This window comes from Nitratireductor aestuarii (assembly GCF_014641695.1).
Taxonomy (GTDB): domain Bacteria; phylum Pseudomonadota; class Alphaproteobacteria; order Rhizobiales; family Rhizobiaceae; genus Chelativorans; species Chelativorans aestuarii.
On the sequence record NZ_BMIF01000008.1, the window covers coordinates 173,015 to 229,489 of the forward strand.

Genomic DNA, 56,475 nt, shown 5'->3' on the forward strand with positions numbered 1-56,475 from the left:
ACTACGGCCTCGCCCTGCAGCCGCACAGCGACCCGCTGTTGATCCAGCTTGCCCGCGTCTCGGAGCGGCTCGAGCAGCCCGAGAAAGCGATCGAATACTATGAGCGGATCGGTTCCGGTTCACCCTGGGCGCGTTTTGCAGAGTTCCAGATCGGCCTCAACCTTGCCGACCTTGAACGCAACGATGAAGCCGTGGAGCACTTGAAGGGTGTTCTGGCGGAAGATCCCAGTGACATCCGCGCTTATCTCGCGCTTGGCCGGGTCTACAGCGCGCAGCAGGATTTCAAGTCGGCGGCTGCCCTCTATGATCAGGCGGTGGAAGCCATCGGCGAACCGCAACCGCAGCACTGGAACATCTATTATCAGCGCGGCATCGCCTACGAGCGACTGAAGCAGTGGCCGAAGGCAGAGCCCAACTTCAAGCAGGCGCTCGATCTCTATCCGGATCATCCGCAGGTGCTGAACTATCTCGGCTACTCGTGGATCGACATGAACATGAACCTCGATGAGGGCATGAAGCTTATCCGGCGTGCCGTGGAGCTGCGGCCGAGCGATGGCTACATCGTCGATTCCTTGGGTTGGGCCCATTACAAGATGGGCGAGTATGAGCAGGCGGTCGAGAACCTTGAACGCGCCGTCTCGCTGCAGCCGGAAGACCCGGTGTTGAACGACCATCTCGGTGACGGATACTGGCGCACGGGCCGTAAGCTTGAGGCGATCTATCAGTGGTCGCATGTGCTGGACCTCGATCCTGATGACGACCTGAAGAAGTCCGTCGAGGAAAAGATAGAGAAGGGGCTTCCCGAGCCTGAGCCAAAGAAGTTTGCCAATGCTGCCGGAACGGCAGCACCCGTGGTGAACGACAGCTCCGATTCGCCAGCAGAAACCCGGAAGAAGCCCGAGCCGAAGGACGAGGCGCAGCCCACGGAAGAGAAGCCGGCGCCAGCCACGCCCGAGACGGAGCCCACACAGGCGGAGAGCGCTCCGCAGCCTGCGGTCTATACCGTGAAGGCGGGTCAGACGCTCTGGTCGATCGCTGCCGAGCGGCTCGGCAATGGTGAACGGTTCCGCGAGATCCTGGAACTCAACCCGGAGCTTCGGCGGAACCCCAATGCCATCCGCCCCGGATATCAGCTCCGTCTGCCCGAATAGGCAGGCTGGATCAGGGCAGGAACCCATCGAAAGGCGGCCACGAGCCGCCTTTCCACTATCGGCTGCTTGACGCATCAAGAGCAGAGCAATAGGACGAACACGCTGCCGCACTGGATGCCGGAGAAGACGCGTGGACGCCAAAACCCACTCCCATATGGATCCGACCCGTTCGTTTCAGGGTCTGATACTGACACTACACAACTACTGGGCCGAAAAAGGCTGTGTCATCCTTCAGCCCTATGACATGGAAGTTGGCGCTGGTACCTTCCATCCGGCAACGACGCTGCGCGCGCTGGGTCCCCGTCCGTGGAAAGCCGCCTATGTGCAGCCTTCCCGCCGTCCGAAGGATGGCCGCTATGGCGAGAACCCGAACCGCCTGCAGCACTATTACCAGTATCAGGTGATCCTGAAGCCGAACCCGTCGAACCTGCAGGAACTCTACCTCGGTTCGCTGGCTGCGATCGGCATTGATCCGATGCTGCACGACATCCGATTCGTCGAGGATGACTGGGAGAGCCCGACGCTCGGCGCCTGGGGCCTCGGCTGGGAATGCTGGTGCGACGGCATGGAAGTTTCGCAGTTCACCTACTTCCAGCAGGTCTGCGGCATCGAGTGCGCGCCTGTTGCGGGTGAGCTGACCTATGGTCTTGAGCGCCTCGCCATGTATGTGCAGGGCGTGGACAACGTCTACGATCTCAACTTCAACGGTCTGGAAGGACCGGAGAAGGTTACCTACGGCGATGTCTTCCTGCAGGCCGAGCAGGAGTACTCCCGCTTCAATTTCGAGTATGCCGACACGGCGCTGCTGTTCCAGCACTTCCAGGACGCGGAGAAGGAATGCCGGCACCTGCTGGCAGCCGGCCAACCGCAGAAGGAAGGCGACATCCACAAGCTGGTGTTCCCGGCCTATGACCAGTGCATCAAGGCGAGCCATGTGTTCAATCTTCTCGATGCGCGCGGCGTCATCTCGGTTACCGAGCGACAGAGCTACATCCTGCGGGTTCGCGAACTTGCCAAGGCATGCGGCGAGGCCTTCCTGCTGACGGAAGCGGGCGGCGCGAACTTCGAGGCTGCCTGACAGGCAGAATATTTCAGGCGGTGAACCCGCATCCCGACACAAAAACTGGTCCAGAGGCGTCCAATGCCCGATCTTCTTCTTGAACTGCGCAGCGAAGAAATCCCCGCGCGAATGCAGCGTAAGGCTGCAGCCGACCTGAAAAAGCTCATCACCGACGGTCTGGTTGAGGCTGGCCTAACCTACGAGGCCGCGCGCGAATACTGGACGCCACGCCGCCTGACGCTCGACATCCGCAACCTCTCCGCCCGTTCCAAGGATGTGCGCGAAGAGATCAAGGGTCCGTCAACCAAGGCTCCGGAACAGGCGATCCAGGGTTTTCTCCGCAAGGCGGGCCTCAGCGATGTTTCGCAGGCGCATGTGCACTCGGATCCGAAGAAGGGCGATTTCTACGTTGCCCATCTGGTGAAGCCCGGCCGCGACGCGGAAGAGATCATCTCAGAGCTGGTGCCTCAGGTGATCCGCAATTTCCCTTGGCCCAAGTCCATGCGCTGGGGCAAGGAATCCGCCAAGCCGGGTGCCGTGCGCTGGGTGCGTCCGCTGCAGTCGATCCTATGCCTTTACGGTCCTGAAACCGAAGAGACGAAGGTCATCGAGTTCGAGGCTGGCGGTGTGCGCTCCGGCAACACGACCGTTGGCCACCGCTTCATGAGCGACGGCCAGCCGATCACGGTCCGTCGCTTCGATGACTATGTCGAGAAGCTGGAGAAGGCCTTTGTGGTGCTCGACGCCGAGCGCCGCAAGGAGATGATCCTTTCCGACGCCCGCAACCTCGCGTTTGCCTCCGGTCTGGAACTGGTAGAGGATGAGGGTCTGCTGGAAGAGGTTTCCGGTCTCGTCGAATGGCCGGTGGTGCTGATGGGCGAGTTCGAGGAAGAGTTCCTGGCGATCCCGCCGGAAGTCATTCGTCTGACCATCCGCGCCAATCAGAAGTGCTTTGTGACCCGTCCGTCTGGCGAGGCGGAGAAGCTTTCGAACAAGTTCATCCTTATCTCGAACATCGCGGCCAAGGATGGTGGCAAGGAAATCGCCTTCGGTAACGGCAAGGTGGTGCGTGCTCGTCTTTCGGATGCGCTCTACTTCTGGCACACCGACCAGGGCAACCTGCCGGACCTGGACAAGCTGGTCGCATCTGCCGAGAAATTTGGTCTTGATCTAACCAAGCCGCTCGACCAGCGCATGGCGCGTCTCGATGCGCTCAACGTCACCTTCCACGCCAAGCTTGGCAGCCAGGGTGCTCGAGTCGAGCGTATCCGTGGACTTGCAACGCACATTGCTTCGCTGATCGGTGCTGATCCGGCCCTGGCCGCGCGGGCTGCCGTTCTCGCCAAGGCGGACCTGCAGACCGAAGTGGTTGGCGAGTTCCCCGAGCTTCAGGGCGCAATGGGCCGCAAGTACGCTCTCCTTCAGGGCGAAGACGCCTCCGTCGCCGCTGCCTGTGAGGAGCACTACAAGCCGCAGGGCCCGTCGGACTTCGTGCCGAAGGACAAGATTGCTGTTGCCGTCGCACTTGCCGACAAGCTCGATACGCTGACTGGCTTCTGGCTCATCAACGAGAAGCCTACCGGCTCCAAGGACCCGTACGCACTGCGCCGTGCAGCGCTGGGCGTCATCCGCCTGATCCTTGAGAATGATCTCAGAATTAACCTGCTGGATATGATGAAGAAGTCCAGTGAGTCGTACGAGCCAGAAAAGGTTTGCCCTGAGGGTCAAGATGTTCAGGCGTGGATACTCCACACTCGGGACGAAATCGTTCGAGATCTCCTCGCCTTCATCCATGACCGCTTCCGCGTGTACCTCCGCGATGAAGGTGCACGTCATGATGCGATCGACGCGGTGCTGAACGCCGATACGGACAATCTGCTGCTGGCGGCTCGCCGTCTCGAGGCGCTGATCGTATTCCTTGACACCGAAGACGGCCAAAACCTGATCACCGGTACCAAGCGCGCCGCGAACATTCTGGCTGCCGAGGAGAAGAAGGGCACGGCGATCGCTGCCGAGATCGATCCGGCACTTTTCACCGAGGAAGAGGAGCGCGCGCTCTTTGCCGCCATTACTTCGTCGCGGGCCGATGTGGAAAGCTCAATCGCCAGGGAGGATTTCTCCGGCGCGATGCGGGCGCTGGCGGCACTGCGCGGCCCGGTCGACACGTTCTTCGAGAAGGTGCTCGTCAACGACGAGAATGAGAAGGTGCGTTCCAACCGTCTGGCGCTTCTGACCAAGATCCGTGAAGCAACCGGCGAAGTGGCAGACTTCGGCAAGCTCGCAGGCTAAGCTCTTAGCTTCATTGACCTCAATTCCGGACGAATGGCGTATTACGCCCCGTCCGGAACACGCTTAATACGGAGAGGCACGTGGACAATGTGCTGACCTTTGACGGGGAGGCGGTGGAACCGGCGACCGATGTTCTTCGGCGCGGGGGGCTTGTCGCCATACCGACGGAGACGGTCTACGGCCTCGCTGCGGACGCCACCAATGGCGAGGGCGTTGCCGCCATCTACGCCGCCAAGGGACGTCCGAGCTTCAATCCGCTGATTGCGCACGTGGCGGACATCGCCATGGCCGAGCGCTACGTCACGTTCGATCCGCTCTCCCGCAAGCTGGCCGAAAAATTCTGGCCGGGCCCGCTGACGCTGGTGCTGCCGCTCAAAGAAGCCTCCGGCATTCATCCGCTTGTCACCGCGGGACTGCCGACGCTCGCCGTGCGCATGCCGAAGGGGAATGTCGGCACGATCATCCGTACGCTGGGGCATCCAATCGCCGCGCCGAGCGCCAATACGTCCGGCAAGATCAGCTCTACGACCGCGCAGGCAGTGCGCGCCGATCTCGGCGACAAGGTCGATCTGATCCTGGACGGTGGCGCCTGTGCCGTCGGGCTCGAGTCCACGATCATCAAGATCGAAGATGGCAAGGCGCACCTGCTGCGGCCCGGGGGGCTTGCTGCCGAGGAAATTGAAAAGGTGCTGGGGCAGCAGCTTCATCGCGTCGATCAGCGCGCGGCCATTCAGGCACCCGGCATGATGGCCTCGCATTATGCGCCTGATGCCGCCATGCGCCTCAACGCCGAGGACGTGAGAGAGGGCGAGGCATTGCTGGCCTTCGGACCGGTTCGCGCAAGAAACGCCGAGCGGGCCGTTGCCGTGCTCAACCTTTCCGAGGCGGGTGATCTCAAGCAGGCGGCGGTAAACCTCTTCAGCTACATGAAGCAGCTCGATCGCTTTGGTGCGACCACTATCGCCGTCGAGCCCATCCCGGAAATCGGTCTTGGCGAGGCGATCAACGATCGTCTGCGCCGCGCAGCCGCACCGCGCGACGGGGCGTGACAGCGTTACCGGCTGCGCTTAATCTGCGTCGCTATGAACACACAGCCCGACTCACTCACCCCTGAACTCATCGCCCGCTTCGCCGCCATCGTCGGCGAGAAGCATGCCGTCACCGCACCGGAAGACATCGCGCCCCATGTGATGGAGCAGCGCGGTCTCTTCGGCGGCACGACGTCGCTCGTGCTTCGCCCCGCCAATACGGACGAGGTGAGCAAGATCATGCGGCTTGCCACCGAGACGAAGACCGCAATCGTGCCGCAAGGCGGAAATACGGGGCTCGTTGGCGGGCAGATGCCGGACAAGTCGGACCGTCAGGTGGTGCTGTCACTGTCGCGGCTTAACCGCATCCGTGAGATAGACCTTGCATCCAACACTGCGACCGTCGAGGCGGGTGTAGTGCTGCAAGTGCTGCAGGAAGCTGCAGCGGCCGAGGGGCGGCTGTTTCCGCTGGCGCTCGCTTCGCAGGGCTCCTGTCAGATCGGCGGCAATCTTTCATCCAACGCCGGTGGCGTCGGGGCGCTTGCCTATGGCACGGCGCGGGATCTTTGCCTCGGCGTCGAGGTGGTGCTGCCGACGGGCGAGATCTTCGATGATCTGCGCAAGCTCAAGAAGGACAATACCGGCTACGACCTCAAGGACCTGTTCGTTGGCGGCGAGGGCACGCTCGGTGTCATCACGGCGGCGGTGGTCAAGCTCCTGCCGATGCCCAAGGGCCGCGAGCTCGCATGGGGCGCCGTACCTTCAACAGCGGCCGCACTGAAGCTCTTCCAGAAGGCGAACGAGCTTGCAGGGCCATCGCTCACCATGTTCGAGCTGATGGAGCGCAGGCCTCTCGATTTCGTGCTGCAGCACATTCCCGGCACCACCAATCCGCTGACGGAAGAATCGCCGTGGCACGTGCTGATGGAGGTCTCCTCCGGACGCTCGGCGCAGGATGCGCGCGAACTGATGGCAACCGTTCTCTCCGAGGCTTACGAGGAAGAGTTGCTTGCCGACGCCACAATCGCCCAGAGCGAAAGCCAGCGCGCCAAGCTTCTGCATCTGCGCGAGGCCATGTCCGAAGCGCAGAAGATGGAGGGAGGCTCCATCAAGCACGATATTTCGGTTCCCGTCGTGGCGGTGCCGGAATTCATCGAGCGGGCAGGCGAGGCGGTGCAGCAGGTGGTGCCCGGCGCTCGCGTCGTCTGCTTCGGCCACATGGGCGACGGTAACCTGCACTATAACGTTTCGCAGCCAGTCGGCGCGGATGCGGTCGAGTATCTCCGGCACTATGGGGCAATGAACGAGGCCATCTACGCGATCGTCAAGGATCTGGGCGGTTCGTTCTCCGCAGAGCATGGCATAGGCACACTCAAGCGCGACCTGCTCGTCGCCACCCAGCCTGCAATCGCAACCGACCTCATGCGCCGCATCAAGGCGGCATTCGACCCCGCAGGCATCATGAATCCTGGCAAGGTCATTTAGCCGACTAAGGCGTATTTACCTTTCGGCGAGGAATCTTTCGCATCCGTATATGAGGGTGGCAAACCGCTAACCATTTGTACGGTCAACAAAATTTAACCTAACATCTTAAGGTCGTCAGTAACAACCATAGTCCATTGTGAAGCCATAAGAGGCCGGGGAACAAACCGGCTCAGAGAAGCCGAAAACGGCTCTCAGGCGAAAACAGGGACGTTGAACAATGGCAAGCAATCTGAAGCCCGTATGGGCGGGCAGCTCAATGCGGCTCGACCCAACCAATCTTCCGCAGGTGGTGAGTTATGGATCGCATGATGACCTGGGGGAGGTGGTGCTGACGGTTGACCGGCGCGGTGTGCGCGTGCGCCGCCTGCTGGAGCGGAGCCTTCTTCCGCTGACCTTCGTGCTTCCGCCAAACGCCTTCATGGGCGTGGCCGCGCGCGCCATGGAAGAGAACGGGGAGGTTCTGGTAACGCTGGAACTGATGCACGTCGACCCGAAGCTTTGCGTACCGCTGCTTGTCGCAAGCAACCTCGATGACGTCGCTGCCGACTGGCGGACCTGGTCCGAGGCCTACGGGTTGCCGATGCTGCTCGTGGAAGCCAATGGCGAGGTGTGCAAGCTGGAAGACGCGATCAGCGGCATCAATGTGGAGAAGCGGAAGCGCAGCGGTTCAGGCAGCCGACGCATCCGGTTCCTCTCCAAGTGCAAGGACACGCTTGGTGTGCGCATCGTCGTGGATGGGCTGGAGTTGACGCCGAAGCGCTAAGTTTTCATGCAATTCCGGACGGAAAACCGGTGCCCACTTTTCCTGGAATTGCATCAGAACTCGGGGCTGATCACAGCCCAGAGACCACCGCAGAGCAATCCGATGAAGATCAGCCAGCCGACGACAGAGTTCGACTTGAAGAGTGCAAGGCACTGGTCGCCATTGTCGATGTCGAGAACGCGGATCTGACGCCAGAGGTGCGCTCCGGCAGCGACAAGTCCGGCCAGCGCCGGGAAGGGCACCTCGGCGGCGGCAAAAGCGCCTGCGAAAAGTAGCAGCGCGCCCCCGTAGAGCACGATCAGGTATTGCTTGGTCCTGCCGCCGAAGTGGAGCGCGGTGGAGCGTACGCCAACGATGGCGTCGTCCTCCTTGTCCTGATGCGCGTAGATCGTGTCATAGCCGATCACCCACAGGATGGAGCCGGCATAGAGCAGGACCGGAGCCAGCCCGAGGCTGCCGAAATGGGCAGCCCAGCCCTGCAGCGCACCCCATGAAAAGGCGAGGCCGAGGAAGAACTGCGGCCAGTTGGTAAAGCGCTTGGCAAAGGGATAGATCGCAACCGTCAGAAGCGAAGCGCAGCCGAGCAGGATCGCGAAAAGGTTGAACTGCAACAGCACCAGAAGGCCAGTGACCGCCTGCACAAGGAGAAAGATCCAGGCCTGCCTGCGGCTGACCTTGCCGGACGGAAGGGGGCGGGAGCGCGTGCGCTCGACCTTCTCGTCAATGTCCCGATCGACAATGTCGTTATAGGTGCATCCAGCACCGCGCATGGCGATGGCGCCAATCAGGAACAGGATCAGCAGCCAAGGCGAAGGAAGTACGCTGAAGAATGGATCGCCGGGTTTCGCTCCCGCAGAGGCTGCCAGCGCGAGCGACCACCAGCAGGGCCAGAGCAGCAGCTTCCATCCGATCGGACGATCCCAGCGGGCGAGCTGCGCATAGGGCCACGCGGAGCGCGGCAGAGCCCGATAGACCCAGTGGCGGGAGGGTGCATCGGCCACACGTCCCTGTACCTGTCGTGTCTGGATCACATCCATTGGGGTACTCCGGCATTCTCTGGTTTGCATGCATCATTGGTGGAGTGGCAATCCTCACACCGTTCGTCAAGCAAAAGCCAATGATTTGGGTTCGGCAAGGAATGTTGCAGATGTTAAACACAGCCGACGATGCTTGACGCGCCGCGCAATCGGTCATAGCTGCTGCCTCAACTAGAAACAGCATGGGTTAGGACATGAACGTTTTCCTTATCGGATCCGGCGGGCGCGAGCACGCCCTGGCCTGGAAGATCTCAGCCTCTCCCGTGCTGGACAAGCTTTATGCCGCTCCAGGCAACCCCGGCATTGCCGAACATGCGGAATGCGTGAGCGTCGATGTTGCCAATCATCAGCAGGTAATCGAGTTCTGCCGCGCGAACAGCATTGATCTGGTGGTAGTCGGTCCGGAAGCCCCGTTGGTCGCCGGTCTGGTGGACGATCTCAAGGCCGCAGGCATTGCCGCCTTCGGTCCCGGAAAGATTGCCGCGCAGCTCGAAGGTTCCAAGGGTTTCACCAAGGATCTCTGCGCCAAGTACAACATCCCGACGGCAGGTTACGGCCGCTTTGCTGACGCCGCTGCCGCCAAGGATTATGTGCGCCAGATGGGCGCGCCGATCGTCATCAAGGCTGACGGTTTGGCGGCAGGCAAAGGCGTCACCATTGCCATGACCGAGGATGAAGCGTTCGGCGCGATCGACGATTGCTTCGCCGGCGCGTTCGGCGCTGCTGGCGCCGAGGTGGTGGTCGAAGAGTTCCTGGAGGGCGAGGAAGCCAGCTTCTTCTGCCTCTGCGACGGTACGACGGCGCTGCCCTTCGGCACCGCGCAGGATCACAAGCGCGTGGGCGATGGCGATACGGGTCCGAACACGGGCGGCATGGGCGCATACTCTCCCGCCCCGGTGATGACCGACCCGCTGATCGAGCAGGTAATGCGCGAGATCATCGAGCCGACGCTCAGGGGTATGCGCGAAATGGGTGCTCCGTTCGTCGGCATCCTCTATGCTGGCCTGATGCTCACCAAGGACGGCCCGAAGCTCATCGAGTATAACGCCCGATTTGGCGATCCGGAATGTCAGGTGCTGATGCTGCGGCTCAAGGACGATATCCTCACCCTTCTCCAGGGCGCAGTGGACGGGCAGCTAGCCCACATGTCCGCACGCTGGCAGGACAAGGCCGCGTTGACGGTCGTCCTCGCCGCTGAAGGCTATCCGGAAGCTCCGAAGAAAGGTGGCGAGATCGCTGGGCTGGAGCGCGTGGCCGAAGTGCCCGGCGTGCAGGTCTTCCATGCGGGAACGGCTGCCAGGGACGGCAAGCTCGTCGCCAACGGTGGGCGCGTGCTCAACGTGACGGCGCTGGGCAACTCGGTAACGGAAGCGCGCGACGCAGCCTACAAGGCTGTTGATCTGATCGACTTCCAGACCGGATTTTGCCGCCGCGATATCGGCTGGCGCGCCATCGAGCGGGAGAGCAAGGGGGCTTAGCTCGCCAAATCAGGCTGCGTCCGGGAATTCCATATCGAAACGAAGTGGATGACCCAACGCCCGGAACGCCTGTTCAAGTGAGTCGATCCGCGAATTGTGATCCAGGCGGAACAGTCTGTCGACGTGCTCACGCTTGCAGTTGAGCAGTCGCATCAGGTCGGCTCTCGTCTTCCCCTCCGCCTTGAGGGTCATGTAAAGGGCTGACTTCAGGAACACCAAGGCAGGCACCTCGACAAAGTGGCCTTTTCCCTTGGTCTCGCGGAGCGGGAATGGAATTTCTTCGCCATCCGCAATCCGGGCTGCGATGGCTTCCTCTATTGCGTCAAGGCCGTTCCGGCACGCGCTCTCCTGCGTTTCACCAAACGTCGTCACCTCGGGAAAATGGGGCGAGGTTACCAGCCAGGTTCCGTGATCCGGAACGAGCACAAGTTCATACCACATCTGGCTTCTCCTACTTCAGACCCAGATCCTTCTTGATCTTTTCGACCAAACGAGTTCCGAGTTCCTTGCTCCCCCCGTGCATCGGCAGCTGCGTTTTCCGATCACCAAGCTTCACTGTGAGGTGGCCGCTGCCGCCCCTGTGACTTTCGAACGTGCAACCCTGCCGCGCGAGCCAACGTTTCAGTTCGCTCGCATTCATGAATATAGTTCACTCCACAGAAGTGTGGAAGTCAACATAAGTGTGGAATTTGGCGAGCCGGAAGCTAAGTGGCTAAGAAATAAACGAATATCGCAATGATCAAGTCGATCCCTACCCATAAAGGACACGATTTTTCCCCACTAGCTCGTCCCAAGTCGATGCTAGTCGATTTCACGGCTATGTAAAACGCGCGTTCGGTCATGCCGACTAGCGCTTCACCGCTTCCGGGACTAACCTTGCGGTGAAACTGGAGGACTACCATTCATGTATCGCGCGCCTATTGATGACATCCGACACGCCCTCTTCGACATTGCAGGAATGCGGGAGTTTCTTGAACGAGATCTCGCGCCGCAGCTTACCGAAGATCTTGTCGATGCCATCCTGTCCGAGGCCGGGCGGTTCGCGGCTGAAGAAATCGCTCCCGTCGCGCGGATCGGTGACGAGGTGGGCGCCAAGGTCGAAGATGGCGTTGTGACGACGCCTCCAGGCTGGAGGCAAGTCTACGCCAAGTGGTGTGAGGGCGGGTGGAACTCCGTCTCCGCGCCGGAGGAATATGGCGGGCAGGGATTGCCGGCCATGATCTCCATGGCGGTGCTCGAGATGTGGAATTCCGCCTCCATGGGCTTTGCCATCGGCCCGACGTTGACGATCGGCGCGATCGACGCGCTCGAGAAGCACGCAAGCGAAGAGCTCAAAGCCAGGTACATCGAGAAGATGGTGTCCGGCGAATGGATGGGCACCATGAACCTGACGGAGCCGCAGGCAGGCTCCGATCTCGCCGCTCTGCGGGCGCGGGCAGAGCCGCGCGGCGACGGCACCTACCGCATCTTCGGTCAGAAGATCTTCATTACCTACGGCGAACAGGATTTCACCGACAACATCATCCATCTGGTGCTGGCGCGCCTGCCGGATGCACCCCCCGGAACCAAGGGCATCTCGCTGTTCCTCGTGCCGAAGTTCCTGGTCAACGAGGATGGGACGCTCGGGGCTCGTAACGATGTGTTCTGTGCCTCCATCGAGAAGAAGATGGGCATCCATGGATCGCCCACCTGCACGATGATCTACGGCGATGGCCGCTTTGGCGATGAGCCGGGCGCGATCGGCTGGCTGGTCGGCGAGCCGAACCGCGGCCTCAACTGCATGTTCACGATGATGAATGCAGCGCGGTTGGCCGTCGGCATTCAGGGCGTGGGCGTAGCCGAGGCAGCACGCCAGAAGGCGCTGGAATATGCGAAGGACCGCAAACAGGGCCGCGTGCCTGGCACACATGCAGGTGAAATGGCGCCGATCGTGAAGCACCAGGATGTGCGCAGGATGCTGCTCAGCATGACCGTGCTGACGCAGGCATCGCGGGCGATCGCCTATGCCTGCGCTCATGCGAGCGACATGGCTCGTTTTGATCGGGAGCGTGGAGCGTTCTGGCTGGAGCGGGTGAACCTGCTTACGCCCATTGCCAAGGCGTTCCCGACAGACATGGGCGTGGATGTGGCCTCCCTTGGCGTACAGGTGCATGGCGGCATGGGATTCATCGAGGAGACCGGGGCGGCTGTGCTGCTGCGCGACGCGCGCATTGCACCGATTTACGAGGGCACCAACGGCATCCAGGCGATCGATCTGGTGATCCGCAAATTGCCGCTGTCGGGCGGTGAGCACGTGCGCGGGTTCCTCAATGAACTGAAGCAGGATGCGGAAGCCGCGCGGGCATCGAACCAGGATGATCTGGGGATCGCCGGCGCTCGTGTGCTGGAGGCGCTGGCCGACACGACAGAGGCGACGGAATACCTGCTTGGACAGCTTGGCGCTGGCAAGCTGGATCATGCGCTTTCCGCGGCAACGCCTTTCCTGCGGCTGATGGCGCTGGCCGCGGGCGGTGCGCTGCTCCTGCGCGGCGCCGTGGCGTCGGGCGATCCGGCCCGTGCGAAGCTCGCGTTCTACTTCGCCGACAACCACCTGAGCGAGGTGGGCGCGTTGAAGCGGGTCGTGATCGAGGGAAGCGACAGCCTGATAGCCGCTGGAGATCTGCTGGAGGCTGTGTAACAGCTTGGAGCCCCCTCATGGTCAAGCACACGAGGGGGCATCGGCCTCACGGATAAAGGCGGGTCTTGGTCCAGCCGCTTTCCGTGCGCTCGAAAATCACGCGGTCGTGCAGGCGGAAGGCGCGGTCGTGCCAGAACTCGATGGTCACGGGGACGATACGGAAACCGGACCAGTACGGGGGGCGCGGGATATTTCCGATCGCATATTTGGCCGTGTATTCGGCGACGGCTTTCTCGAGCGCAAAGCGGCTTTCCAGCGGGCGGGACTGCTTCGAGGCCCAGGCGCCGATGCGGCTGCCGCGTGCGCGTGACGCATAGTAGGCGTCCGCTTCCTCGTCGCTCACGAGCTCTACATTGCCGCGAACGCGGACCTGACGGCGAAGCGTTTTCCAGTGAAAGCACATGGCGGCCTTTCTGGCGGCCAAGATCTCGCGACCTTTCGTGCTTTCGTAATTTGTGTAGAACACAAAACCTCTGGTATCGTATCCCTTAAGCAGTACCATGCGAACATTGGGCATGCCGTCCGAATCAACTGTAGAAAGAGCCAAAGCATTGGGATCATTGGGTTCGGACTTTGTCGCGTCCTCAAGCCAGCTGCCAAAGAGCTGGTATGGCTCCATACTTTCAGTGAAATCTTCCGTTAAAGGTTCATTAGTCATTTGTCCTGCTCACTATCCTCGAGCTTAAGAGGAGCGCGCCGTTGAAGCGTTCGACGCAGAATACACATTCCGGTTCACGCCTGTCTCTGTCCTTCCTGGGCAGGGCACTGGCAATTGCTGCACTCGCAACATGCCTACATGGCTGCGGGTCCGGAATGCAAGGTGTTCTCGGCTCGGGGATCGATTCAGTACTGAAGACCGGTTCGACGCCCGCTCCGCAGGTTACCGATCCCAATGGCCCGGCGATCCTGATGGCGCTTACGCAGAACCCTGAGCCCGGCGTCGAGTGGGAGAATGCGGAAGAGGGCTCGAGAGGCAAGATCTCGTCCGTCGACCGCAAGGAAGAGAACGGTGTGCCGTGTCTCGCCTTCCAGTCCACGCGCGAGAGCTTTGACGGTATTCACCTCTATGAAGGCGAGGCCTGCCAGACCCCGCGCGGTATCATGGCGCTGCGGTCGCTGACGAAACTTTAAACGAATTGCGACGGGCATTGACGTTGGCGCCTGCAGGAAACACGAGTTCCTGCTGCAACAAGCCATTGATCTGTCCTCGCATCTGGAATTCGGCGGAATCCGTGCGCATATATGTTACAAGTATTTGATCAGACTCATCCCCCGGCCTAGCGGGTGTAGATAAGCTTGTGCGGATAGAACGAATATGAGAAGTCCATACGAAGTTCTGGGCGTACAAAAGAGTGCGTCCGAGAAAGAGATAAAGTCGGCTTTTCGCCGGCTTGCCAAGAAGTATCACCCTGACCAAAATCCGGACGATCCGCAGGCCAAGGAGCGTTTCTCGGAGATCAGCCAGGCTTACGAGCTGCTGGGCGACGAGAAGAAGCGCAAGCAATACGACAGCGGCGAAATCGACGAGGCTGGTCGGCCGCGGTTCCACGGCTTCGAAGCCGGGGCGCAGGGCGACCCGTTCGCGGCGTTCCGCAGGGGCGGTGGCCAGGGTGGCAGCAGCCACTTCGAGTTCCGCAGCGGTGATGGCTTTGGTGCCGGCGACATCTTCAGCGAACTGTTCGGTGATGCGTTTGCACGCGCCGGCGGCGGCGGTGGTGGTGGTGGTGGCCGGCGGGGCACCCAGAGGCCTGATGGCATGGGCGATGTTACCGTAACGCTCGGCGTAACGGTGGAGGAAATTGCCACCGGAGCGAAGGTCACGGCTGTCTTTCCGGACGGGAAGAAGCTCGCAATCAAGCTGCCGCGCTATGTTGAGGATGGGCAGACGATCCGCCTCAAGGGGCAGGGCAATCCGACGCCATTCGGTACCTCCGGTGACGCTCTGGTCAAGCTCTCCATCAAGCCGCATTCGCTCTATCGCATCGAGGGGCGCGACCTGCATGTGGATCTGCCGGTCTCGCTCAGGGATGCAGTTCTGGGCGCCAAGGTGGCGGTCGAGACGCCAACGGGCAAGGTAGCGGTCAGCATTCCGGCCTGGTCGAGTTCCGACCGTACCCTGCGGCTCAAAGGCAAGGGCTTGCCTCTGAAGACGGAGGGGAATGGCGATCTTTACGCGCATGTGCGGATCATGCTGCCCGAAGGCGGGGATCCGGCGCTGCAGGCATTGTTCAGCAAAACCGATGCCTGAAGGGGCATTGCACTGGTCGGATGACCGGTGCAGGCTCCATGGGGCGCGTTTTGCACTGAATCCTGGATATTTCAGTGCATGATGTAATTCAGGCGTTAAATTATGCGGCTTGCTTGCCAAGCTTGAAGCATTTGTCCTGCTGTGCGATAGGGCAGTCGCCGCAAATTTCTTCGGAGAATCGACTATGGCAAGTGGCAATGGCCTCATGGCTGGCAAGCGCGGAGTGATCCTTGGTGTTGCCAACAACCGCTCTATCGCCTGGGGTATCGCAAAAGCGCTCGTAGCTGAGGGTGCTGAAATCGCGCTTACCTATCAGGGTGAAGCGCTGAAGAAGCGCGTAGAACCTCTTGCAGCTGAGCTCGGTGCGACCGTTGTTGGACATTGCGATGTCACGGATCTTGAGACCGTCGACAACGTTTTTGCCGAGGTTGGGCGGCTTTGGGACAAGATCGACTTCGTGGTGCACGCGATCGCGTTCTCCGACAAGGATGAACTGACCGGCCGCTACGTGGACACGACGCGCGACAATTTCCTGCGCACGATGGACATTTCCGTGTTCTCGCTGACGGCTGTCGCCAAGCGCGCCGAACCGCTCATGGCGGAAGGCGGCTCGATCCTGACGCTGACCTACTACGGCGCCGAAAAGGTGATGCCGCACTACAACGTCATGGGTGTTGCCAAGGCAGCACTCGAGGCGAGTGTGCGCTACCTGGCCGTGGATCTCGGCTCGAACAACATCCGCGTCAATGCGATTTCCGCCGGTCCGATCAAGACGCTGGCTGCATCCGGCATCGGCGACTTCCGCTACATCCTCAAGTGGAACGAGTACAACGCGCCGCTGAAGCGTGTGGTCACCATTGAAGAGGTGGGTGATTCCGCGCTCTACCTCCTGTCGCGCCTGTCGCGTGGTGTCACCGGCGAAGTTCTTCATGTGGACTCGGGTTATCACGTCGTCGGCATGAAGGCGGTCGATGCGCCTGATATTTCGGTCGTAGGCGACTAAGATCCAAAAGCCCTTGAGCTCCGGCTCAGGGGCTTTTTACGCTATGAAGCGGATTGTGGTCGGTATTGCGTCATGGGGGCAGTTGTGACTCCGCTTCTTTACATCGTCCGGCATGGCCAGACGGACTGGAATGTCGAGCAGCGCCTGCAGGGCCAGGCAGAGGTTGACCTGAACGAGATCGGTCGCGTCCAGGTCGAGCGCAACGCAAAGCTGCTCGCGTCTCTAATCAGTTCTCCATCCAAATTTGATTTCGTCTCCAGCCCGCTGCGTCGCACGCGGGCAACGATGGAGCGCATCCGCGAGGAATTCGGTCTGCCTGCTTCAGGTTACGCGACCGATACGCGTCTGATGGAGCTGCACTTCGGCGACTGGCAGGGGCATACCTATGCCGAGCTTGAGCAGATGCAGCCGGGCTCGACTTTGAAGCGTCACGAGCAGAAGTGGGCCTTCGTGCCGCCGGGTCGGGAGGCGGAAAGCTATGAACGACTGGCGGAGAGGGTTGCCGGCTGGCTGCGTGAGCTCGAACGGCCCACGATCTGCACCACCCATGGAGGTGTCATCCGTGTCCTTTGCCATCTGATAGGCGACATGCCAACGATAGAGGCTGTGACCATGCCGGTACCGCAGGATCTTGTGTTGCGGGTGTCAGACGGAAAGCTGGAGTGGCTGTAAATCAAAAGGGAGAGCGTTAGCCCTCCCCAAGATCCTTATGCAGCTCGATCACTCAGGAATAAACAGATCGGTGATCTGCTTGGCGCCCGAGCTGTCGACCTGGTAGGCGATCACGACCTCGTCACCCTTCTCCAGCCCGGAGGTGTCCATTTCGGACGGGAGCTTGTAGGTGGAGCCGTCGCTCAGCGTGATGGTCATCTTGTCGGGATCGACGGCAGTGATCTTGCCTTCCGTATCCGCCGCGAGGGCTGGAAAGGACACGCCGAGAAGCGCTATGCAGAGGATCAGGGCGGGTACTCGCATTTCAGGCCTCTATCTTTGCTATAGTGATCATAGCGGAATGATTGCGATTCAATCAGCGGAATATGTCAAAAGTAGAACATTACAGTGGCGTTTGACCAGACTGCGAAAGCAAAATAGAAGCGGCGCCAGTGCAAGAGGAAGCGGTCAATGTCGCACAACACTTTCGGTTATTTCTTTCGCGTCACGACGTGGGGCGAGAGCCATGGTCCCGCCATCGGAGGGGTCGTTGACGGCTGCCCGCCCGGTATCCGTTTCAAGCTGAGCGAGATCCAGGCAGAACTCGACCGCAGGCGTCCTGGCAAGTCCCGCTTCGTCACGCAGCGCCGCGAGCCCGACGAGGTGAAGATCCTTTCCGGCGTACTCCCTGACGAAGATGGGGAGACGCTGATCACCACCGGCACGCCGATCTCGATGCTGATCGAGAACGTTGACCAGCGTTCCAAGGACTATGGTGAGATTGCTGACCGCTACCGCCCTGGCCATGCCGACTACGCCTATGATCAGAAGTACGGCATCCGCGATTATCGCGGCGGTGGTCGCTCATCGGCTCGCGAGACGGCTGTGCGCGTCGCTGCCGGTGCGCTTGCCCGCAAGGTCGTGCCGGGATTGGTCGTGCGCGGTGCGCTTGTTGCCATGGGCGAGAAGGATATCAACCGGGACAACTGGGACTGGGATTTCGTCAATGATGCCGAAAACCCGTTCTTCACGCCGGACCGGGATTCGCTTGCCGAGTTGACCGAGTATCTCGATGGGATCCGCAAGGCAGGCTCTTCCGTCGGCGCGATCATCGAGATCGTGGCTGAAGGCGTTCCGGCAGGGCTCGGCGAGCCGCTTTACGGCAAGCTCGATCAGGACATCGCGTCCAACATCATGTCGATCGGCGCGGTCAAGGGCGTAGAGATTGGCAACGGTTTTGAGGCTGCCCGCATTCGCGGCGAGCAGAATGCCGACCAGATGCGGATGGGTCCGGATGGCAAGCCGGTGTTTCTCTCCAACCATGCGGGCGGCATTCTCGGCGGTATATCCACAGGCCAGCCGGTGATCGCACGCTTTGCGGTGAAGCCCACTTCGTCGATCCTGACGCCCCGCCAGTCGATCGATCGCTTCGGCAAGGAAGTCGACGTGCTCACCAAGGGCCGTCACGATCCCTGCGTTGGCATCCGCGCCGTACCGATCGGCGAAGCAATGGTTGCCTGCGCAATCGCCGACCATTACCTGCGCCATCGTGGCCAGACCGGCCGAAGCGGTGGCTCGAACTGGTAGAGTTCGGGGGAAGCTCGCGTCCTTCAGTCACGGACGCGAGTATGGCTTGGATGACTTGCCCACAGCGACTTTTCTGATAGCGGCGGGCCAAAACAAGCAGTATACGCCTTAAACAGTTTGGGAGCCGTTGCGTGGCCGCTCAGTTGAACCCAGGAGCCCTGGTAGCGAGAGCTTGATCCAGGGCTCTGGCGCAATTGAGTGCTGCGCAATATTAGGATGGTCCGGAGGAGAAGCTGCCGTTAAATGCAGGCAGTTTGAAATTCGGTCGTCCATGCGAGGTAATATGGCGTACGATCAGAAAAAGGTAGTCGAGGCACTTCGGGCCTTCGAACGCGGCGAAATTGTTGTTGTCATGGATGACGACGGCCGTGAGAACGAGGGCGATTTGATCGTTTCTGCCGTTCACTGCACACCGGAAAAGATGGCGTTCATCGTTCGCCACACGTCGGGCATCGTCTGTGCACCGATGACGCGCGATGAGGCGCGCCGGCTGAACCTCGCGCCGATGGTTGCGGACAATGACGCTCCGCACAGCACGGCCTTCACCGTTTCCGTCGATTTCAAGCATGGAACGACGACCGGTATCTCCGCCGAGGATCGGACGCTGACCGTCCGCAATCTGGCGAACCCGAATGTCGGTTCCGGCGACTTCGTTCGTCCGGGCCACATCTTCCCGCTGGTCGCCCGCGAGGGCGGCGTTCTCATGCGCTCGGGCCACACGGAAGCAGCAGTCGACCTTTGCAAGCTTGCAGGCCTGCCCCCGGTCGGCGTCATCTGCGAACTGGTGAACGACGACGGCACCGTGATGCGCGGCCCGCAGGTCAGCGCTTTTGCTGAAAAGAACGGCCTGAAGCAGGTTTCGGTGGCTGATCTCATCGCCTACCGTCAGCGCCAGGAGAAGCTGATCGAGCGGGTTGCAACCTTCCCGGTCGAGACGCCCGGTGGTCCGGCGACGGCCTACACCTATTCGCTGCCGTGGGAGCCGATGCAGCACGTCGCCATCGTTTATGGCGACATCCGTGACGGGCAGGACGTCCTCGTCCGCCTGCACAGGGAAAACGTGCTGGCAGACGTTTTCGGCACGCAGCAGCGTGCGCAGAGCATTGCCGAGCGCATGGCGCGCGAGGGCCGCGGCGTTCTCGTCTACCTTCGTGGCGGCAATGTCGGTGCATCGCAGGACAATCGTCCGAGCCGGCTTCACGATTCCGAAAGCCACGCTCAGGCGCTCGAGCGCGAGAACGAGTGGCGCGAGATCGGCCTTGGCGCGCAGATCCTGAAGGATCTGGGCATTACGTCGATCCGCCTGTTGGCGCAGCGCGAGCGTCACTTCGTGGGGCTGGAAGGTTTCGGCATCGAGATTATCGACACCGAAATTATCTGATAGGTTCCGTTCAGGTTCCGAGGGAAGCGCTCTCGCCCAGAGGGCGCTTCTTTCGTTTGTGGATGTGAGGAGGATGGATGACCACGCGATTCTATAACCACAGCGCGTATCTGGATCATCTTACACCGGCCGGGCATCCTGAACGTTCCGATCGTTTGCGCGCCATTGCCAAGGCGCTGGATGACGAAGCCTTTGCCGGGCTGGATCGGGTGGAAGCGCCGCTCTGCGATGAAAGCGCGTTGCTGCTCGCCCACCCTGGATCCTTCGTGGAGCGCGTGCATAGCGCCATCCCGAAGGAGGGGATGCGGCAGGTCGATTCCGATACATGGGTGAGCCCCGGAAGCTGGGAGGCGGCGCTCAGGGCTGTCGGCGCATCGATGGCGGCCGTGGATGACGTATTTTTGAAGACTGCTGATAATGTCTTCGTAGGCTGCCGGCCACCCGGCCATCACGCCGAAAAGAACCAGGCGATGGGCTTCTGCCTGTTCAACAATGCGGCGATTGCCGCTCGCCACGCCCAAAAGGCTCATGGGGCGGAGCGCGTCGCCATCCTTGACTGGGACGTGCACCACGGCAACGGCACGCAGGACATCTTCTGGGACGATCCGTCGGTTCTCTACTGCTCGACGCACCAGGCGCCGCTCTATCCCGGCACAGGCGCGGCGACCGAGACGGGCGCAGGCAATATCGTCAATGTGCCGCTCAGCCCCGGGTCCGGCAGCGACGATTTCCGGGCCGCCATGGACATTGTTCTTATCCCCAGAATTGAAGCGTTCAGGCCCGATCTGATCATCATTTCGGCCGGGTTCGACGCCCATTATCGCGATCCGCTCGCCTCGCTCGAATTCACGGAAGAGGATTTCAGCTGGGCAACAGGCAAATTGATGGAGAGCGCGGGCCGATGGAGCGGCAACCGGGTTGTCAGCCTGCTCGAAGGCGGTTACGACCTGCAGGGGCTTGCGTCATCGGTCGCCGCCCACCTTCGCCGCCTGATGAAAGGATGAACCATGACTGCTGGAAACGACAGCACCACGGCCAATGACGACATCAAGACGATGAGCTTCGAGCAGGCGCTGGAGGCTCTGGAGAACATCGTCAACGATCTGGAACGCGGAGACGTGCCGCTGGAACAGTCCATCCGTATCTATGAGCGGGGCGAGGCGCTCAAGATCCATTGCGACCGCCTGTTGAAGGCTGCGGAGGACAAGGTGGAGAAGATCCGCCTGTCACGTGAGGGTGCCCCGGTTGGGGTAGAACCGCTCGATCCGTTATGAGCGCGACGTAGACGCTCATTTACATCACGACACCTTCACCCTATCTGTCATGGGGTTGACACAAATCTGGCATGGCTCGCGTGACCAATTCCCCTGTAACCCCGCTCCTTGATCGGGTCAAAGTTCCTGCCGACCTGAAGCAGTTCGATGAATCGCAACTGCCGCAGCTTGCGGCTGAGCTGCGAGCCGAGCTGATCGACGCCGTTTCGCAGACGGGCGGCCATCTGGGTGCGGGTCTTGGCGTTGTAGAGCTGACGCTCGCCCTGCATTACGTTTTCGATACGCCCGACGACCGCCTGATCTTTGACGTCGGCCATCAGGCCTATCCGCACAAGATCTTGACGGGTCGACGCGACCGCATCCGTACGCTGCGCCAGGAGGGCGGGCTTTCGGGCTTCACCAAGCGCGATGAAAGCGAATACGATCCTTTTGGCGCGGCACACTCCTCCACTTCGATCTCGGCTGGCCTCGGTATGGCCGTCGCCCGCGATCTCAAGAAGGAAAAGCGCCACGTCATCGCCGTCATCGGCGACGGCGCGATGTCTGCCGGCATGGCCTTCGAAGCTATGAACAATGCCGGTGCGCTCAACGCACGCCTCATCGTCATCCTCAACGACAACGACATGTCGATCGCGCCGCCCACCGGTGCGCTCAGCGCCTATCTGGCGCGGCTTGCTTCCGGGCGGACCTATCAAGGCATTCGCGAGATCGGCAAGAAGCTCACCACCTACCTCGGCAAGAACGTTGACCGCGCGATTACCCGCGCAGTCGAACATGCCCGCGGCTATGTGACGGGCGGTACGCTGTTCGAGGAAATGGGCTTCTTCCATGTCGGACCGATCGACGGCCACAATCTCGAGCATCTGGTGCCGGTTCTCAAGAACGTGCGAGACCATGGCGAGGGGCCGGTCCTGATCCATGTAGTGACGCAAAAGGGCAAGGGCTATGCGCCCGCCGAGCAGGCTTCGGACAAGTATCACGGCGTTTCCAAGTTCGACGTGATCACCGGTGCACAGGCGAAGGCTCCGAGCAACGCGCCGTCTTACACCAAGGTGTTCGCGAATGCGCTGGTGCAGGAAGCCCGCGAGGACGACAAGGTAGTGGCCATCACGGCTGCCATGCCGGACGGCACTGGCCTCGACATCTTCGGCAAGGAATTTCCGAACCGGACGTTTGACGTCGGCATAGCCGAACAGCACGCGGTGACCTTTGCCGCTGGCCTTGCTGCCGAAGGTTTCAAGCCGTTCGCAGCCATCTATTCGACCTTCCTGCAGCGCGCCTTCGATCAGGTGGTGCATGACGTGGCGATCCAGAACCTGCCTGTCAGGTTCCCGATCGATCGCGCCGGCTTCGTCGGTGCGGACGGCGCGACGCATTGCGGCGCGTTCGACATCGGTTACCTCGCCATGCTGCCGAACATGGTGGTGATGGCGGCTGCCGATGAGGCAGAACTCAAGCACATGGTGCGCACGGCTGTCGCCTATGACAGCGGCCCGATCGCTTTCCGCTATCCGCGCGGCGAGGGTGTTGGCGTCAACATGCCCGAGCGGGGCGAGATCCTGCCAATCGGCAAGGGACGCGTTGTCCGGCAGGGCTCCAAGGTTGCGCTGCTGTCGCTCGGCACGCGTCTCGCTGACTGCCTGAAGGCTGCCGAAGAGCTCGATGCCGCTGGCCTCTCGACCACGGTTGCCGATGCCCGGTTTGCCAAGCCGCTGGACGAAGAGCTCATCCTCAGGCTCGCGCGCGAGCACGAGGTTCTGGTGACGGTGGAAGAAGGCTCAATCGGTGGCTTCGGCTCCCATGTAATGCACCTGCTTGCGCAGCATGGAGCGCTGGACCACGGGCTCAAGGTCCGACCACTGGTGATGCCGGATGTGTTCATGGATCACGGGAAGCCTGAGCACATGTATGCCAAGGCCGGGCTTGATTCGGCTGGCATCGTGCGGACTGTCTTTGCTGCCCTCGACCGCGAAAAGCGGGCCGCTCGGGCCTAACAGGTTCAACGCGAGTGTCCTCGCGTGAACACCATTGCAATGGGAAGTTTTTGATGAGTGAGCGCCTGCAGATTGAAAAACTCGGGGCGCAAGGCGATGGCGTGGCCACCACGCCGAAGGGCCAGGTATTTGTGCCCTTCGCGTTGCCAGGTGAGACCGTTACGGTCGAGATCAAGGGACAGCGCGCCAGCCTGCTCGAAGTCAATGAGCCTTCGCCTCTACGCGTGGCGCCCAAGAGCGTGCATTTCGGCCGCTGCGGTGGTTGCTCCATCCAGCATCTGGACCCGGAATCCTATGCCGAGTGGAAGCGGGAAAAGGTCGTCCGCGCGCTCGCCATGGCGGGCGTGGAAGCCGAGGTGGATGCGCTTGTCGTCTCTCCGCCAGCCTCGCGCCGTCGGGTGACGCTCAGCGCCCAGCGTATTGGCGGCAGAGTCCAGCTCGGCTTCAACGCAGCCTATTCCCATGACATCGTCGAGATACAGGAATGTGCGGTGGCTGCTCCGCAGATCGTGGCCGCATTGCCGGAACTCCGACAGCTCGCCACGCTGCTTGCAAGCGGGCCGAAGCCATTCCGCCTCACGGTTACCTACACGCGCACGGGCCTCGATATTGCCGCCGAGGATGTTGGCAAGATCGATGAGGGCAAGCGTCGCAGGTTGGTCGAGTTCTGCCTTGGCAAGGGTTTTGCCCGGCTTTCCAGCGAAGGCGAGACCATCATCGAGCGCGAGAAGCCGGTGGTGATGTTCGGCAATGTGCCGGTGACGATTCCGCCTGGCGGTTTCCTGCAGGCGACCGAACATGCCGAGCACGTCATGGCGTCGCTCGTTCAGGAGCATCTTGCCGGTTCCAAGTATGTCGCCGACCTGTTTGCTGGAAGCGGCACGTTTGCGCTGCGGCTCGCGACCGCCTCCCGCGTGCACGCAGTGGAGAGCGAGGGCACGGCTCTTGCAGCGCTCGATGAGGCGGCGAAGCGGGCATCGGGCCTGAAGCCGGTGGTCGCCGAAAAGCGTGATCTCTTCCGCCGTCCGCTTACAGAGAAGGAGCTTGTGGCCTTCGACGGGCTTGCGTTCGATCCGCCGAGGGCAGGAGCGGAGGCGCAGTGCGAACAGATCGCACGCTCAACCGTGCGCCGCGTGGCTGCAGTCTCGTGCAATCCGGGAACGCTTGCCCGGGACCTCGCAATCCTGACTCAGGGCGGTTACCGAGTCACCCGCGTGGTTCCGGTCGATCAGTTCCTCTGGACTTCGCATGTTGAAGTCGTGGCGCTTTTGGAGAAGCCGCGCAAGCGGAACTAAAGTCTTCTACTTAGGTTGCAGAAAGCATCTCTACGGCCTACGCTTGCCAAATGGCAATTAATCTTCTATTTTATGCCACAAAGGAGATTGCGATGCTCGTTGAGGTACCGCGGACTGCCGCTTTGCCAGACATTCCGCAGATCACGGACCGTGAGGCTGAGGCGATGGCGCGCGCTGTCATTCGTCTGTTCGACCGGTGGCAGATCTCTGACGCGCAGGCCCGGGAAATCTTGGGTGGCTTGCCGGCCCGTACCTTTGCTAGATGGAAGGCGGGGGAGATCGGCCGGATCGACCGCGATCTGGCCACGCGGCTCTCGCTCCTCATGGGTATTCACAAAGGGCTGCGCTATCTCTTTACCGATGCGGCACGGGGATATGCCTGGGTGAAGAAGCCAAACAGCCTGTTTGGCGGGCGCACGCCCCTGGATATCATGGCACACGGCGACATCTTCTCTCTTGCCCGCGTGCGACACTACCTTGATGCGGAGCGGGGCGGCTGGTGAGTGAAGGCATTCCCCAATGCCATGTTCAGTGGCCGAAAGCATATCGCCTGATCCGATCCATCTACCCGCCGATCGATCTTTTCGAAGACATCGCTGACCCGGCTGATTGGGAGGCGCTCGCTTCCGCTGAAGCGAAGGCCAATCCCCGCGTTCAGGAACACATGGGCAGGCTCGATCTTGTTCCTCCGCATAGAAGGGTAGGCGGACCGGGTGCGAGCTACCTGATGGCGCCGTTCGTGCATGTGAGCACCGACCGGCCGGGACGGTTCACGGACGGCAGCTATGGTGTCTATAGCGCCGGGAACCAGGAAGAGGTTGCACTTCGAGAGGTGGCCTACCATCACGGGCGCGCCATGGCGGCCAGCGCCGAGGAGCCCGGCTGGACATCGCAATTCCGCATGCTCGTCAACAGCCTCGATCTAGAGCTGCATGATGTGCGGGGCATGGAGCGGTATCACCATCCGGATGACTACCAGGTATCGCAGACGCTCGGGCGCGAGCTGCGGAAGAGTGGCGCGAATGGTGTCGTTTACCGCAGTGTTCGCTGCCCCGGCGGAGAATGCGCCGCGATCTTCTGGCCCGACCTGATGCCCATTCCGGTGCAGGCGGACCATTTTGAATTTCATTGGGACGGCGAGCGGGTCGACAGGGTCCGGAACTGCCGGACCAAGGCAATCTATGCTCTCTAGATCTGGAAAGCTCAGGCTTTCTTCAAAGCCGTTTCCGGGAACTTTATGAGGTTCGATAGTCCCGCAGAGCTGACGACACGGTTCCTACCCTGCTGCTTTGCCTGATAGAGCAGCTCGTCTGCCCGGCGAATTGCCGACCACAGATCTTCATCGGTCTGGAGTTCCGCGACGCCGATGCTGCACTGGACGATATAGCCCGGTGCAATGGAGTCATCGCCCATCCGAGCGTTCGAGCTGCGGATGCGCTCGGCGACAGCAACACCGCCTGAAAGCTCCGTTGCTGGCATGATGACCACGAATTCCTCACCGCCCAATCGCGCCACGATGTCATTCGGCCGGACGTTAGCCATAAGCGAGCCGGCAAAGTGCTCGAGGATCTGGTCTCCGCCGGCATGGCCGTAGCGGTCGTTGACCTGCTTGAAGTGGTCGATGTCGCAGATCAGGACGCTGACCGGCAGCTTGCTTGCCCAGTCCGTGGTGCGCAGGAGACGTTCCAAGCCGCGCCGGTTGTGCACGCGGGTCAGCGCGTCGGTGTCGCGCTCGTCCTGGATCGCGTTGATGATGTCAAGGCCGGTGGCGATGATCGTGATTACGCCGAAGAGCAGGATCAGCCCAGCCATCGGGAAGAGCTGTATAACTGAAAGGAACGTACCATTGGGAAGCGTGTCCGCCTCCGACACGTTCGTTGCCATCAGGTAGGCGCGCGGGATGTAGTGTATCCCTACCGCAAGGAACCACCAGAAAAGAAGCTGGTCGCCAGTGTTCCCTCTGGCGAGCTGTCGCGTGCGCCAAGCGCCGAAGAGCAGGAGCGCGCTAAACCCTATGTTGATGACATAGGTCTGACCAGCAGAGCTTTTTGAGATATAAGCGAACCAGACTGTACCGAAGGCTATAGCGATGCACATGACGGCCAGCATGGCTACGCCGCCAGGTTGGTGCGAACGCTTGATAAGCCCGTAGGTCAGCGATGCCGCGCCGATGCCATAGAGCACGTTCGAGCCGACAACTGCGATGTTTTCGTCGTACGGGATGACGAGTACGTGGACGGCGAGCCCCAAAGCGATCAGGTAAAATCCTGCAGTGGTGAAAATAAGCGAAGGATTATCCCGCCGCGTGACAAGCCAAAGAATGCCTGTGACGGTACCGAGAGCGGCTACCAGAAAGGGAGGGATCAACTGAGGGGGCATGCGCTCCAACTCTTCCACCAGCAATTGCGGATGGACGAAATTTCATATGGAAACAATCGCGGGCCAGATTTAAGCCGCAAGGCTTAAGCTTCAGTTATCGTTTGCCGGCTGCCAAAATGGTGTCGACAAAGCGCGGGACGATCTCGGTCGCCGGTCCCTTGATGGTGCGGTTGAATTGGTGGGAAATCTCGGATGGCTCGAGGTTGAGCTCGACCGTATGGGCGCCGGAGCGGGCGGCTTCCTCCACGAACATGGCGGCGGGATAGACGTTTCCGCTGGTGCCGATGGACAGATAGAGGGAGGCGCGTGCCAGTGCCTCTTCGATAATGTCCATGTGGTAGGGCGACTCGCCGAACCAGACGACGTCCGGGCGCAGACAGCCTGTGTGCCCACAGTTGGGGCAATGGTCGAACATGGAAAGCTGGTCCTTCCATGCCAGTCTGGTGTTGCAGCGGACGCAGAGCGCCTTGCCGAGTTCGCCGTGCATGTGAACGAGGTTCTTCGTCCCGGCGCGCTCGTGCAGGTCGTCGATGTTCTGCGTGATCGTCAGGACCTCGCCGTCGAACTCCTGCTCAAGGCGGGCAAGTGCGAAATGCGCTGCGTTCGGCCCGACCGTCTGCATCTGAGCGCGGCGGTCGTTGTAGAATTCATGCACCAGCGTCGGATTGGCGGCGAAGCCCTCCGGCGTCGCCACCTCGCGATAGTCGTAGCGCGACCAGATCCCGCCTTCGTCACGGAAGCTTTCGACGCCTGATTCGGCGGAAATGCCTGCGCCGGTGAGGATGACGATCAGCGACATCAGGCCTGCGTTCCGCCAACGGTCATGCGGTCCATCCGCAGGTGCGGCTGACCAACGCCGACAGGAACCCACTGACCGGACTTGCCGCAATTGCCGATGCCGGTGTCGAGCGAGGAGTCGTTGCCGATCATCGAGACGCGATGCATTGCGTCCGGACCGTTGCCGATGAGCGTCGCGCCCTTGATAGGCCTGGTCACCTTGCCGTCCTCGATCAGGTAGGCTTCCGTGCAATCGAAGACGAACTTGCCAGAGGTGATGTCCACCTGTCCGCCGCCGAAGGACACGGCATAGATGCCTTTCTTCACGGAGCCGATGATCTCTTCGGGCGTATAATCGCCGGAGGTCATGAAGGTGTTGGTCATGCGCGGCATGGGTTCATGTGCGTAGGACTGGCGGCGTCCGTTGCCGGTCGACTTCATGCCCATCAGGCGGGCGTTCAGCCGGTCCTGCATGTAGCCGACGAGCTTGCCGTCCTCGATCAGGACCGTGCGATTGGAGGGCGTGCCCTCATCATCGATGGTGATGGAGCCGCGGCGCTCGGCAACCGTGCCGTCATCAACCACGGTGACGCCCTTGGCGGCAACTTGCGTGCCCAGAAGATCGGCGAAAGCCGAAGTCTTCTTGCGATTAAAATCGCCTTCAAGGCCATGGCCGACGGCTTCGTGAAGCATCACGCCCGGCCAGCCGTTCGCCAGCACCACGTCGAAGGTACCAGCGGGCGAGGGGGAAGCTTCCAGATTGACCAGCGCCTGCCGCAAAGCTTCGGACGCGGCGAACTGCCATGAGTCTTCCGTGACGAATTCACCGAAGCTCTTGCGGCCGCCCGTGCCATAGTTGCCAGACTCCTGACGGTCGCCATCGCCGACCACGACGGAGATGTTCATGCGCACCATCGGGCGTATATCGCGGGCCGTGTAGCCATCGGCGCGCAGGATCTCGACGTGTTGCCAGGAGGCGGCAAGCGAGGCGGTGACCTGCCGGACTCGCGGATCCTTGGCGCGCAGCCAGGCGTCAATCTCCTGCAGGAGCCGCACCTTTTCATCAAAGGCCGGGGCAAGCAGCGGATTGTCGTCGCTGTACAGCTTTTGATTCGTCTGCGCCGGGGCGAGGGCTAGCTTGCCGGCATGGCCGTGCTTCACGGCGGAGACGGCGTTGGCCGCACGGCGGAGCGCGGACGAGGAAATCTCGTTGGCGTGGGCATAGCCGGTCGCTTCACCCGCCACGGCGCGAAGGCCGAAACCCTGATCCGTATTGTAATTGGCGGTCTTCAGGCGGCCATTGTCGAACAGCAGTGATTCGGACTGGCTGCGCTCGAGATAGAGCTCGCCATCGTCGGCTCCGGCAATTGTGTCCTCTACGACGCGGCGGACTTCTTCAGCGGAGATGTCGAATTGATCAATGATGCTGTCCATGTCACGCCCTTATGAAGTCGGTGATGATCAGTCACATATAAGAGCGTGACCCATGATGGGCAAACAGCTGATGCAGAAAGAATTCTGCCTTTGGCCGGTCAGTTCTTAGGGAGAGCGTTGAACGCATCCTGGAAGCCGGTGAGATCGACCGGGATGCCGATGCCTTCCTCTGGCGTCTGGAACACCACGAAGGTCGCTGATTCTCCCTTGCCCAGCGTCTGCTTCAAACCGTCGTCGAGGATGACTTCCGACCAGCAGCCGTCGTGCAGGCAGCGCATGAAATAGGCGCGACCCTTGTCCTCGCCATCGACGAAGAGGCCGAGGCCGTTTGGCAGCAGCACGCCGAGGGGCGCCATGACGCGCATCAGCTCCGCCTTGCCGTCAGCCGTCCGCAGCACCGCAACGAAGAGGCCCATCTCCGGGCGGTCTTCAGCCACGACACTCTGCATCATGATGCATTGTTCCTTGATCGCACCACCCGGCTTGTCGCAGACGATCGACCAAGCGCCGTGGGTGGATCGCACGTTACCTTCTGGCTGTTGCTGCGCCTGTGCAGGAGCCAGTGCTGCCAGGGTGAGAAGCCCTCCAGCAATGCAATTGTGAACGAACCGCATCATCAACCTCACTCAACAGCCGAATCAGGAAACAATCCTGACACGCATTATACTACCCGGGGAACAGACGGGCCCGCTCAGACCTCGCCGGATGATCCTACACCGAAGCTTTACGGCAAAAACACAGCCTGGTGCGATAAAAACATGCTTTTCAGCATGGAACTATGGGGAACTGACCAAAAGATATCTCAACAGGTTGATTTAGCGCTTGCGTAATTACCTACTGCCCTAGATTCAAGGAGTTGCTGAGGCTTATAAGGTTATCAGCGCAAAATGCCGCACACTTAAAGCCACGCCTTTCTTGAAGTTGGTGGCAGAGTGTGGTTTGAACGCGCCAGAATGGAACCATGTTACCGGTGCTTCCTGGGCTCAGGAGGCACTTTGGTGCGTACCCGCCGGTTCCGCCGGTCGGGTAGCGCATTGATCGGGAGATGACGAGGGTGAATAAAAAAATTGCAGCAAGCCTTGGGCTTCTCGCGTTAGTAGCAGCCAGCGGCGCCTTCGCGGCACAGCCGGAACCGTGGCAGATTGGAATGCAGCCGGGCGCTACCCCGATCATGGAGGGTATCCGCTGGTTCGAGCAGTACACGCTCTGGTTCATCGTGCCCATCACGCTGCTGGTGACTGCTCTCTTGGCCTGGGTTGTCGTGCGCTACCGCGCCAGCGCCAATCCTGTTCCTTCGCGGACCAGCCACAACACCGTTATTGAAATCATCTGGACGCTTGGCCCGGTGGTCGTGCTGCTGCTTCTGGCAGTTCCGTCCTTCCAGCTCCTGACCCATCAGTACACCCCTGACGAAGAGCCTGCGCTGACAGTGAAGGCGACTGGCATGCAGTGGTACTGGGATTATGAGTACCAGGATGACTCGGCCCTTTCGTTCAGCTCCCTGCTTCTGCAGGATGAGGACCGTGCCGCTGCCGGCAAGGAAGACCTGGCTCAGTTCCCGCGTCTTCTCGCCGTCGACAATGAAGTTGTGGTTCCGGTCAATACGACCGTCCGCCTTCTGACGACGGCAGGCGACGTCATTCACTCCTGGGCAATGCCCGCATTTGGTGTGAAGGTCGACGCTGTTCCGGGCCGCATCAATGAATCCTGGTTCAAGGCTGAGCGCGAAGGTCTGTACTACGGCCAGTGCTCTGAGCTTTGCGGCAAGGACCATGCCTTCATGCCGATCGCTGTTCGCGTCGTTTCGCAGGAGCAGTTCGACCAGTGGAAGGCTGCTGCAGCAGAAAATCTCGAGGATGCAAACCGCTCACTGGCGGCTGCAATCCAAAGCGCCAAGGGCGAGGACAAGGTTGCCGGCCTTAACTAAGCCGGTAACCAATATAAATTTCGAATGGAGCGTTAGGATATGGCAGGCGCTGCGACACACGCCCACGATGACCACCACCATCCCAAGGGGTGGACGCGTTGGGTCTATTCAACCAACCACAAAGACATTGGTACGCTGTACCTGATCTTTGCGATCATCGCAGGTATCATCGGTGGAAGTCTTTCCATCATGATGCGCTGGGAATTGCAGGAACCAGGCATTCAGGTTTTCCATGGCCTTGCTCAAATGGTGTATGGCTATGACGCTGCGTCTGCGACCGATGCCGGCAAGGAACTCTTCAACGTGTTCGTGTCGGCCCACGGCCTTGTCATGGTGTTCTTCATGGTCATGCCGGCCGTTATCGGTGGCTTCGGCAACTGGATGACGCCGATCATGATCGGTGCGCCTGATATGGCGTTCCCGCGCCTGAACAACATCTCGTTCTGGCTGCTGCCGCCCTCGCTGCTGCTTCTGCTGCTGTCGCTTTTCGTTCCGGGTGCTCCGGGCGGCTACGGTGCAGGTACCGGCTGGACGGTCTATCCGCCGCTCTCGACCGTTGGAATGCCCGGACCGGCAGTTGACCTCGCCATCTTCGCGCTGCACCTCTCCGGTGCATCCTCGATCCTCGGTGCGATCAACTTCATCACGACCATCTTCAACATGCGCGCTCCTGGCATGACCATGCACAAGATGCCGCTGTTCGCCTGGTCTGTGCTGGTTACCGCCTTCCTGCTTCTGCTGTCGCTGCCCGTTCTGGCAGGCGCCATCACCATGCTGCTGACGGACCGCAACTTCGGCACCACCTTCTTCTCGCCTGAAGGCGGCGGCGATCCGATCCTTTACCAGCATCTGTTCTGGTTCTTCGGTCACCCCGAAGTGTACATCATGATCCTGCCGGGCTTCGGCATCATCAGCCACATCGTGTCCACCTTCTCGCGCAAGCCGATCTTCGGTTACCTCGGCATGGCATACGCCATGGTCGCAATCGGCGGCATCGGCTTCGTCGTGTGGGCTCACCACATGTACACCTCCGGTATCTCGCTCGACACGCAGCGCTACTTCGTGTTCGCGACGATGGTCATCGCTATCCCGACGGGTATCAAGATCTTCTCGTGGATCGCGACGATGTGGGGTGGCTCGATCACCTTCCGTACACCGATGCTCTGGGCTATCGCGTTCATCTTCCTGTTCACCATTGGTGGCGTGACGGGCGTCCAGCTGGCAAACGCCGGTCTCGACCGTGCGATGCATGACACCTACTACGTGGTGGCGCACTTCCATTACGTGCTGTCGATGGGTGCCGTGTTCGCGATCTTCGCTGCCTGGTACTACTGGTTCCCGAAGATGTCCGGCTACATGTACAATGAGACCATTGCCAAGCTGCACTTCTGGCTGACTTTCATTGGCGTGAACGTCATCTTCTTCCCGCAGCATTTCCTTGGCCTTGCTGGCATGCCGCGCCGCTATGTGGACTATCCGGATGCGTTCGCTGGCTGGAACCTGGTTTCCTCCTACGGTTCCTACATCGCAGGTGTGGCCGTGCTGGTGTTCCTCTACGGTGTGTTCGAAGCTTTCGCCAAGAAGCGCATCGCCGGTGCGAACCCGTGGGGTGAAGGTGCAACGACGCTCGAGTGGCAGCTGTCTTCGCCGCCTCCGTTCCACCAGTGGGAAGAGCTGCCGCGCATCAAGTAAGCCCGCGCAGCTGGCAAAGAACTCGGCGGCCTGGGCTACGGTCCGGGCCGCATAAATTGACAAAGAACCGAAAAGCGACATGGCATTGGCACAACGAGAGCAAATTCTGGATGACACCGGGCGCCTTTCCGAGGCGACCGCGGGTGATTTCCTGTCGCTGCTCAAGCCGCGGGTCATGTCGCTCGTCATCTTCACGGCGTTCGTGGGACAGATCCTTGCCCCTGGCTCGCTGAACCCGATCCTGGCCTTCATCGCCACGCTCTGCATTGCAGTCGGCGCTGGCGCGGCTGGTGCGCTGAACATGTGGTATGACGCGGATATCGACGCCGTCATGAGCCGCACGCAGAAGCGTCCGGTTCCGGACGGCCGCGTTACCGCCAAAGAGGCGCTGGCTTTTGGCCTGACACTGTCGGCCTTCTCGGTCGCCACGCTTGGCCTGATGGCCAACTGGCTTGCCGGCGGACTGCTGGCCTTCACCATCTTCTTCTATGCCGTCATCTACACGATGTGGCTCAAGCGCTCGACCCCGCAGAACATCGTTATCGGTGGTGCTGCCGGTGCGCTTCCGCCGGTCGTCGGCTGGGCGGCAACTAGCGGTGCGGTCTCTCTCGAGAGCATCGTGCTGTTCCTGATCATCTTCCTCTGGACGCCGCCGCACTTCTGGGCGCTCGCTCTGTTCAAGACGGGCGACTACGAGCGGGCAGGGGTGCCTATGATGCCCAACGTGGCAGGCGAGGCATCCACCAAGCGCCAGATCTTCATCTATTCGATCCTGGTGGCCGTCAGCGGCATCCTGCCTACGGCTCTCGGTTTCGCCAGCATCTATTACGGCGCATTTGCAGCGGCGCTCGGTCTCGGCTTCATCTGGTACGCGTGGCGCGTGCTGGTCGTCGCCGATGAGACCATGAAGCCCGCCAAGTCGCTGTTCGGATTTTCGGTCCTCTACCTCTTTGCGATCTTCGCAGCCCTTCTGGTTGAGGCCATTGTAACCCGCATTGGAGCTTGATTCGATGGACGACAAGAACGATCGCATCAGGCCCACGGAAGCGCAGCTCAAGGCGCGCCGCAGCCGCAATGTCGCGCTGGCGCTCGCTTTGGTCGCATTCGTTGTGCTGGTTTACTTTGGTAGTATCTTCAAACTTGGTCCAGCCGTGTTCAACAGGCCTTTCTGAGAGCAATGTCTGAAAAGTTGAAAGATAATAATGTCGACCAGAAGAACCGCAGGATCGGGCTGATCTGCGGCGGTATCTTCTGCGCCATGGTTGGAGTGTCGTTTGCGGCGGTGCCGCTCTACGACATGTTCTGCCGTGCGACAGGGTTTGGTGGCACGCCCATGCGCGTCGAGCAGGTCTCGGACGTGATCCTTGACCGTACCATCACCGTGCGCTTCGATTCCAACACTTCACCCGGACTGCCCTGGGAGTTCAAGCCCAAGGAGCGTCAGGTGGAGCTCAGGATAGGCGAAACCGCCGAAGCCTTCTATGTTGCCCGCAACAAGGCTGATGTGGCGACCGCCGGAACTGCGAGCTTCAACGTTTCGCCAGAACTGGCCGGGGCATATTTCAACAAGCTGGAATGTTTCTGCTTCACCGAACAGGAGTTGCAACCAGGCCAGGCTTATGAGATGCCCGTGCAATTCTTCGTCGACCCGGAGATTGTGAACGTGCCGGAACTGAAGAATATCAAGACAATAACGCTTTCCTATACTTTCCACCCGCTGACCAAGGCCACGGCAGAAGTGCAGGCCCCGGCAGCCAAGAAAAGGATCGGGGGATAATGGCTAGCACCCATACCAAGAATCACGACTATCACATCATCGATCCTAGCCCGTGGCCCTTCCTGGCTGGCATTGGTGCGTTCCTGATGGCATTCGGCGGCATCGCCTGGATGCGCGCGATGAACAGCGACTCGTTCGAGCTGCTGGGCTTTGACTTCGCACAGGCGAAGTACTGGGTATTCGCGATCGGCCTGCTGATCGTGCTCTACGTCATGTACGCATGGTGGAGCGACACGGTTAAGGAAGCCCACGAAGGCCATCACACGCGCGTGGTGTCCCTGCACCTGCGCTACGGCATGATGATGTTCATCGCTTCCGAGCTGATGTTCTTTGTCGCCTGGTTCTGGGCCTTCTTCGATGCTTCGCTGTTCCCCGGCGATGCGGTACAGGTTGCTCGCAGCGAGTTCACCGGTGGTAACTGGCCGCCCCAGGGCCTCGAGGTCATCAACCCGTTCCACCTGCCGCTTTACAACACGATCATCCTGCTGCTCTCCGGCACGACGTTGACCTGGGCGCACCACGCTCTGCTCCATAACGATCGCAAGGGCCTTGTATGGGGTCTGACGGTTACCGTGCTGCTCGGCGCACTGTTCAGCTATGTTCAGTTCTACGAGTACCAGCATGCTCCGTTCGAATTCTCCGGCTCGATCTATGGCGCGACCTTCTTCATGGCGACGGGCTTCCATGGTTTCCACGTTCTGGTTGGTACCATCTTCCTGCTGGTCTGCCTGTTCCGTGCTCTTGCCGGCCACTTCACCCCGAAGCAGCACTTCGGTCTTGAAGCTGCGGCCTGGTACTGGCACTTCGTTGACGCCGTCTGGCTCTTCCTCTTCATCTTCATCTACGTATGGGGATCCTGGGGCGCTCCAATTGCTGCCCACTAAGGCGCTTACAAGCTAGAACGATGGGGGCGGCTCCTAAGCTCGCCCCCATTTTCATTTCAGGGCTTCGGAATTGTCCACTGGGACAAGAACGGATGAAAGCAGTGAATACCGAGACCAAACCACGGCGTAGAAGCACACTCCTGCTCATCGCACTGAGCCTTCCGGTTCTCGCGATCCTGCTCACGCTGGGTACCTGGCAGGTGCAGCGGCTGCAGTGGAAGGAAGGGCTGATCCAGCGCGTCAACGAGCGGATGGCGGAACAGCCCGTCCCTCTTGCTAAGATTGCCTCCGAGTATGCTGCCGGCGAAGAGATCGAGTATCGGCCGGTCACACTTTCAGGCTCGTTCCTGCATCAGGGCGAGCGGCATTATTTCGCGACCTGGCAGGGGCAGTCCGGCTACTTCGTTCACACGCCAATGGACCTCGGCGGCGGACAGTACATCCTCGTCAATCGTGGCTTCGTGCCCTTCGACCGGAAGGACCCGGTGACGCGTGAAGCGGGCCAGGTCGAGGGCAGGGTCGACATTGGCGGTGTGTCGCGTCTGCCGGAGACGGAGAAGCCGTCTTTCTTGGTTCCGGACAATGACCTCGACAAGAACATCTTCTACTGGCGTGACATTCCCACCATGGCGCGCACGGCGGGCCTGCCGACGGACAAGGTCTATCCGTTCTTTGTCGATGCGGATGCCAAGCCCAATCCTGGTGGATTGCCGATCGGTGGCGTGACGCTGGTTGACTTCCCCAACAGACACCTTGAATACGCTGTGACCTGGTATGGACTCGCCTTTGCGCTTGTTTTGGTTCTCGCCCATTGGATTTATCGCCAGTGGCGAGCCAAGGCTTGATTGCGCGGCTGTTCGTATCCACGTAGTCGCTTCAGGAGATTTCACGCAATGACGATGAATGGCGAAAAGCAGAAACTGACGATCCGGCTGTGCGGACCACGCGGATTCTGCGCAGGCGTGGACCGCGCCATTCAGATCGTCGTACTGGCGCTCAAGAAATACGGCAGGCCGGTCTATGTGCGCCACGAGATCGTGCACAACCGCTATGTGGTCGAAGGGCTGCAGGAGCGCGGCGCGGTCTTCATCGAAGAGCTGAGCGAGATCCCCGAAGAGCACCGCCATTGCCCCGTGGTGTTCTCGGCCCATGGTGTTCCGAAGTCGGTTCCAGCGGATGCGCGCGAACGCAATCTGTTCTATCTCGACGCGACTTGCCCGCTCGTCTCCAAGGTTCACAAGCAGGCGATGCGCCACCAGCGGCTTGGCCGCCACGTTATTCTGATCGGCCATGCCGGCCACCCGGAAGTGATCGGTACCATGGGCCAGCTTCAAGAGGGTGCGGTCTCTCTCGTGGAGACTGTCGAGGACGCGCAACGGTTCGTTCCCCCAACCGAGGCACCGCTCGGGTTTGTGACGCAGACGACACTGTCGGTTGAGGACACGGCCGGCATCATTGAGGCATTGGAGCAGCGTTTCCCCGAGATCCAGGCGCCGGCCGCAGAATCCATCTGTTATGCAACGACCAATCGACAGGATGCCGTGAAGTCGGCTGCACCCGGTTCGGATCTCTTCCTTGTGGTGGGCGCGCCTAACTCATCGAACTCACGGCGGCTCGTTGAAGTTGCCGAGCGGGCGGGGGCAAAGCGCGGCCTGCTGGTGCAGCGCGCGTCTGAAATTCCGTGGGACGAGATCGGCGATATTTCCGTGCTCGGACTGTCTGCCGGTGCATCTGCCCCTGAAATCATCGTGGACGAAATCATCGAAGCCTTTCGCGGGCGCTATGACGTGACGGTGGATTTGGCTATCACAGCGATCGAGGGAGAAAACTTCCCCGTGAACCGTGAGCTGCGAGACGTGCCGCTCACGAACGCGGACATGGCTTTTGTGAACGGGACGCTTTGATTCGATGGCCGTCTATACCGACATTTCCGAGGATGAGCTCGTCGCGTTTCTCGGCGAGTATCCCGTGGGCACGCTGCTCTCCTACAAGGGAATTGCAGAGGGGACGGAGAATTCCAACTTCCTGCTGCATACGTCCGACAGTGCGTTCATCCTGACGCTCTATGAGCGCCGCGTGGAGACGAGCGATCTGCCGTTCTTCCTCGGACTGATGGAGCACCTGTCGCAGAAGGGGATCTCCTGCCCGCTGCCGGTGAAGCGCAATGACGGCGAGCTGATCGGCCAGATTGCTGGCCGTCCGGCTGCGCTTATTACGTTCCTCGAAGGCATGTGGATGCGCAACCCGACGGTGCAGCATTGCCGACAGGTAGGCGAAGCGCTCGCGCAGATGCACATCGCTGCGGAAGACTTTCCGCTTCAGCGCCAGAACGCACTGTCGCCCGAAGGCTGGGGACGGCTCTGGGATGGTTGCCGCAATCGTGCCGATGAAGTGATGCCGGGGCTGGCCAAGGAAGCAGGCAAGGACTTTGACGAGATCGTCGGCCAATGGCCGTCGGATCTGCCGTCCGGCGTCATCCATGCGGATCTGTTCCCCGACAACGTGTTCTTCCTCAACGGCAAGCTCTCCGGCGTCATCGACTTCTATTTCGCCTGCAATGATCTGCTCGCCTACGATATCGCCACCTGCCTCAACGCCTGGTGCTTCGAGAAGGATGCTTCGTACAACCTGACCAAGGGTGCAGCACTGCTGGCTGGCTATCAGAGTGTCAGGCCATTGCAGGATGCGGAGCTGGAAGCGCTGCCGCTCCTCTGCCGTGGTTCGGCGATCCGGTTCATGCTGACGCGCCTCTATGACTGGCTGACGATCCCGGATGGACCGTTGATCAAGAAGCGCGATCCGCTGGAATATCTGCGTCGCATGCGGTTCCACCGGCAGATCCGTTCTGCAAGCGAATATGGTGTGGGGCTGGCGTGAAGCGGATCGAGATCTATACCGACGGTGCCTGTTCCGGTAACCCGGGTCCGGGCGGCTGGGGCGCCGTTCTGCGCTACAATGGCGTGGAGAAGGAACTCAAGGGTGGTGAGGCCGACACCACGAACAACCGCATGGAGCTGAAGGCGGCCACCGAGGCGCTCAACGCGCTCAAGGCTCCATGCGAGGTCGATCTCTACACGGACAGCAACTACGTGCGTGACGGCATCTCAGGCTGGATTCACGGCTGGAAGCGCAACGGCTGGAAGACGGCAGCCAACAAGCCCGTGAAGAATGCCGAGCTCTGGCAGGCGCTGGACGAGGCCACCAAGCGCCACAAGATCAACTGGCACTGGGTGAAGGGCCACGCTGGCCATCCCGAAAACGAACGCGCCGATGCGCTTGCCCGGGCGGGGATGGCCCCCTTCAAGCGCTGAGCACTACCGCTCACAACTTCAGAAATGAAAAAGCGGCCGCAGTGACGGCCGCTTTCTTGTTTGGAGCGATGGAACCGCTTTAGGCGAGCTGCTCCAGCAGGCGAGCTGCACCGCTCGTCTCGGCGGAGCCTGGAGCTTCCTCAACGTTGAGCTGCTTCACGACGCCATCTTCAACCAGCATGGAGAAGCGGCTCGCGCGGGTGCCAAGGCCACCAGCGGAAAGGTCGAGCGTGAGGCCGAGGGCACGGGCAAAGTCTGCGTTGCCGTCGGCAAGGAAGACGAGCTTGTCTTCAGCGCCGGTGAAGCGGGCCCAGGCGCGCATGACATGCACGTCGTTCACGGCCAGCACCGCGACGTCATCGATGCCACGGGACTTGAATGCGTCGTAGTTCTCGACGAAGCCCGGAAGGTGATTGTTCGTGCAGGTTGGCGTGAACGCTCCGGGTACTGCGAAGAGCACGACCTTGCGGCCGGCAAAGAACTCGGCGGTGTTGACGTCTTCGGCGCCGTCCCCGGCAACCTTCTTGATCTTGACGTCGGGAATGGACTGGCCAATTGCGATGGTCATCTACAACTCTCCTCTTGGGGGGTAAACTTGAATTCGTTTTCCTGAACCGGAAACCACACCTAGAGGTTTCCTCACGAAAGCGAAACTGCCAAGCATATCCAGGCAATGATTATCCCATAAACACACAAAAATCAGTCACCGATCGAGTGCCTGTTTGTCGGGAAGGGAATGGTTCCGGCAACGGCTGCGCCATCCTGCACCAGCGTGTAGTGGAGCAGGGTGTCCGGCCTGGGGGCTTTCAACACGCGCGCAGAGAAGGTGGCGGTGCCACCGTTGCTTTCCTTCAGGTCGGGCATGGTGATCTGGCCGTCTTCCGCGGTCACAAAGAGCTCCGGCTTTGTGTTGCCGACAGGAATCTGTACCGTAAGCAGTAGGTCGTCGTCCGTTACCTCTGCAGTGTCCACCCGAAAGTCGGCCCGAGGCTCTGTCGGCAGAGCCGCGAAGGCGGATTGCACCGTGAAGGCATCACGCTGATCCTCCGCGCCTGCACTTGCATCAAAGGTGAAGGATGCCTGGACCGGAATGCAGATCGTCTGGCAGATGCCGAGCATCACCTCGGCTTCGATCAGTGGGGCGGTGTTTGTTGCTGATGTATGGAAGACGACCGGAAACGTCACGCTTTTGCCGTAGCCCGCCCAGTCGCCGTAGGAATCCTCAAAGCGCTGCGGCGCCGGATAGAGGATCTCCGCACCCTGAATACCTGTCCCGACAGGGGCGATCTGTGGAGGAATGCCGGTTGCGCCGGGGTCGCGCCAATAGGTTTTCCAGCCAGGCTCCAGATGGATCTGCAACGCGCCGCGCAGCTTGCCCTCAGCGTCGGAAAGGCCAGAGGTTACCAGCTTCACCGAGCCGCCTTGCGTGGTGAAGACGTCGCTCGAGGCGGCATAGAGAGGGGCGGCTGAGATCAGGCAGGCAAAGAAAATTGCTGTTCGTGGGATCATCAAGACGGGTTCGACCATTCCTGTGAAAGAGCTGTCAGAGCAAGAGGTAGTCTCTTCTGGCGCAGGTTACCAGCTTTGGAGACTTTCAAGCCTATCGGAAACGCGGTAGTTTGAAGGATGAAGAAAGTTTCAGGCACTCCCATGGCCGCATCGCAGTCACTGCAGAACCATTTCCTTCTCGCCATGCCGGGCATGGAAGACCAGCGCTTTGCGCGTACGGTCGTCTACCTCTGCGCGCATACCGAGGAAGGCAGCATGGGGCTCGTGGTGAATAGGGCGCAGCAGCTCGTCTTCTCGGATATCCTTGTCGATCTCGGCATAGTCACGCGTGAAGATGTGATCAAGCTGCCGGAAAAGGCAAAGCGTCTCAAGGTGCTGAACGGTGGCCCCGTGGAGCAGAGCCGTGGCTTCGTGCTGCACAGTGGCGACTATGTGGTGGAAACGTCTCTACCCGTGTCGGATGATGTCTGCCTGACGGCAACGTTTGACATCCTGCGCGACATTTCCTCCGGCCGCGGGCCGTCGAAGGCTGTGATGGCGCTTGGATATGCGGGCTGGGGAGCGGGTCAGCTTGAGGCTGAGATCGCCGACAACGGATGGCTTGCCTGTCCCGCGAAGACGGATCTGCTGTTTACCGAGAAGGTCGATACGCTCTACGACCGCGTCATGGCTTCCATGGGCATTGACCTGTCGCGTCTCAGCAGCAACGCTGGTCACGCTTGAGGCGTCTCCTGGTTGAGAATTTGCTATGCCGTCGGCTGAAAGGCTGGCGGCATTTTTCATTGATCATCACGACAGCGATTTCAGCGGGTACTGTTCCATCAGCATGCGCAGGCTGGTTTCCGCATCGGCAGGTGTGCCGAAGTGGAAGCTCTGTGCGTATTCGCAGCCCGTGCGGCGGAGTTCCTCGACTTCCGCATCGCCATTGACGCCTTCAGCGACGACCGAGAGGCCGAGCTCATGGGCCATGGTGATCATCGACCGCAAGAGCACCGCACCCTTGCTGGTGTTGTCGCTCAGGAAGCTCCTGTCGATCTTGATCGTGTCGAAGGGGAAGCGCGTCAGATAGGAGAGGGACGAGTAGCCGGTGCCGAAATCATCGAGCGCAAGGCCGATGCCAAGCTGGCGCAGCTTGGTCAGCACATGGGCCGACTGCTCCGGGTTATCCATGATGAGCGATTCGGTGAGCTCCAGCCGGAAGCAGCGCGGCTTGATGCCGGATCGTGTGATTGCCGAGCGCACGTCACCGACGAGATCACGGCGGATGAGCTGGCGGCTCGACACATTCACCGACACAAAGAGCGGGATTTCGCCCAGCTGCTTCTGCCAGGCGTAGAGGTCGTCGGCAGCCTGCTGCAATGCAAACTGGCCGAGCGCCACGATCAGGCCGGAGCTTTCAGCAATCGGAATGAAGTCGGCTGGCTGGATCAAGCCACGACGCGGGTGCTCCCAGCGCATCAATGCCTCAAAGCCGGCCACAGTGCCGTCTTCAAGACGAACGATGGGCTGGTAGACGAGGCGCAGTTCCTTGCGCTCAACCGCGCGGCGCAGGTCTGATTCGATCTGCAGGCGATCGGTGCCGCTGGTGCGGAAGGCCGGCCGGAACGGCTCGATGCGATCGCCGCCGAAGCGCTTGGAGTGATGCATCGCAAGCTCGGCATCCTTCAGCATGTCTTCGGCCGAGTTCATGCCGGCCGTCCAGGAAACGAGGCCTACGGACGGCGTCAGGATGATCTCCTTGCGGGCGAAGGTGATCGGCGCGCGGATCGCCTTGCGGACGGCATCGGCCACGGCTGCAACGCGGGAGGGAGCGGTTTCCGACAGGAGGATCATGGCGAACTGGTCGCCGGTAAGGCGCGAGAGCGTGTCGCCGGGCTTCAGGAGGCGGTGCAGGCGCCGGGCGATCGTCAGCAGGATCGTGTCACCAGCGGAGATGCCCAGCTCGTCATTGACCAGCTTGAAGCGGTCGATGTCGATCATCAGAACTGTCGGGCGGATCTTGCTCTGGTTGCCAGCCATGGCGAGCGTGGTTTCCAGCAGGGTGATGAAGAGCTCGCGGTTCGGAAGGCCGGTGAGGTTGTCATGCACGGCGTCGTGCAGCAGCCGTTCCTCGGCCTTCTTCTGCTCGGTGACGTCGATCATCGTGCCGACGCAGCGAATGACCTCGCCATCGGCGCCGACGACAGGACGGGCGCGCAGCGACAGCCAATGATAGTGGCCGTCGGAGCTGCGCAGGCGGAAGTTCTGGGAAATCTTGCCGCGACGCTGTTCGAGGATGGTGTCGAGCGTGGAGCGGAAGGTGTCGCGGTCATCGGCGTGGAGCAGGGGCAGCCAGCTGCGGGCAGGGCCGTTGAGGCTGCCGGCTGGCATGCCGAGCTGTTTGCTTACGTCCGGCTTGGTGATCACACGGTCGCGCGTTACGTCCCAATCCCAGACGAGGTCGCCTGAACCGGCGACGGCAAGCGCCTGACGTTCCATGTCACTGAACAGGCCCTGGAACAGGGTGCTTCCCGTGAAGGCGTGCTGCATCACGGTGAAGCCGATGAGCAGGATGATCAGGATGAGACCGCCGCCGATCGCGGGCTGGACGATGTCATTGTCGAGCTGGCCCGTCACTGCGAGCCAGGAGCCGAAGACCCAGACAAGCACCATCAGCCAGCTTGGTATGAGCATGATGGCGCGGTCATAGCCGTGCAGGCCGAGGTAGATGATGAGGCCGAGGCCGACAAGTGCGGTGAGGCCGAAGGAAAGGCGGGCGATGCCTGCGGCGATCGGCGGATCGAACCAGGCGATGCCTGCGATGAAGGCAAGGCCGATGATCCAGGCCAGAAGGCCGTAGCTGAACTGCTCATGCCACCGGTTGAGGTTCAGATAGGCAAACAGGAAGACCACGAGCGAGGCCGCTAGCGCCACTTCCGTCCCCGCGCGCCAAAGCTGCTCATTGGCGGGGTCAATGTTGACGAGGCGGTCGAGGAAGTCGAAGTCGACCGAGATATAGGCAAGGACTGCCCAGGCCAGCGCTGCGGTCGCGGGGAACATGGATGTTCCGCGGATCACGAAGAGGATGGTGAGGAAGAGCGCCAGCAGGCCCGCGATGCCAATGACGATGCCGCGGAAGAGTGTGTAGGAGTTTACCGTGTCCTTGTAGGCGGAGGGCTCCCAGACGTAGATCTGCGGCAGGTTGTGGGACGAGAGTTCAGCAACGAAAGTGATGACGGAGTTCGGGTTCAGCGTGACAAGGAACTCGTCGGCATTGCCGCTCGACACCCTGTCGAGCGCAAAGCCTTCGCTGGGTGTGATGGAGGCGATACGCTGGGAGCCGAGATCGGGCCAGATAAGGCCGGAACCAACCAGACGGAAGTGTGGGGCGACGATCAGCCGGTCAATCTGGGCATCGGTGGTGTTGGCAAGGGCAAAAACGGCCCAGTCGCCGGTGAAGCTTCGGTCTTTCGCTTCCACCTCGATGCGGCGGACGATGTTGTCCGCACCCGGTGCGGTGGAGACCTGAAATGTTTCACCCTGGCCACGGTAGATCTCGACCGCCTTTGAAAGGTCAAGCGCAACGTCCTCACGCGTGATCTTGATTGGCTCGACGGCTTGCGAGTGTCCAGCAGACATCAGGACGAACACAAACACGGCCAGAAGGCTGCAAAGACGTTTCAAGACTGTGAACCAAGGCAACAAGAATCAGCCTCGCCTATGTTTGAACCGGGTTTTCTCCGACGATCCGGGCATACAGATAGTGGTCTTGCCACAAACCATTGATGCACAGGTAGGAACGCATGAGCCCTTCGCGCTGAAATCCGGCTTTTTCAAGTAAGCGGACGGAGCGCTTGTTGGTGGGAATACAAGCCGCTTCGAGCCGGTGCAACCGCAGTGTTTGAAAAGCATAGGGAATAACGCACTGGAGGGCGTCATACATGGCGCCTTTGCCTGCATGACGCTCGCCCATCCAGTAGCCGATGGTCGCGGCTTGCGCCGCTCCACGGCGGATGTTGCTGAGGGAAATACCCCCGAGAAGTATGGTGTTTTCCCTGGAAAAGAGGAAGAAGGAAACCGCCTGCCCGAGCTGATAGGCGCTCTGGTATTGCTGCAGCCGACGCCGATAAGACTTGCGTGTAAGTTCATCAGGCGCCCACACCGGCTCCCACTTTGACAAAAACTCCCGGCTTTCCCCACGCAGCGCTGCCCATGCGGCATAGTCACCGCTACTGGGCATACGCAAAACGACCTTGGCGCCTTCCAGCACCGGGTCGTCGCGGCGAAAGAAGGAGCCGGTGAACATGCTAGATCACGATGACCTTCCAACGAGCCGCCATCATGGTCATCCCTTCTCCGATCGTTCGTCCATCGCTGTCATTCCGGCGACCATCCCGCGTCAGACCGCGATGCTTTGCGGCTGCCGCCAGGAGAGGTTGTCCCGGATTGCGGAGATGGGCATCAGCTTGCCGACAGGGCCGATCGCGGTGACGGTCGGCTTGGACGAGAAGAGCCTTGCCGAGAGGTCGGTCAGGCGTTCGACGGTCAGGCCGCCAAGTCGATCCATCAGCTCTTCCGTGCCGATGGGACGACCATAGAGGAGCAGCTGGCGGGCGACCTGTGAGGCGCGGCTCGACGGGCTTTCCCGCGACATCAAGAGCGAGGCGCGGAACTGCGCGCGGGCGCGGTCCAGTTCCTGCTGGTCGATTTGCTCGCCAGCACGGCTGAGCTCCTGAAGGATGACGGGGAGGAGTTCCTCGGTGCCGGTGTCGCCGGTGGCGGCATGAACGCCGAAGATGCCCGTGTCGGAGAAGCCCCAGTGGAAGGCATAGATCGAATAGCAGAGACCGCGCTTCTCACGCACTTCCTGGAAGAGGCGGGAAGACATGCCGCCGCCAAGGATCATCGAGAGAACCTGCGAGGCATAGAAGTCGCGGGCATGATAGGCGCGGCCTTCGAAGCCTAGGATGATCTGGGCGTCGCGCAGATCGCGCATCTCACGGTAGTCGCCACCGACGTAGTGAGCGACCTGCGGCTTCATCTGGTCGGCATGAGGGCGGAAATCGCCCAGACGCTTTTCCACTTCGCGCACGAAATCGTCATGATCGACACCGCCGGCGGCTACGACCACCATGCGGTCGGCACCGTACTGGCGCTCGAGAAAATCGTGGAGCTGCTGTGACGTGAAGGCCTGAACAGTGTCAGGCGTTCCGAGGATGGAGCGGCCGAGCGACTGGTGCCGGTAGGCCGTCTCGGTGAAACGGTCAAAGACGGCATCGTCCGGTGTGTCGTGGGCGGCGCCGATCTCCTGGAGGATCACGTGCTGCTCGCGCTCAAGCTCCTCAGGGTCGAACTTGGATTCGGTGAGGATGTCGGCCAGGATGTCCACTGCCAGAGGCAGGTCGTCCTTCAGGACACGGGCGTAGAAGGCCGTGGTTTCGACGCTTGTGGCGGCGTTGATCTCGCCGCCGACATCTTCAATCTCGGTGGCGATGTCCAGGGCGCTACGACGTTGCGTACCCTTGAATGCCATGTGCTCGAGAAGATGAGCGATGCCATGCTCATCTTCCGTCTCGTGGCGCGAGCCGGACTTGACCCAGACTCCGAGCGCCACGGATTCAAGGTGCGGCAGCGTTTCGGTCGCAACCGTCAAGCCGTTGCTAAGACGGCTTACTTGTACGCTCATGTAGTCACTCCCTAGACTCCGTCCTTGAATGACGGATTATGTGATCTTCCACCATTTTCAGGTCCGATGGAAGGACCGTAAAGCGCTCTTCCGCTGTCATGATGCCTTCGAGCCAGGCGGGCAGGGCAGGGTTGATGCCACTTGCATCCTCCACCGCCTGCGGGAACTTGGCGGGATGGGCGGTCGAAAGAACGACCATGGTTTCGCCGGGCTGGGCAAGTTCACGGGCAACCTTCAGCGCGGTCGCCGTGTGCGGGTCGGCAAGGTATCCGCTGGCTTCCAGTGTTTCGCGGATGGTACGGGCAGTTTCCTCCTCGTCGGCACGACCGGCGGCAAACTCTTCCCGGATGCGCTCAAGTGCGGCTTCCGGAATGGTGAAGCTGCCGGACTGCTTCAGGCTTTCCATGCAGGCGCGCACTTCCGCAGCATCGCGGCCAGTGGCTTCGAAGAGGAGACGTTCGAAGTTCGAGGATACCTGAATATCCATGGATGGCGACATTGTGGCGACAACGCCGCGGGTTTCGTACCGACCCGTGGCCAGAGTGCGCGCGAGGATGTCGTTGGAATTGGTCGCGATGATCAGCCGGCCGATCGGCAGGCCCATGCGCTTTGCGGCGTAACCTGCAAAAATATCACCGAAATTACCGGTCGGAACGGTGAAGGAGATCTCCCGGTCCGGAGCGCCGAGGCTGACCGCAGCGGTGAAGTAGTAGACGGTCTGGGCCATGATGCGGGCCCAGTTGATCGAGTTCACGCCGGAAAGACCGATCTGATCACGGAAGCCATGGTCGTTGAACATGGACTTCACGAGCGCCTGGCAGTCGTCGAAGTTCCCTTCGACAGCGATGGCGTGGACGTTGTCCGCCTTCGACGTGGTCATCTGGCGCTGCTGAACCGGAGACACGCGGTTGTGCGGGAACATGATGAACACGTCAGCGCGCTTGGCGCCAGCAAAGGCGTCGATGGCTGCGCCGCCTGTATCGCCGGAGGTCGCGCCTGCGATCGTTACGCGCTCGCCACGCTTCTCCAGGACGTGATCCATGATGCGGGCGAGGAACTGCATGGCCACGTCCTTGAAGGCGAGCGTAGGGCCATGGAAGAGCTCAAGAACGAATTCGGAGGGGCCGGTCTGGACCAGCGGGCAGGTCGCCTGATGACGGAATGTGCCATAGCTGCCATCGATGATGGACTTCAGGTCGGCGTCTGAAATGTCCTCATCGATGAAGGGCCGCATGATGACAAATGCAGCTTCTGCATAGGAAAGACCGCGCAGCGCGCGAATTTCTTCTGGGGAAAACTGCGGCCATTCCGTTGGCACATAGAGGCCACCATCGCGGGCAAGGCCCTGGAGCAGGACGTCCGAAAACCCTAATACCGGCGCTTCTGCGCGCGTACTGACAAACTGCATCCTGCTTAAACTCCGTCTTGAACGCTTGAACCAGCCACGTATTCACTGCCGGTCGAATTCTTCGTGCGCGGTTGATATAGAACACCAACCCTGTATTAGGAAAGCGTCAGTTATGAGGGGGTTTCATGTCAGTGAAGCTTGGTGCCACAGCATTTGCAATTCTGGCGACGGCCGCGCTTGCCGGATGCCAGCAGGGTGCTTCCAGTTCTGAAGCCACTCTCGAAGCCGGTCAGGTTCGCGAGAGCGAGCTACGGGCTTATTGTCCTCGTCCCGCCTTACGTGACGGAACGGCCTATCTTCAGCAATACGAGAGGGGCGGACAGGACGACCCGAACCGTCTGATCTTCCAGGCCGTGATTTCCGACACGACCCGCACCTGCACAACCAATGAGGGTAGCGGCGTGGTGAATGTCGTGGCCGCCGGCCGGATTGTTCCGGGGCCGAAGGGCCGTACCGGCGCGGTGACCCTGCCGATCCGCGTCGTCGCCATGCGCGGTGAGCAGGTGCTCTACTCGCAGCTCATCCGGCACCAGGTGAACGTCGCCGACACTTCCGGCGCAACCCAGTTTTTCCTCAGCGATCCCAATGTCGTGATCCCGGGCGGCATCGACCGCTCCGTGCAGATCGTCATCGGATTTGATGAAGGTCCGGGGCGTTAAGCCCCGGTTTATCCAACGATCTACTAGAAATCTGGTGACCAGCTGGCGAGGGCTTCGATCGTCGCTCTCAGGTCCGACATGCGGTTGATGGTTGTCTCGGCGCCGGCTTCCATCAGCATGTCCGCATGGCGCGGATGCGTGTGCGACGCGCCGGTGAAGCCGATCACACGCATTCCGGCTGCGCGGGCGCCTGCAATGCCGTGGACCGAATCCTCAATGACAATGGTCTTCTTCGGGTCTGCTTCCATCTTTTCCGCGGCATATAGGAAGACGTCCGGCGCAGGCTTCGGGCGGGCCGTCGGCGTTTCAGCAGAAGAGAAAATCACGTCATCGAACAGGCCAACGAGGCGCGCGCGCTTAAGCATGGTCTCGATGCGGCTTCGCGTCGAATTTGAGCAGATGCACTTCTTGTAGGGCAGGGTCGCGACAGCGTAGCCGACGCCTTCGATTGCCTTCACCTCACGGGCGAGGCGTTTGTCGATCAGCGTCTCGGCTGTGTCGATCAGGGAGGCCTGGAAGAGGATCTGTGCCTCGCGCTCGATCGAAAGAAGAATGTCGCGGAAGGTCAGGCCGGAGTAGCGCTCCGACAGCTCTTCCGCCGAAATTTCGTGCCCGGCCTTCTTCAGAAGCTCGGCTTCGACGCGCGCAGCAACGATTTCAGAATCGACCAGAACGCCGTCGCAGTCGAATATGATCAGATCCAGGGCAGACATTTGGGCTCCAAGCAGCAATTCGTAGGGGGCTATAGGTAGGTATTGTTGCCGGCCCGTGTAGCCCCATCGGGGTGGCCGTGGCAATTCTATCTGGTGCCGCAGTCGCAATTCGACGCGTTTAGCCGGCTTCCTTACGGTTTATTTACCAAACTCGGTAACCATAACAGCCAGTTAAAGAGTTCGCGTGAGGTGTTCATGTCCGCGGTGCGTCGTCTCGAAGTTATTTCTCCGGTTTCCACCAAGGCCGATTGGCTGGATACCATTATCAAAGGCGATTGCGTTGCTGCGCTCAACCGCTTGCCCGACAAGTCGGTCGATGTGATCTTTGCTGATCCGCCCTACAATCTCCAGCTGAGCGGAGCGTTGCATCGCCCCGACCAGTCGCTGGTCGATGCCGTCGATGACGAGTGGGACCAGTTCGAGAACTTCGCTGCCTATGACGCCTTCACCCGCGCCTGGCTGCTGGCTGCCCGCCGCGTGCTGAAGCCAAACGGCACGATCTGGGTGATCGGTTCCTACCACAACATCTTCCGCGTCGGCGCGATCATGCAGGACCTGGGCTTCTGGCTCCTGAACGATATCATCTGGCGCAAGACGAACCCGATGCCGAACTTCCGCGGCCGCCGGTTCCAGAACGCGCATGAGACGATGATCTGGGCTTCCCGCGACCGTGACGCCAAGGGCTACACGTTCAACTACGAGGCCATGAAGGCCGCCAATGACGACGTGCAGATGCGCTCGGACTGGCTGTTCCCGATCTGCACGGGCAAGGAGCGCCTCAAGGACGAGAACGGTGACAAGGTTCACCCGACGCAGAAGCCTGAGGCGCTGCTGGCCCGCGTGATGCTCTCCTCCACGAAGCCGGGCGACGTGGTCCTCGATCCCTTCTTCGGTTCGGGCACCACAGGCGCGGTTGCAAAACGTCTTGGCCGTCATTTCGTCGGTATCGAGCGCGAGCAGTCCTATATCGACGCTGCGCAGGAGCGCATCGCGCAGATCGAGCCACTTAGCGGTGAAACCCTGCGTCTGATGACCAGCAAGAAGGCTGAGCCCCGCATAGCCTTCGCCAGCCTGATCGAATCAGGGCTGTTGAAGCCGGGCACGCAGCTTTTCGACAGCCGCAGGCGTTGGGCCGCCCATGTGCGCGCTGACGGAACGCTTGCCATCGGCGACGAGGCGGGCTCCATCCATCGTCTTGGCGCCCGTATTCAAGGGCTCGACGCCTGCAACGGCTGGACTTTCTGGCACGTGGAAGTTGAGGGCACGTTGAAGCCGATCGACGATCTGCGTCAGAAAGCCCGCCAGACCATGCTCCCCGCCGGGGCCTGAATCAGGTCCTGATGCCGTAAGCTTCGAAGTCTTTTCGAAGCTGATCAGCACTGACAAATTGAACGGCGCGCCAGCCAGCAGCTTGCGCGCCTTCAACATTTGCGCGGCTGTCATCAATGAAAAGCGTCGCCTCTGGATCAAGGCCGAATGTGCTGGCGTGGAGATCGTAGATCTCGCGCTGCGGTTTGATCAGACCGACCTCGGCTGAGACCGTGATGCCACGGGCAAGGTTGAGGAACGGGAACTTCTGCCGGGCCTCGCTGAACGTGTCGCTGGCGAAGTTGGTCAGCATGGTGACGTCGTGGCCCCAGTCGATCACCGACTTCAGGATTTCGACCGAGTCGTCATAGGCGTGCGAGACCATCTCGGGCCAGTGCTGTCGGAAAGCGCGAATCAGCTCCTCATGGTCGGGGTGGAGGGCTATCAGCTGCTGCTCGGCTTCGGCCCAGCTGCGGCCACGGTCCTGCTCAAGATTCCAGTCGTGCGTGCAGACGGTGGCGAAGAACCATTCTCGCTGCTTCGGGTCGGGGATAAGCCTGCGGAACGGGATCTCGGGATCGTAGTGGATGAGGACCTTGCCGATATCGAAGACGATGTGCCGGATTTCACTCACGCCTGATCCCTCCTGCTTTAAGTCTTCTTCTTCTTCCCCGAACGTTTGCCGAGGGAAGGGATGGCTGCCGCGACAGCCTTCCACATCACAGTAGGCAGAGCTTCCTCGCCTAGCAAGTTCTGGTCGGCCCACCACCAGCTCTGGGGCGGGGGTATGTCGAGCTTTGCGTGGTAGACCGATAGTCGCAGTTCGAAATGGGTGAAGACATGGACGATGACACCGCGCGGCAACCAGTTCGCCTCGAAGGGTGCGCCGTCGATGCCGTCCGCGCCATCCTGGCGGGCGGTCCAATCGGTCGTAGGCACCTCGGCCATGCCCGCGAGCAGACCTTTCAGCGGGCGCTTGCGCAGCAGGATCGCGCCATCCGGCCGTTCGACAACGAAGGCGGCTCCGATGCGGACCGGTTTCTCGGCCTTGGCCAGCTTCAGCGGGTAGCGCTCCTGCGTCTTGCTCTGGTAGGCCAAACAGCCGTCATTCAGCGGGCACAGGCTGCAGGCAGGTGTGCGGGGCGTGCAGATGGTTGCGCCAAGGTCCATCATGGCCTGCGCAAAGTCGCCCGGACGATCAGTCGGGACCATCGCCTTCACAAGAGCCTTGATCTCAGGCTTGGCGGCTGGGAGCGGCGTTTCGATCGCATGGAGGCGAGTAACAACGCGCTCCACATTGCCATCGACAACCGCCGAGGGGCGGTTGAAGGCGATGGCCGCGATGGCGGCACTCGTATAGTCGCCGATGCCGGGAAGGTTTCGAAGGCCTTCTTCCGTATCCGGGAACCGGCCGCTGAATTCTTCCGCTACCAGATCGGCGCATTTCTTCAAGTTCCGGGCGCGGGAATAGTAGCCGAGGCCGGCCCAGGCCTTCATGACGTCATCCACATCGGCGGCGGCGAGGTCGAGGACCGTTGGCCATCGGGCCGTAAATGCGTCAAAATATGACTTTACCGCTCCAACAGTGGTCTGCTGCAGCATGATTTCGGAGAGCCAGACGCGATAGGGATCGGGACGCTCCCCTTGGGCGATTGCACCGGGGTTCAGGCGCCAGGGAAGGCGCCGGTGATGGCGGTCATACCATTCCAGCAGCGAGTGGGCCTGATCCGAAGGGGAGGGTCGTTTCATATTTGCAGGTGCCATTGACGGCTTTATGCGCTAGGCCTTCGCAGGCGGCAAGGTAGGATATGGTCTTGAAGAAACAAGGCGGTGCGATCTCGGTAAGCGATCTGGCGAGCGACGTCCTCGATCCGGTCATGCGCAAGCGCGCGGGCATCTCGATAGAGATCGTCCAGTCGTGGACAGAAATTGCCGGTGAGCGGCTGGCGAACACAACCCGGCCGATCAAGATCCTCTGGCAGCGCAGGATGAGCGATCAAGACCCGTTCGAGCCGGCGACGCTGGTGATTGCATGTTCGGGTGCTGCGGCGCTGCGCGTGCAGCACGAGACGATGGAGATCATTTCCCGGGTGAATTCGTTCCTGGGGTTCACTGCCATCGGGCGCATCAAGATCGTGCAGAAGCAGCTTACCGACATGGGGCCGCAGAAGCTGCCGCCACCCCGCGCCCTCAACAATGCCGAACGGCAGAGACTGGAGCATCTGACGCAGGACATCGAGGACGAGGGGCTCAAGGAGAGTCTTAAAAGGCTTGGCGCCAGCGTGCTAGCGCGTAAGAAGCCGCTCGCGAATTCGTGAATGCGTCACGAAAATTGCAATTTGGCTCTAATCTTCAACTATCATATCTGATAGTCGAAATTTCAGGTTGTTAGACCGCTTTTCTGATGGAGCACGCCCGTGATTCGCACTACCGAACTTAACCGTAGAAGGCTTCTCGCTTCGATGGCCGCCATTCCTGCGCTTGCGCTTCTGGCTGGCGAAACGGCGGCGGCTGTTGATGCACCGGCTTCGCAGGGCAGTGTCGACATCGACAAGCTGATGGCGCAGGGCGCTTTGCCTGACGTGGTGAAGGGCGAGGAGAACGCGCCGGTCACGATCATCGAATATGCGTCGATGACCTGCGGGCACTGCGCAGCCTTCCACGTGAACACCTATCCAGCTCTGGATGAGAAGTACATCAAGACGGGCAAGGTGAAGTTCATCATGCGCGAGTTCCCGCTCGACCCGCGTGCCGAAGCAGGCTTCATGCTCGCCCGCTGCTCCGAGAACAAGTATTACCCGATGATCGACGTGCTGTTCAAACAGCAGCAGAGCTGGGCTGGCGTACAGGATGCAGCCACCGCGCTCCTGAATATCGCCAAACTCGCTGGTTTTTCACAGGAGAGCTTCCAGGCCTGCTTGACGAACCAGAAGCTTCTCGATGATGTAAGAGCTATGCGCCAGGCAGGCTCGGACTTTGGTGTCAATGCCACGCCGACGTTCTTCATCAACGGGAAAAAGTATTCGGGAGCGATGTCGATTGAACAAATGTCGGCAATTATCGATCCCCTACTCTAAGAACCGCAGGAAGCCCTGCGAAGGGCTTGGTGCGTGCCGGGGCAGGCCGGCATGAAGTTCACCAAGCTGCGGCTGGTCGGTTTCAAGTCCTTTGTTGAACCCAGTGAGTTCGTGATCGAACGCGGTCTCACTGGCGTTGTCGGACCGAACGGCTGCGGCAAATCCAATCTCGTTGAAGCGCTGCGCTGGGTTATGGGTGAAAACTCATACAAGAACATGCGCGCTTCCGGGATGGACGACGTCATTTTCTCAGGCTCCGGCAACCGGCCCGCGCGCAACACGGCCGAGGTTGCGCTGTTCCTTGACAACACGGACCGCTCCGCTCCGCCGTCCTTCAATGACGCGGACGAGCTGCAGGTCTCTCGCCGCATCGAGCGCGAGGCGGGCTCCGTCTATCGCATCAACGGCAAGGAAGCGCGCGCCCGCGACGTGCAGCTGCTGTTCGCCGATCAATCGACGGGCGCGCGTTCGCCTTCCATGGTGGGGCAAGGACGCATAGGCGAGCTGATCCAGGCAAAGCCGCAGGCCCGCCGCGCCCTTCTGGAAGAGGCAGCAGGCATTTCCGGCCTGCATTCGCGCCGCCATGAAGCCGAAATGCGCATGCGGGCGGCCGAGCAGAACCTTGAGCGTCTGGATGACGTGGTGGGTGAGCTCGCCACGCAGATCGAGAGCCTGAAGCGTCAGGCGCGTCAGGCCTCGCGCTTCCGCAGCCTGTCGGAAGACATTCGCAGGGCGGAAGCCATCCTGCTGCATCTCGCATGGACGCAGGCCAAGACGCAGGAAGGGGAGTCCAAGTCCGCACTTGCGCAGGCAACAAACCAGGTTGCCGAACGTGCATCCCAGCAGATGGAAGCCGCCAAGGCCCAGGCCATCGGCAGCCATAAGCTTCCGAACCTGCGGAACGCCAAGGCGGAAGCTGCGGCAGCGCTACAGCGGCTGACGATTGCGCACACGCAGATCCAGGAGGAGGCGAAGCGCATTCGCGAGCGCACCGCCGACCTGCAGAAGCGGATTGCCCAGCTGGACGCCGATATTGCCCGCGAACAGCAGCTGGCGCGCGACAATACCGAAACCTTGCAGCGCCTCGACGAAGAGGAAGCGCAGCTTCGCGAACTCGAGGAAAACGCGGTCGAGGGTGAGGAAGAGGCGCTGGCCTTGCTCGAGACCATGACGGCTGAGCTTGAGGAGCGGGAGCAGCTGCTCTCCACGCTGACGGCCGAGAAGGCCGAAGCGGGCGCTGCTCGCGCTCAGGCGGAACGTGCTCTGCGCGAGCGGTCGGAGCGGTGCGAACGGCTCAACCAGCAGCTGGCGTCCATTAATCGCGAGCTTGCAGAAGTTGTAGCCCGGATCAGTGCGCTGCCCGATCCTGCGGCCAAGCAGGAAGAGCTGGACGTCGCCGTTGAAGCCATGGAAATGGCCGAGGAGGCCGTTGCTGACGCTGAGGAGGCGGTGAGTTCCGCGCGCGCTGCCGAGGCGGACGCCCGCGCGCCACTCAGTGAAGCGCGCGCCGAGGTACAGCGGATCGAGACCGAAGCCGCCACGCTGGCGAAGATCCTGAGTGCAGGCGTCAATGCTGAATTTCCGGCCGTGCTTGAACAGATCCGTGTCGAGCGCGGGTTCGAGACCGCACTTGGTGCCGCCCTTGGCGAAGACCTTGATGTTCCGACTGATGCGGCTGCGCCTGTCCATTGGGGCACGGTTTCTGCGCATGACGATGAGCCGGTCTTGCCCGAAGGTGTTCGCTCGCTTGCGTCGGTTGCCTCGGCGCCGCAACAGCTCGCCCGGCGTTTGGCGCAGATCGGCATTGTCGAACCGGCGGATGGCGAGCGGCTGCAGCCGCTTCTGAAGCCTGGCCAGCGGCTTGTTTCGCGCGATGGCGCGCTGTGGCGCTGGGATGGTTATCGCGCAAGTGCGGATGCGCCCACGGCGGCTGCCATGCGTCTTGCCCAGAAGAACCGTCTGGCGGAACTTGAAGCGGAAGCGGTCGAAGCCCGCGATCGTCTTGAAGAGGCGGCGGCAACCCTTGCACAGGCGGAAAATGCCGTGCGCGAGCAGGTGGAGCGTGAGCGTCAGGCTCGCGAGGCTGTGCGCGAGGCGCAGCGCCGGGTTTCCGTAGCGCGGGATGCGCTGGCGGCGGCTGAGCGTGCATCGGGTGAGCTTTCGAGCAGGCGGGCCGTGCTTGAGGCTTCGCAGACGCGTCTTGCCGAAGAGCACGAGGAAGCGCTTGAGGCTGTAGAAGAGGCACGAGCTTCTCTCGAAGATGCGCCGGACCTTTCAGAATTGCAGGCAAAGCTTGACCGCGCCGCAGCCGAAGTTGCCACCGCGCGTGGCAAGCTTGCCGAAATGCGCGCGGCCTATGAGGGCCGGAAGCGCGAGGCGGAAGCGCGCGTACGCAGGCTTGCGGCAATCGTACAAGAACGGCAGAGCTGGGTCTTCCGCCGGCAGAATGCTGATAATCAGATCACGTCGCTTTCCGATCGTCGCGAAGAAATCATCGAGGAGCTCGAGCGGCTGGCGGAAGCTCCGGACGATCTCGACCATCGCGTCCGCGCGCTGATCAGTGAAATTGCGACCGCCGAGGCGCGGGCGAAGGAAGCCTCCGACATCCTGCAGGAAGCGGAATCGGCGCAGTCCGAGCTCGACAAGCGGGCCACCGAGTCGATCCAGGCGCTGTCGTCGGCGCGGGAGGCGAGGGCGCGTGCGGAAGAACGGCAGGCGGCTGCCGAGGAGCGTCGCATCGAGGTTGAGGCGCGTATCCAGCAGTCCATGAACATCGCACCGCATCTTGTGGCGCAGCACACGGGCCTCAAGCCGGACGAGAAGCTGCCGGAGATGAACGAGGTGGAGCGGCGGCTGGAGCGGCTCAAGGCGGAGCGCGAGCGGCTGGGTGCCGTCAATCTGCGGGCCGAGGAAGAGCAGCGCGAACTTTCCGAACGCTACGACCTCATCGTTTCCGAGCGCGAGGACGTGATCGAGGCGATCCGCAAGCTTCGCCAGGCGATCCAGAGCCTCAACAAGGAAGGCCGCGAGCGGCTGCTTGCAGCCTTCGAGCAGGTCAACGGGCATTTCCAGCGGCTGTTCACTCACCTGTTCGGCGGTGGTACGGCCGAGTTGCAGCTCGTGGAATCCGACGATCCGCTGGATGCAGGACTGGAAATCCTTGCCCGTCCGCCCGGCAAGAAGCCGCAGACCATGACGCTTCTTTCGGGTGGCGAGCAGGCGCTGACAGCGATGGCGCTGATCTTCGCCGTGTTCCTCACCAATCCGGCGCCGATATGCGTGCTGGACGAGGTGGACGCCCCGCTCGACGACCATAACGTGGAGCGCTTCTGTAACCTGCTTGACGAGATGGCGCGATCCACGGACACGCGCTTCGTGGTGATCACCCACAACCCGATTACAATGGCGCGGATGAACCGCCTGTTCGGCGTGACCATGGCAGAGCAGGGTGTCAGCCAGCTGGTTTCGGTGGACCTGCAACTGGCTGAACAGCTGGCTGAGGCGAGCTAGTCGGCACCCTTGTAGGGGCTATCACGCATTCCTATCTATGCGGT

Annotated in this window: 54 protein-coding genes (1 of these 54 running past the window's edge); 36 read left to right on the forward strand and 18 right to left on the reverse strand. The window is 61.0% G+C overall.

From position 1 onward, the window contains the following. The 6 genes from IEX27_RS13985 to IEX27_RS14010 all read left to right on the forward strand — a co-directional run. Window positions 1–1,151, forward strand: partial view of a tetratricopeptide repeat protein gene (locus IEX27_RS13985; RefSeq protein ID WP_244630372.1) — the 3' portion only. It extends 910 nt beyond the left edge of the window; 1,151 of the gene's 2,061 nt are visible here — the last part of the coding sequence; the start codon falls outside the window, past its left edge; it ends in the stop codon at window positions 1,149–1,151. 154 nt (window positions 1,152–1,305) lie between these two features. Further along, window positions 1,306–2,229 (forward strand): glycine--tRNA ligase subunit alpha, encoded by a 924-nt coding sequence (locus IEX27_RS13990; protein WP_188721756.1) that lies wholly within the window; start codon window positions 1,306–1,308, stop codon window positions 2,227–2,229. 111 nt (window positions 2,230–2,340) lie between these two features. Further along, window positions 2,341–4,500 (forward strand): glycine--tRNA ligase subunit beta, encoded by a 2,160-nt coding sequence (gene glyS, locus IEX27_RS13995; RefSeq protein WP_373869886.1) that lies wholly within the window; start codon window positions 2,341–2,343, stop codon window positions 4,498–4,500. Between the two features lie 80 nt (window positions 4,501–4,580). Next, entirely contained in the window at window positions 4,581–5,549 is a 969-nt protein-coding gene (locus IEX27_RS14000; RefSeq protein WP_188721688.1) for an L-threonylcarbamoyladenylate synthase, read from the forward strand. 33 nt (window positions 5,550–5,582) lie between these two features. Beyond that, window positions 5,583–7,013 carry an FAD-binding oxidoreductase gene (locus IEX27_RS14005; protein ID WP_188721689.1) on the forward strand — a complete coding sequence of 477 codons (1,431 nt, stop codon included), beginning with the start codon at window positions 5,583–5,585 and terminating at the stop codon, window positions 7,011–7,013. A gap of 217 nt (window positions 7,014–7,230) precedes the next feature. Continuing rightward, the gene (locus IEX27_RS14010) at window positions 7,231–7,776 is read left to right on the forward strand and encodes a DUF6101 family protein (protein ID WP_188721690.1); all 546 of its coding nucleotides are present in this window, start codon (window positions 7,231–7,233) and stop codon (window positions 7,774–7,776) included. 53 nt (window positions 7,777–7,829) lie between these two features. Here the strand turns inward: IEX27_RS14010 and ubiA are convergent, their stop codons facing one another. Then, window positions 7,830–8,813: a 4-hydroxybenzoate octaprenyltransferase gene (ubiA, locus tag IEX27_RS14015; RefSeq protein ID WP_188721691.1), complete on the reverse strand. Its 984-nt coding sequence runs from the start codon at window positions 8,811–8,813 to the stop codon at window positions 7,830–7,832. Window positions 8,814–9,007: 194 nt separating this feature from the next. Between ubiA and purD the strand changes: the two genes are divergently transcribed. Then, on the forward strand, window positions 9,008–10,291 hold the full coding sequence (purD, locus tag IEX27_RS14020) for a phosphoribosylamine--glycine ligase (protein ID WP_188721692.1): 1,284 nt from the start codon (window positions 9,008–9,010) through the stop codon (window positions 10,289–10,291). 9 nt (window positions 10,292–10,300) lie between these two features. Here the strand turns inward: purD and IEX27_RS14025 are convergent, their stop codons facing one another. Both IEX27_RS14025 and IEX27_RS14030 read right to left on the reverse strand, forming a co-directional pair. Then, window positions 10,301–10,732: a type II toxin-antitoxin system HicB family antitoxin gene (locus tag IEX27_RS14025; RefSeq protein ID WP_188721693.1), complete on the reverse strand. Its 432-nt coding sequence runs from the start codon at window positions 10,730–10,732 to the stop codon at window positions 10,301–10,303. Between the two features lie 10 nt (window positions 10,733–10,742). Then, entirely contained in the window at window positions 10,743–10,931 is a 189-nt protein-coding gene (locus IEX27_RS14030) for a type II toxin-antitoxin system HicA family toxin (protein WP_188721694.1), read from the reverse strand. Window positions 10,932–11,195: 264 nt separating this feature from the next. On the opposite strand from IEX27_RS14030, the gene IEX27_RS14035 reads away from it, so the two are divergent. Then, window positions 11,196–12,968 (forward strand): acyl-CoA dehydrogenase family protein, encoded by a 1,773-nt coding sequence (locus IEX27_RS14035; RefSeq protein WP_188721695.1) that lies wholly within the window; start codon window positions 11,196–11,198, stop codon window positions 12,966–12,968. Between the two features lie 46 nt (window positions 12,969–13,014). Here the strand turns inward: IEX27_RS14035 and pdxH are convergent, their stop codons facing one another. Beyond that, window positions 13,015–13,626: a pyridoxamine 5'-phosphate oxidase gene (gene pdxH / locus IEX27_RS14040; RefSeq protein WP_188721696.1), complete on the reverse strand. Its 612-nt coding sequence runs from the start codon at window positions 13,624–13,626 to the stop codon at window positions 13,015–13,017. A gap of 155 nt (window positions 13,627–13,781) precedes the next feature. Here pdxH and IEX27_RS14045 point away from each other — a divergent pair, with 155 nt between their 5' ends. The 4 genes from IEX27_RS14045 to IEX27_RS14060 all read left to right on the forward strand — a co-directional run bounded on the left by IEX27_RS14045 (window position 13,782) and on the right by IEX27_RS14060 (window position 16,891). Then, window positions 13,782–14,099, forward strand: coding sequence for an RT0821/Lpp0805 family surface protein (locus IEX27_RS14045; protein ID WP_188721697.1), 318 nt, complete (start codon window positions 13,782–13,784; stop codon window positions 14,097–14,099). A 184-nt stretch (window positions 14,100–14,283) separates the two neighbouring features. Further along, window positions 14,284–15,216 (forward strand): DnaJ C-terminal domain-containing protein, encoded by a 933-nt coding sequence (locus IEX27_RS14050; RefSeq protein ID WP_188721698.1) that lies wholly within the window; start codon window positions 14,284–14,286, stop codon window positions 15,214–15,216. A gap of 184 nt (window positions 15,217–15,400) precedes the next feature. After that, entirely contained in the window at window positions 15,401–16,219 is an 819-nt protein-coding gene (fabI, locus tag IEX27_RS14055) for an enoyl-ACP reductase FabI (RefSeq protein ID WP_188721699.1), read from the forward strand. A gap of 84 nt (window positions 16,220–16,303) precedes the next feature. Beyond that, complete coding sequence (locus IEX27_RS14060; protein ID WP_188721700.1) at window positions 16,304–16,891, forward strand: histidine phosphatase family protein; 588 nt, start codon at window positions 16,304–16,306, stop codon at window positions 16,889–16,891. 48 nt (window positions 16,892–16,939) lie between these two features. Here the strand turns inward: IEX27_RS14060 and IEX27_RS14065 are convergent, their stop codons facing one another. Beyond that, complete coding sequence (locus IEX27_RS14065; protein WP_188721701.1) at window positions 16,940–17,194, reverse strand: DUF1344 domain-containing protein; 255 nt, start codon at window positions 17,192–17,194, stop codon at window positions 16,940–16,942. A gap of 147 nt (window positions 17,195–17,341) precedes the next feature. Here IEX27_RS14065 and aroC point away from each other — a divergent pair, with 147 nt between their 5' ends. The 8 genes from aroC (at window position 17,342) to IEX27_RS14105 (ending at window position 25,593) form a co-directional block, all read left to right on the forward strand. Beyond that, entirely contained in the window at window positions 17,342–18,457 is a 1,116-nt protein-coding gene (gene aroC / locus IEX27_RS14070) for a chorismate synthase (protein ID WP_188721702.1), read from the forward strand. 283 nt (window positions 18,458–18,740) lie between these two features. Continuing rightward, a complete protein-coding gene (ribB, locus tag IEX27_RS14075; RefSeq protein WP_188721703.1) occupies window positions 18,741–19,838 on the forward strand; it encodes a 3,4-dihydroxy-2-butanone-4-phosphate synthase in 1,098 nt (365 codons plus the stop codon). Window positions 19,839–19,915: 77 nt separating this feature from the next. Continuing rightward, the gene (locus tag IEX27_RS14080; protein ID WP_188721704.1) at window positions 19,916–20,842 is read left to right on the forward strand and encodes a histone deacetylase family protein; all 927 of its coding nucleotides are present in this window, start codon (window positions 19,916–19,918) and stop codon (window positions 20,840–20,842) included. A 3-nt stretch (window positions 20,843–20,845) separates the two neighbouring features. Further along, window positions 20,846–21,112 carry an exodeoxyribonuclease VII small subunit gene (locus IEX27_RS14085; RefSeq protein WP_188721705.1) on the forward strand — a complete coding sequence of 89 codons (267 nt, stop codon included), beginning with the start codon at window positions 20,846–20,848 and terminating at the stop codon, window positions 21,110–21,112. 71 nt (window positions 21,113–21,183) lie between these two features. Next, a complete protein-coding gene (gene dxs, locus IEX27_RS14090; protein WP_188721706.1) occupies window positions 21,184–23,106 on the forward strand; it encodes a 1-deoxy-D-xylulose-5-phosphate synthase in 1,923 nt (640 codons plus the stop codon). 53 nt (window positions 23,107–23,159) lie between these two features. Then, window positions 23,160–24,401: a class I SAM-dependent RNA methyltransferase gene (locus IEX27_RS14095; RefSeq protein WP_188721707.1), complete on the forward strand. Its 1,242-nt coding sequence runs from the start codon at window positions 23,160–23,162 to the stop codon at window positions 24,399–24,401. Between the two features lie 92 nt (window positions 24,402–24,493). Then, window positions 24,494–24,904, forward strand: coding sequence for an MbcA/ParS/Xre antitoxin family protein (locus tag IEX27_RS14100; RefSeq protein WP_188721708.1), 411 nt, complete (start codon window positions 24,494–24,496; stop codon window positions 24,902–24,904). Then, on the forward strand, window positions 24,898–25,593 hold the full coding sequence (locus IEX27_RS14105) for an RES family NAD+ phosphorylase (protein WP_210315542.1): 696 nt from the start codon (window positions 24,898–24,900) through the stop codon (window positions 25,591–25,593). Before IEX27_RS14100 ends, IEX27_RS14105 begins: the two co-directional genes overlap by 7 nt. An 11-nt stretch (window positions 25,594–25,604) precedes the next feature. Here IEX27_RS14105 and IEX27_RS14110 read toward each other — a convergent pair whose 3' ends face one another. From IEX27_RS14110 to IEX27_RS14125, 4 genes are all read right to left on the reverse strand, one after another. Next, window positions 25,605–26,780, reverse strand: coding sequence for a GGDEF domain-containing protein (locus IEX27_RS14110; RefSeq protein WP_188721709.1), 1,176 nt, complete (start codon window positions 26,778–26,780; stop codon window positions 25,605–25,607). A 94-nt stretch (window positions 26,781–26,874) separates the two neighbouring features. Then, window positions 26,875–27,579, reverse strand: a complete 705-nt coding sequence (locus IEX27_RS14115; protein WP_188721710.1) for an NAD-dependent deacylase — start codon at window positions 27,577–27,579, stop codon at window positions 26,875–26,877. Beyond that, window positions 27,579–28,991 carry a metalloprotease TldD gene (gene tldD / locus IEX27_RS14120; protein WP_188721711.1) on the reverse strand — a complete coding sequence of 471 codons (1,413 nt, stop codon included), beginning with the start codon at window positions 28,989–28,991 and terminating at the stop codon, window positions 27,579–27,581. The genes IEX27_RS14115 and tldD overlap by 1 nt, the downstream gene beginning before the upstream one ends. Before the next feature lie 98 nt (window positions 28,992–29,089). Then, the gene (locus IEX27_RS14125) at window positions 29,090–29,605 is read right to left on the reverse strand and encodes an invasion associated locus B family protein (protein WP_188721758.1); all 516 of its coding nucleotides are present in this window, start codon (window positions 29,603–29,605) and stop codon (window positions 29,090–29,092) included. A gap of 431 nt (window positions 29,606–30,036) precedes the next feature. On the opposite strand from IEX27_RS14125, the gene coxB reads away from it, so the two are divergent. The 10 genes from coxB (at window position 30,037) to rnhA (ending at window position 38,582) form a co-directional block, all read left to right on the forward strand. After that, the gene (coxB, locus tag IEX27_RS14130; RefSeq protein WP_188721712.1) at window positions 30,037–30,918 is read left to right on the forward strand and encodes a cytochrome c oxidase subunit II; all 882 of its coding nucleotides are present in this window, start codon (window positions 30,037–30,039) and stop codon (window positions 30,916–30,918) included. 39 nt (window positions 30,919–30,957) lie between these two features. Further along, a complete protein-coding gene (gene ctaD, locus IEX27_RS14135) occupies window positions 30,958–32,610 on the forward strand; it encodes a cytochrome c oxidase subunit I (RefSeq protein WP_188721713.1) in 1,653 nt (550 codons plus the stop codon). A gap of 79 nt (window positions 32,611–32,689) precedes the next feature. Next, complete coding sequence (locus tag IEX27_RS14140) at window positions 32,690–33,616, forward strand: heme o synthase (protein ID WP_188721714.1); 927 nt, start codon at window positions 32,690–32,692, stop codon at window positions 33,614–33,616. Window positions 33,617–33,620: 4 nt separating this feature from the next. Then, window positions 33,621–33,782, forward strand: coding sequence for a cytochrome c oxidase system small membrane protein (locus IEX27_RS14145; RefSeq protein ID WP_188721715.1), 162 nt, complete (start codon window positions 33,621–33,623; stop codon window positions 33,780–33,782). Window positions 33,783–33,787: 5 nt separating this feature from the next. After that, window positions 33,788–34,387: a cytochrome c oxidase assembly protein gene (locus IEX27_RS14150; protein ID WP_188721716.1), complete on the forward strand. Its 600-nt coding sequence runs from the start codon at window positions 33,788–33,790 to the stop codon at window positions 34,385–34,387. Continuing rightward, entirely contained in the window at window positions 34,387–35,271 is an 885-nt protein-coding gene (locus tag IEX27_RS14155) for a cytochrome c oxidase subunit 3 (protein ID WP_188721717.1), read from the forward strand. The genes IEX27_RS14150 and IEX27_RS14155 overlap by 1 nt, the downstream gene beginning before the upstream one ends. Window positions 35,272–35,363: 92 nt before the next feature. Continuing rightward, window positions 35,364–36,116, forward strand: coding sequence for an SURF1 family protein (locus tag IEX27_RS14160; protein WP_188721718.1), 753 nt, complete (start codon window positions 35,364–35,366; stop codon window positions 36,114–36,116). A gap of 54 nt (window positions 36,117–36,170) precedes the next feature. Continuing rightward, window positions 36,171–37,175, forward strand: a complete 1,005-nt coding sequence (ispH, locus tag IEX27_RS14165) for a 4-hydroxy-3-methylbut-2-enyl diphosphate reductase (protein ID WP_188721759.1) — start codon at window positions 36,171–36,173, stop codon at window positions 37,173–37,175. A 4-nt stretch (window positions 37,176–37,179) separates the two neighbouring features. Beyond that, complete coding sequence (locus tag IEX27_RS14170; protein ID WP_188721719.1) at window positions 37,180–38,148, forward strand: homoserine kinase; 969 nt, start codon at window positions 37,180–37,182, stop codon at window positions 38,146–38,148. Then, window positions 38,145–38,582 (forward strand): ribonuclease HI, encoded by a 438-nt coding sequence (gene rnhA, locus IEX27_RS14175; protein ID WP_188721720.1) that lies wholly within the window; start codon window positions 38,145–38,147, stop codon window positions 38,580–38,582. Before IEX27_RS14170 ends, rnhA begins: the two co-directional genes overlap by 4 nt. Before the next feature lie 79 nt (window positions 38,583–38,661). Here rnhA and IEX27_RS14180 read toward each other — a convergent pair whose 3' ends face one another. Continuing rightward, entirely contained in the window at window positions 38,662–39,150 is a 489-nt protein-coding gene (locus IEX27_RS14180) for a peroxiredoxin (RefSeq protein WP_188721721.1), read from the reverse strand. Between the two features lie 131 nt (window positions 39,151–39,281). After that, window positions 39,282–40,091, reverse strand: a complete 810-nt coding sequence (locus IEX27_RS14185; RefSeq protein WP_188721722.1) for a protein-disulfide reductase DsbD domain-containing protein — start codon at window positions 40,089–40,091, stop codon at window positions 39,282–39,284. A gap of 117 nt (window positions 40,092–40,208) precedes the next feature. Here IEX27_RS14185 and IEX27_RS14190 point away from each other — a divergent pair, with 117 nt between their 5' ends. Then, window positions 40,209–40,814, forward strand: coding sequence for a YqgE/AlgH family protein (locus IEX27_RS14190; protein WP_188721723.1), 606 nt, complete (start codon window positions 40,209–40,211; stop codon window positions 40,812–40,814). Window positions 40,815–40,880: 66 nt separating this feature from the next. Here IEX27_RS14190 and IEX27_RS14195 read toward each other — a convergent pair whose 3' ends face one another. From IEX27_RS14195 to thrC, 4 genes are all read right to left on the reverse strand, one after another. After that, window positions 40,881–43,709, reverse strand: coding sequence for a sensor domain-containing phosphodiesterase (locus tag IEX27_RS14195; RefSeq protein WP_188721760.1), 2,829 nt, complete (start codon window positions 43,707–43,709; stop codon window positions 40,881–40,883). A gap of 79 nt (window positions 43,710–43,788) precedes the next feature. After that, entirely contained in the window at window positions 43,789–44,376 is a 588-nt protein-coding gene (locus IEX27_RS14200; RefSeq protein WP_188721724.1) for a GNAT family N-acetyltransferase, read from the reverse strand. 93 nt (window positions 44,377–44,469) lie between these two features. Then, the gene (locus IEX27_RS14205) at window positions 44,470–45,756 is read right to left on the reverse strand and encodes a M16 family metallopeptidase (RefSeq protein ID WP_188721725.1); all 1,287 of its coding nucleotides are present in this window, start codon (window positions 45,754–45,756) and stop codon (window positions 44,470–44,472) included. 4 nt (window positions 45,757–45,760) lie between these two features. Beyond that, entirely contained in the window at window positions 45,761–47,164 is a 1,404-nt protein-coding gene (thrC, locus tag IEX27_RS14210) for a threonine synthase (protein ID WP_188721726.1), read from the reverse strand. 125 nt (window positions 47,165–47,289) lie between these two features. On the opposite strand from thrC, the gene IEX27_RS14215 reads away from it, so the two are divergent. Next, window positions 47,290–47,823, forward strand: a complete 534-nt coding sequence (locus IEX27_RS14215; protein WP_188721727.1) for a hypothetical protein — start codon at window positions 47,290–47,292, stop codon at window positions 47,821–47,823. Between the two features lie 23 nt (window positions 47,824–47,846). On the opposite strand, the gene IEX27_RS14220 is transcribed toward IEX27_RS14215, so the two are convergent. Next, window positions 47,847–48,536, reverse strand: coding sequence for an HAD family hydrolase (locus IEX27_RS14220; protein ID WP_188721728.1), 690 nt, complete (start codon window positions 48,534–48,536; stop codon window positions 47,847–47,849). Window positions 48,537–48,731: 195 nt separating this feature from the next. Between IEX27_RS14220 and IEX27_RS14225 the strand changes: the two genes are divergently transcribed. Next, a complete protein-coding gene (locus IEX27_RS14225) occupies window positions 48,732–49,865 on the forward strand; it encodes a site-specific DNA-methyltransferase (RefSeq protein ID WP_188721729.1) in 1,134 nt (377 codons plus the stop codon). Window position 49,866: 1 nt separating this feature from the next. Here the strand turns inward: IEX27_RS14225 and IEX27_RS14230 are convergent, their stop codons facing one another. Both IEX27_RS14230 and mutY read right to left on the reverse strand, forming a co-directional pair. Next, entirely contained in the window at window positions 49,867–50,478 is a 612-nt protein-coding gene (locus IEX27_RS14230) for an HAD family hydrolase (protein WP_188721730.1), read from the reverse strand. Between the two features lie 17 nt (window positions 50,479–50,495). After that, on the reverse strand, window positions 50,496–51,593 hold the full coding sequence (gene mutY, locus IEX27_RS14235; protein ID WP_188721731.1) for an A/G-specific adenine glycosylase: 1,098 nt from the start codon (window positions 51,591–51,593) through the stop codon (window positions 50,496–50,498). 65 nt (window positions 51,594–51,658) lie between these two features. Between mutY and IEX27_RS14240 the strand changes: the two genes are divergently transcribed. The 3 genes from IEX27_RS14240 (at window position 51,659) to smc (ending at window position 56,431) form a co-directional block, all read left to right on the forward strand. Then, complete coding sequence (locus IEX27_RS14240) at window positions 51,659–52,162, forward strand: DUF721 domain-containing protein (protein WP_373869883.1); 504 nt, start codon at window positions 51,659–51,661, stop codon at window positions 52,160–52,162. A 144-nt stretch (window positions 52,163–52,306) separates the two neighbouring features. After that, a complete protein-coding gene (locus tag IEX27_RS14245) occupies window positions 52,307–52,921 on the forward strand; it encodes a DsbA family protein (RefSeq protein ID WP_188721761.1) in 615 nt (204 codons plus the stop codon). A 51-nt stretch (window positions 52,922–52,972) separates the two neighbouring features. Beyond that, entirely contained in the window at window positions 52,973–56,431 is a 3,459-nt protein-coding gene (gene smc, locus IEX27_RS14250; protein WP_188721733.1) for a chromosome segregation protein SMC, read from the forward strand. The last annotated feature ends 44 nt before the right edge of the window (window positions 56,432–56,475 follow it).

Bases quoted from the DNA above. Each gene is read 5' to 3' on its own strand.
- IEX27_RS14050 (WP_188721698.1), top strand. From the start codon at position 14,284: ATGAGAAGTCCATACGAAGTTCTGGGCGTACAAAAGAGTGCGTCCGAG.
- ribB (WP_188721703.1), top strand. From the start codon at position 18,741: ATGGCGTACGATCAGAAAAAGGTAGTCGAGGCACTTCGGGCCTTCGAA.
- IEX27_RS14140 (WP_188721714.1), top strand. From the start codon at position 32,690: ATGGCATTGGCACAACGAGAGCAAATTCTGGATGACACCGGGCGCCTT.
- fabI (WP_188721699.1), top strand. From the start codon at position 15,401: ATGGCAAGTGGCAATGGCCTCATGGCTGGCAAGCGCGGAGTGATCCTT.
- IEX27_RS13990 (WP_188721756.1), top strand. From the start codon at position 1,306: ATGGATCCGACCCGTTCGTTTCAGGGTCTGATACTGACACTACACAAC.
- pdxH (WP_188721696.1), bottom strand. From the start codon at position 13,626: ATGACTAATGAACCTTTAACGGAAGATTTCACTGAAAGTATGGAGCCA.
- IEX27_RS14180 (WP_188721721.1), bottom strand. From the start codon at position 39,150: ATGACCATCGCAATTGGCCAGTCCATTCCCGACGTCAAGATCAAGAAG.
- ispH (WP_188721759.1), top strand. From the start codon at position 36,171: ATGAATGGCGAAAAGCAGAAACTGACGATCCGGCTGTGCGGACCACGC.
- IEX27_RS14145 (WP_188721715.1), top strand. From the start codon at position 33,621: ATGGACGACAAGAACGATCGCATCAGGCCCACGGAAGCGCAGCTCAAG.
- smc (WP_188721733.1), top strand. From the start codon at position 52,973: ATGAAGTTCACCAAGCTGCGGCTGGTCGGTTTCAAGTCCTTTGTTGAA.
- IEX27_RS14150 (WP_188721716.1), top strand. From the start codon at position 33,788: ATGTCTGAAAAGTTGAAAGATAATAATGTCGACCAGAAGAACCGCAGG.
- thrC (WP_188721726.1), bottom strand. From the start codon at position 47,164: ATGCAGTTTGTCAGTACGCGCGCAGAAGCGCCGGTATTAGGGTTTTCG.
- IEX27_RS14155 (WP_188721717.1), top strand. From the start codon at position 34,387: ATGGCTAGCACCCATACCAAGAATCACGACTATCACATCATCGATCCT.
- ubiA (WP_188721691.1), bottom strand. From the start codon at position 8,813: ATGGATGTGATCCAGACACGACAGGTACAGGGACGTGTGGCCGATGCA.
- IEX27_RS14080 (WP_188721704.1), top strand. From the start codon at position 19,916: ATGACCACGCGATTCTATAACCACAGCGCGTATCTGGATCATCTTACA.
- IEX27_RS14005 (WP_188721689.1), top strand. From the start codon at position 5,583: ATGAACACACAGCCCGACTCACTCACCCCTGAACTCATCGCCCGCTTC.
- IEX27_RS14115 (WP_188721710.1), bottom strand. From the start codon at position 27,579: ATGTCGCTGATCGTCATCCTCACCGGCGCAGGCATTTCCGCCGAATCA.
- IEX27_RS14215 (WP_188721727.1), top strand. From the start codon at position 47,290: ATGTCAGTGAAGCTTGGTGCCACAGCATTTGCAATTCTGGCGACGGCC.
- tldD (WP_188721711.1), bottom strand. From the start codon at position 28,991: ATGGACAGCATCATTGATCAATTCGACATCTCCGCTGAAGAAGTCCGC.
- IEX27_RS14045 (WP_188721697.1), top strand. From the start codon at position 13,782: ATGCAAGGTGTTCTCGGCTCGGGGATCGATTCAGTACTGAAGACCGGT.
- IEX27_RS14225 (WP_188721729.1), top strand. From the start codon at position 48,732: ATGTCCGCGGTGCGTCGTCTCGAAGTTATTTCTCCGGTTTCCACCAAG.
- IEX27_RS14185 (WP_188721722.1), bottom strand. From the start codon at position 40,091: ATGATCCCACGAACAGCAATTTTCTTTGCCTGCCTGATCTCAGCCGCC.
- IEX27_RS14025 (WP_188721693.1), bottom strand. From the start codon at position 10,732: ATGTGGTATGAACTTGTGCTCGTTCCGGATCACGGAACCTGGCTGGTA.
- purD (WP_188721692.1), top strand. From the start codon at position 9,008: ATGAACGTTTTCCTTATCGGATCCGGCGGGCGCGAGCACGCCCTGGCC.
- IEX27_RS14170 (WP_188721719.1), top strand. From the start codon at position 37,180: ATGGCCGTCTATACCGACATTTCCGAGGATGAGCTCGTCGCGTTTCTC.
- IEX27_RS14220 (WP_188721728.1), bottom strand. From the start codon at position 48,536: ATGTCTGCCCTGGATCTGATCATATTCGACTGCGACGGCGTTCTGGTC.
- IEX27_RS14200 (WP_188721724.1), bottom strand. From the start codon at position 44,376: ATGTTCACCGGCTCCTTCTTTCGCCGCGACGACCCGGTGCTGGAAGGC.
- IEX27_RS14100 (WP_188721708.1), top strand. From the start codon at position 24,494: ATGCTCGTTGAGGTACCGCGGACTGCCGCTTTGCCAGACATTCCGCAG.
- aroC (WP_188721702.1), top strand. From the start codon at position 17,342: ATGTCGCACAACACTTTCGGTTATTTCTTTCGCGTCACGACGTGGGGC.
- coxB (WP_188721712.1), top strand. From the start codon at position 30,037: ATGACGAGGGTGAATAAAAAAATTGCAGCAAGCCTTGGGCTTCTCGCG.
- IEX27_RS14190 (WP_188721723.1), top strand. From the start codon at position 40,209: ATGAAGAAAGTTTCAGGCACTCCCATGGCCGCATCGCAGTCACTGCAG.
- IEX27_RS14030 (WP_188721694.1), bottom strand. From the start codon at position 10,931: ATGAATGCGAGCGAACTGAAACGTTGGCTCGCGCGGCAGGGTTGCACG.
- IEX27_RS14195 (WP_188721760.1), bottom strand. From the start codon at position 43,709: ATGTCTGCTGGACACTCGCAAGCCGTCGAGCCAATCAAGATCACGCGT.
- IEX27_RS14010 (WP_188721690.1), top strand. From the start codon at position 7,231: ATGGCAAGCAATCTGAAGCCCGTATGGGCGGGCAGCTCAATGCGGCTC.
- IEX27_RS14085 (WP_188721705.1), top strand. From the start codon at position 20,846: ATGACTGCTGGAAACGACAGCACCACGGCCAATGACGACATCAAGACG.
- IEX27_RS14205 (WP_188721725.1), bottom strand. From the start codon at position 45,756: ATGAGCGTACAAGTAAGCCGTCTTAGCAACGGCTTGACGGTTGCGACC.
- mutY (WP_188721731.1), bottom strand. From the start codon at position 51,593: ATGAAACGACCCTCCCCTTCGGATCAGGCCCACTCGCTGCTGGAATGG.
- IEX27_RS14035 (WP_188721695.1), top strand. From the start codon at position 11,196: ATGTATCGCGCGCCTATTGATGACATCCGACACGCCCTCTTCGACATT.
- ctaD (WP_188721713.1), top strand. From the start codon at position 30,958: ATGGCAGGCGCTGCGACACACGCCCACGATGACCACCACCATCCCAAG.
- dxs (WP_188721706.1), top strand. From the start codon at position 21,184: ATGGCTCGCGTGACCAATTCCCCTGTAACCCCGCTCCTTGATCGGGTC.
- IEX27_RS14095 (WP_188721707.1), top strand. From the start codon at position 23,160: ATGAGTGAGCGCCTGCAGATTGAAAAACTCGGGGCGCAAGGCGATGGC.
- IEX27_RS14110 (WP_188721709.1), bottom strand. From the start codon at position 26,780: ATGCCCCCTCAGTTGATCCCTCCCTTTCTGGTAGCCGCTCTCGGTACC.
- IEX27_RS14245 (WP_188721761.1), top strand. From the start codon at position 52,307: ATGGCCGCCATTCCTGCGCTTGCGCTTCTGGCTGGCGAAACGGCGGCG.
- IEX27_RS14065 (WP_188721701.1), bottom strand. From the start codon at position 17,194: ATGCGAGTACCCGCCCTGATCCTCTGCATAGCGCTTCTCGGCGTGTCC.
- IEX27_RS14160 (WP_188721718.1), top strand. From the start codon at position 35,364: ATGAAAGCAGTGAATACCGAGACCAAACCACGGCGTAGAAGCACACTC.
- glyS (WP_373869886.1), top strand. From the start codon at position 2,341: ATGCAGCGTAAGGCTGCAGCCGACCTGAAAAAGCTCATCACCGACGGT.
- IEX27_RS14125 (WP_188721758.1), bottom strand. From the start codon at position 29,605: ATGCGGTTCGTTCACAATTGCATTGCTGGAGGGCTTCTCACCCTGGCA.